We start from the raw sequence: 42,193 nt of genomic DNA, 5'->3' as shown, positions 1-42,193 counted from the left end.
GCGATGATGGCCTTTTGAATCGCGACTATGCGTCGCTCCTACCATGACTTTCAGAGTAACGCTCATGAAGGCTCGGCATCGCCCCGGCAGATGAAAGTCAACAGCGTTATGACGTTAGTATTTTGGGCGGTTGCCGCGTGACTTTCAGAGTAACTAATCAATCTTCATTGAACCTCAATAAGGACTCAGTTTATGGAACGTCGCGATTTTATACGTTTGAGCGCGGCCGGCGCGGCCGCCGGCCTGATAGCACCCGTCGCCGCCCGGGCGGAAACCGGCGGCGCGATAACGCCTCCGGGTGATGTTTTCTACACACGGGACGCGCCGGGCCGCTGGAAGGGAAAAGAGGCCACCCATTTGCCGAACATCGAAGTCAGTCGAACAGACGGTGAAGTGACTGTCAAGGTGCTTACCGCCCACGAGGTGAAAGGCTACGAGCATTACATCGTCAAGCATGTGTTGCTGGACAGGGATTTTAAATTTCTTGCCGAGCATCTATTTGATCCGGGTAAGGAAAGCGTACCCTTATCCACCTATGCGCTAAAAGACTATAGCGGCACGCTATATGCGCTGAGTGTGTGCAACAAGCATGATCTTTGGTTGAACAGCATCGAGGTATAGGAAGCAAGGCGGCAATGACCCGTGTATGGTGTCCGCGTGCGTCCGGCAAGGCGACGACATGAACAAACCGCAACGCTTCTGTATCGGCTTACTGGCCTGCTTGTTGGGCGCTTGCAGCGCGCCGGAGTATTTTCGCAGGAATATCAGCGAAACGCCGTGCCAGGCGCATTTGCAGCAGTCTTGTCGCGATGCCAATCTGGTAAGCGGGGACGGGTTGGGCTATACGCTGGGCTTTGTGGAACTCGACGATCAAGGCCGGTTTTACGACCGCGGGCAGGCCGATGCCTTGTTGCACTTGCTAAAACGGCAGCGGCAACCGGTGTATGTGACGGTGTATGTACATGGCTGGAACCACAATGCCGATGAAGACGATTTGAATGTCAGCCGCTTCAAACAAAGCTTGACGGACGCCAAACAGCGCAATCCCGACATGAATGTGGTCGGCATTTACGTGGGCTGGCGCGGAAAAACCATAGACCTGCCATACCTGAAATTGTTGACGTTCTGGGATAGGCAGCGTGTCAGCCAAGTGGTGGGCGGCCAGCCCCTGCTGGATTTTTTGCTGCAGGTCGAAGCCTTGGTCAAGACCCCCGCTCAGCCGCGCAACACATTGCTGACCATAGGCCATAGCCTGGGCGCCTCGGTGGTATTCAATGCGCTGAATCCACTGCTGCGGGATAGGCTGGCGCAAGCAGACTCACGGGGCTTGCCGCCGCAAGGCTTTGGCGATCTGGTGGTGCTGGTCAATCCAGCCATGGAAGCGCGGCGTTTCGTCAACCTGCGCGAGGCCGGGCAAGCTTATCGTCGGCGCCACGCGGGCGCCGGCCCGCAACCGCCGCTTTTGCTCATCGCCACCTCGGAAGCCGACAAACTGACCAAGGACTCGTTTTCGCGGGTCAGGCGGATAAGTGCCTTGTTCGCCGATTACGCTAGCGATCAGCCGGTCGGCGAGGCGCCTATTGGGCAATCCGAATGGGAACTCGACACCACTGCGGTGGGGCATTACCCGCATTTCGTCACCCATCGCCTGGAAGCCGGCGGGAGCGCTTATGCCGAAGATCGCTGCGTGTTCGCGGCCGGGCGGCGTCAGACGTCGGCGTTACAAGGTTTGCTGCGGATGAGCATGCACGCCGCCGACGATCCTTACTGGGTGGTGCGGATCAATCGCGACATGCTGCCCAATCATGGTTTTTTGAACCGAAAAGGTTTTTTGTGTTTCATCGATGCGGCCCTGCACGGGGTTGCCGATACCCGCTTGGTTGCGCGCTAGCGAAAACGCGTTCCCCTTCAACTCCTTCATTCACTGATTTTCAAGAGTTTTGCCGATGAATTTTCCGCTTGCCCAAAGAATTGCCGAGTTACAACCGTCCGATATCCGTCTGATGAGCCGCGAATGCGAACGGCGCGGCGGCATCAACCTGGGGCAGGGGCTGGGCGACCTGCCAACGCCACCACTGGTCAGGGATGGCGCCATCGAAGCCATACTGGCCGGGCATAATACTTACACGGCGCCGGAGGGCGTTTTGCCGCTACGGCTGGCTATTGCCGGCAAATTGTTGCGCGATAACGGGTTATCGGTCGATCCGGAGCGGGAAATCGTTATCAGCAGCGGCACCACGGGCGCTTTTGCCGCCACATTGACCGCGTTGCTGAATCCCGGCGACGGCATAGTGTTGATGGAGCCTTACTACGGCTACCATTTGAATACCATTTTGCTCAATGGCCTGGAACCGCAATTCTTGACCCTGCGCCAGCCTGATTTTGCCTTGGATGAGGCCGCTTTGCGGGCGGTAATCCGCCCCTATACCCGGGCCTTGGTGGTGTGTACGCCGTCCAATCCCAGCGGCAAGATGTTTGACGCGGACGAATTGGCTTTGATCGGCCGGGTGGCGGACGAGCACGATTTGCTGGTCATTTCCGATGAAATCTACGAATACATTAGCTATGACGGTCGCTCGCACATCTCGCCGGCGACGGTCGACAGGCTGGGCAAGCGCACGGTCAGCATCATGGGATTTTCCAAGACCTTCAGCATCACTGGCTGGCGCCTGGGTTACGCGGTCGCCGAAGCCCGATTGGCCAATGCCATCAATCTGGTCAACGACTTGCTGTACGTTTGCGCTCCGTCGCCCTTGCAGTATGGCGTGGCGGCGGGCTTGCAGGCCCCGCCGGAGTATTTTCAGCATTTGCGGGACGATTACCAGCGCAAACGCGACATCCTGTGCAATGGCTTGCATGAAGCGGGCTTGACGCCACTGGTGCCGCAAGGCGCCTATTACGTGTTGGCCGATATCGGACACTTGGGGTTTGCCGATGCCAAGACCGCCGCGTTGGCGATACTGGAGCAGACCGGCGTGGCGTCTATTCCCGGCAGTTCGTTTTATCGCGGCAGCGAAGGCGAACGGTTGCTGCGGTTTTGTTTCGCCAAGGATGATGCCACATTGCACGAAGCGGTGAAACGCTTGCGGCAATTACGGGCGTAGGTTTGACCGCGCTTATCTGGATGTAGGGCCGGTCCGTAGCGACAGCGGTGTGCTGGGCAGCATGCAGGGCGGCAGCAATCGTTGTTGCCATGCCAGCACAAGCGCGGGATATTCGCCGCGCATGATCTAACCTTCCGGGCCGATAAGGGCGGGCCAGCCCTGTCGATATCTACGCCGAGTTGCTTCTGGCTTGGGTCTTGCTAAAGCATGGATTTGCTTTAGAGTCATTCACCCACTAAAAAAACAAAGGGGATTTCATGCGTAGAACGATATATCAAGCTTTGGGCCTATCCATTGCAATGGCGGCGGCCGGTTGCGCTTCGCAACCGCACAGTCTGGAGTTGGCGAATCAGGCGGCCGGCGCGACCAATATCAAATCCATCGAATTTTCCGGCAGCGGCCGCTGGTATCAGTTCGGCCAGGCGCCGAATCCGGATTTGCCATGGCCGCCTTTCGAGCTGAAAAATTACACCGCCGGCATCGACTATGACAGCGCCAGCGCCCGGGTACAAATCACCCGCAGCCAGATCATCGAGCCTGGCCGCAATCGTCCCGCGCCGGTGGAGCAGAAAGTCGATCAATATATTAGTGGTAGCACGGCCTGGAACGTGCCGACCACGGGAAACGCCGTTCCCACCGCGCAACCGGCGGCGGCCGAGGAGCGCGCGGCCGAAATCTGGGCTACACCGCAAGGCTTTTTGAAAGCCGCGCTGGCGCATCAGGCTAAATCGGAAGCCGTCGGCGATGGGACGGAAGTATCTTTCAGTCTCGGCGACAAATACCGCTATGTGGGCAAGCTGAACAAGCTCAATCAGTTGACCGGCGTAAAAACCTGGATCGACAATCCCGTACTCGGCGACACATTGGTTGAAACCCAATACAGCGATTACCGGGATTTCGGCGGCGTGCAGTTTCCCGGTCATATCGTCCGCAACCAGGGCGGCTTCCCGGTACTGGATTTACGGGTTGCCAGCGTCAAGGCCAATCCGGCCCTCAACATCTCCATCCCCCAGGAAGCCGCCAAGGCGCCGGAGGTTAACGTGATCAGCACCAAGCTGGCGGACGGCGTGTTCTATCTGACCGGCGGCACGCACCACAGTGTCGCCATCGAACTGAAAGACCATATCGTGCTGGTCGAGGCGCCGCTGAACGAAGAACGGTCGCGGGCCCTTATCGCCAAACTGAACACGGTTGTGCCCAACAAGCCGATCAAGTATCTGGTCAACACCCATGCCCATTTCGATCATTCCGGCGGTTTGCGCACCTTTGTCGACGCCGGCGCCACCATCGTCACCCATCAACCCAACGACAGCTATTACGCAAAGATCTGGGCCAATCCGCACAGTCTGAAAGCCGATCTCCTGGAAAAATCCCATAAACCGGCGCGCTTCGAAAGTTTCAGCGGTAAGCATGTGTTGTCCGACGGCCAGCGCAGTATCGAAATTCACTCCATCGCCGGCAATAGCCACAACGATGCCTTCGTACTGGTTTATCTGCCGGCCGAGAAGATCCTGGTGGAAGTAGATGCGTACACGCCGCTGGCGGCCAATGCGCCGGCGCCCGCTTCCGTCAATCCCTATAGCGTCAACCTGTACCAGAACATCCGGAAACTGGGGCTGGATGTGGAACGGATTGCCGCCTTGCATGGGCCGCGTGTCGTCACTCTGGCCGATCTGCGTGCCGCGATCGGACTGACCAGCGCCAATAATTAAGCGGACAAGCGGGGTTAAGGATATGGTTATAAATAACGTGCCGGAATTAGTTCTTCTTTGTCAGATTCTTAACGGAATTTGTCATTCCGGCGGGGATTGCCGGAATCCAGGCGCCATGGATGGACCGAAGCCTGCCATCCATGGCGCTGGATGCCCGCTTCCAGGCGGGCATGACGACGGTTTTTTAAAAGTGACAAAGTAGAATTAGTAACGTTCGAAATGGCCGGTGATGGCTCTCCAACTTGACAAAGAGGGATGGGGGAGATTTTTAAACGGTCTCCCCTCGATCCCCCTTTTCCAACGGAGGTCGTCATAAAAGCCCCATCACGGTGGGAGCGCCGCATAGTCGGGACTTGCGGCTATTGCCTTTCATTTTCCTGGGAAATGGGGTTTCCGTGAACCCTGCTCTGAAAGTCATGGTAGGAGCGACGCACAGTCGCGATGATAACCTTGCGAATCGCGACTATGCGTCGCTCCCACGAGACTGTCTTTGATTTGCCGGGGCGATGCTCCGGTTTCATGAGCGTTACTGTTACCTGATCAGCAGCAAGCGGCTAATGGCTGTTGCCTGATCAGCAACCGACCATGAGTCGACGATAAAAATACTATAAAAGCAATGCCTTGAGATGTGGCATCTTTATTGCTAAATTGAAATGCAGATTTGAATTCCTCGTTTCAATTGCCAACACGCTCGCTCAGGAAATTGCAGTCCGCATGACGAATCTTACCAGCAAGCCGCGTAGTACCCGGCAGCGGCTCTTATCGGCGGCTGGCCGTATTTTTGCCGAAAAAGGCTACCAGGAAACTACCATCGCCGAGATATGCCAGCAGGCGGGTGCCAATATTGCGTCGGTCAATTATCACTTTCGCGACAAGGAAACCTTGTACCTGGAGTCATGGCGCCATGCGTTCAACAGCGAATTGACGCGCTACCCGGCCGACTCGCCCATCATGACCCTGGCCATCAGCGCCCAAGCCATGCCCCTACGGCAGGTACAGGACCTGACTCTGGAAAGCCGGCTCGGACGCACCCCCTACCAGTTCACGCTGGAAGGGGCGGATAGCGAAGAACTGAACCGCTGGACCGGCCGGCTGGTGGCGGCCTTGCAAGATCGGCCGGAGTTGTCCGAAGCGGTCAGCGACGTGCTGGACCAGGGCCGCCATAGTCACCGTTTACATCGTGCTCGGCGTGCTTTACGAAAGCCTGATTCATCCCCTGACCATTTTGTCGACTCTGCCGTCGGCCGGCGTCGGCGCCTTGCTGGCCTTGCTGGCCTGCGGCCGGGAATTTACCCTGATTGCGCTGATCGGGGTGATCTTGCTGATCGGCATCGTCAAGAAAAACGCCATCATGATGATAGATTTTGCCTTGCATGCCGAGCGCAGCCAGGGGCTGGATTCCCGCGAAGCCATTTTTCAGGCTTGTATTTTGCGATTCAGGCCGATCATGATGACTTCGCTGGCCGCGCTGTTCGGCGCCTTGCCGCTGGCATTGGGCACGGGTTACGGCGCCGAACTGCGCCAGCCCTTGGGCATATCCATCATCGGCGGTCTCGTTTTCAGCCAAATGTTGACTCTGTACACCACGCCCGTGGTGTATCTATACCTGGATCGGTTTCGGCTGTGGCTGCACCGGTCGTTTTTTCATCGTACCGCCCGCCAGGCGGCCAATTCTGTTTAAACACCCGTATTTGTATGCGTCCGATAGTTTATCCCCTGTTCGTTTGTTCCTCGCTCGCCCTGCCGTTGACTGCTTGCACGGTCGGCCCGGATTACATCAGGCCGGAAGCCTCGGTTTCGGCTGAATTCAAGGAAGTCAAGGGCTGGAAACAGGCCAGTCCCAGGGATAACGCCTTGCCCGGCAACTGGTGGGAAGTGTTCAACGACCCGCAATTGAATGTTCTGGAGCAACAGGTGGCGGGCGCCAACCAAACCATTGCCCAGGCGGAAGCGCAATACCGGCAGGCGCAACATCTGGTGCAATCGGCGCAAGCGTCCTTGTTGCCGCTGGCGATGCTGAACGGCGGCTTCAACCGCTTCAAGGCCGCCACCGGCCAGAGCGTTGCGGTGTCCGGGGTGCGCAATCTGTTCAGCCAGGCCGTCAACATTGCCTGGGAGCCCGACTTGTGGGGCAAGGTGCGGCGGCAACTGGAGGCCAACATCGATAGTGCCCAGGCCAGTGCCGCCACCTTGCATGCGTTGATATTGTCCAGCCAGGCCGCCCTGGCCGACAGTTATTTTCAAATGAAAGTGTTGGACGCGCAAAAAGCGCTGTTGGAGGAGACTCTGGCGGCGTTCGGCAAAAATGTGGAAATCACCCAAAACCGTTATGACGCCGGCGTGGTCTCCAAGGCCGATGTGGCGCAGGCGCAAACCCAGTTGGAGACCGCAAGGGCCCAGGCTATCGATCTCGGTGTACAAAGGGCCAGGCTGGAACATGCCATCGCGGTGCTGATCGGCAAGACGCCGGCGGAAGTTTCCCTGCCCGCATTAGAACTGGCCGGGCAACTGCCGGAAATTCCGCTCAGCCTGCCGTCCGAGCTGCTGGAACGCCGGCCGGACATCGCAGCCGCCGAGCGCAACATGGCCGCCGCCAATGCCCAAATCGGCGTGGCCAAGGCTGCTTATTACCCGACCCTGAATCTGGCCGCCACCAACGGCTTTCAATCCAGCGATGCCGATACCTTGTTTACCATGGCCAAGCGCTTTTGGGCGCTGGGTCCCGCCGGCGTGGCGCTGACGCTGTTCGACGGCGGCGCCAGGAATGCCCAGTACAAACAGGCGATGGCCGCCTACGATGCCAGCGTGGCCGGCTACCGGCAAACCGTGTTGACCGGCTTTCAGGAAGTGGAAGACAGTCTGGCGGCCTTGCGCATACTGGAGCGGGAGGCCCAGGTTCAGGACAAGGCGGTTGCCGCCGCCAGGCAGTCGCTGGTATTGATTCAGAATCAATACAAGGCGGGTACCGTCAGCTATCTGAACGTCATCGTTACCCAGGCGGCCGAATTGTCCAGCCGGCAGACCGCGCTGCAACTGCGGGGCCAGCGTCTGGCGGCCTCCGTGGCTTTGGTCAAGGCTCTGGGCGGCGGCTGGAACCAGAGTCAGCTGCCCGGCGAGGATGAAGCAGGCGGGGAGCGCAAATGGACCGATTATCTGATCTTGCCGTTGGTGGATTAGGGGTTGGCGGAAGGGTCGGGCGGCTTATTCCGGCCCCCGGATTTGCATGTTCCGCGGAAGTGGGAAGCTGCAGGCCAATCACAGCGCCGGCATTTTCGGCAAGCCCGCTGTTGCTGAGCAAACAGCAGGCGTGCAGCGGATATTCAAAACTGATGATATACCAGCAAGCCGGCATGGAAATGCATTGATGCCCGGATGCCGGGCTAAGTTGGATTACCTTGCTCGAATGGCTTTAATTCATTGCAAAACAAATACATACTTCATCTCTTGGTTTGGTTTTCTCCAGGCTCGATCAATCTGGCACATGCCGTGCATTAACAGAAACAGTTGGCGTTGAGCAAGTCATTGACGAACGATGAGTGGATCGTATCGTGCCGCCTTTTTCGTTTCCTGTCACCAAGCAGATGCGGGAAGGTTGACTTGTCCGGCGCCACCCTTAAACGACACGAATCCAATAAAGACCGATGGGCGCATGCGCCCATCGAGGCGATAGGGATTCACGCGATTCAATGAGTATGAGGAACACGGTTATGAGCAATCCTTTACGCGCATTTTCAAAATTCGAACCGCCAGGCAATCTCAACTGGCAGTCCCCGGGCTCGCTGGCCTTGCAATCGGCCGGAGTCGGCGCGTTGGAGCCATTGGTCGCTTCCGCCGACGGCAGCGTACTGAAAAATTTCAAATACACGGGCGATAACCGCGACGCCAAATGGGCCGATTACCTGATATTGGGGTTTTTATCGATATTGATTCATTCCACGGTGGTGAATCGTTTCGATCGATTGTCGCTGGAGCAGGAAATCGTCGAACCGCCGAAGGCGGAATCCAAGGTTCAGATTACCCTGGCCAGACCGCAACCCAAGCCTGTGCCGCCGCCTCCGGTCGTGATTCCGCCGGTGCAAAAGGTGGTGCCGCTAAAGCCGCAAAAACCCAAGCCAAAACCCAAGGTCGTCGAACAGGCGCCAGTCGTGCAGACACCAGTGGTTTCGGATGCACCGCCTTCGCCCGCGCCCGTTTACGCGCCGCCCGCGCCACCCGCGCCGGTGGTGGAAGAGAAGATCACCCTGCCGTCGGCCGGCGCGGATTATCTGAATAATCCCGCTCCGGAATATCCCGAAATCGCCCAGGAACGTGGCTGGGAAGGCAAGGTATTGATGAAGGTGCATGTCAAACCCGACGGCAAGCCAGATCAAGTCAGCGTCATCAAATCCAGCGGGCAAAAAGTGCTGGACGATGCCGCCGTCAAAACCGTTTACAAATGGTCCTTCGTGCCGGCCAAGCGCGGCGAAACGCCTATAGCCGGCAACGTGACCGTTCCGATTACCTTTAATTTATCTTGAGGATTTCATATGTCTGATATAGCAACCAGCGTCATCGTCGATGGCACGCTCGATACACTCATTGCGGCTTCCGTGGTGACTTGGGCCTTGATCTTGATCAAAGGGATCCAGCATATCCGGATTTCTTACCATAATCGCAAATTCAGCAAGCAATTCTGGGGCTCGCCCAATATTCAGGCGGCGGCGCATCTGGCCGACGAGAAGGGGCCGGCCGCCAGGGTGGCCGGTATAGGATTTGCGACGCTGATCGAAACCGACGGCGGCGCATCCACCCACGACCTGGATCATACCTGGGATAGGCAGGAATTGTTGGATAGACGCTTGCGCCAGCAAATGCAGAAGGAACGCGGTTCCCTGGAAAGCGGTCTGGCCGTTCTGGCCACCATCGGCAGTATTTCCCCGTTCGTCGGCTTGTTCGGCACGGTGTGGGGCATCATGGGCGCCTTGACTAATATCAGCAAATCGGGTTCCGCCAGTCTGGAAGTGGTGGCGGGCCCCATCGGCGAGGCGCTGGTGGCAACGGCGGTGGGTATCGCCGTGGCGGTTCCGGCCGTGGTGGGGTACAACTTTTTTATCCGCCGCAACAAGGTGCAATGGGCCTTTCTGGACGATTTTGCCATCGACTTCGTGCATCTGGCCCTGAAAGCCTCGTTCATCATTCCCAACCCAACCGCCAAATCCACCGCCGCGGCGGCAAGCAAGCTGACCGAAATCAGCGGCGGTAAAAAATCCGCCGGCAAGGATTCCTACGATGAACTGGTCGCGACGGAGGCGCATGCATAATGGCATTCAATACAAAAGATGGCGGCGGCGATGACGATGTGATGGGCGAGATCAATGTCACGCCCCTGGTCGACGTAATGTTGGTGTTGCTGGTGGTGTTCATCGTCACCGCGCCGTTGCTGACCCAGGCCGTGCACGTCAATCTGCCCAAAACCGCCGAAACCGCGCCGCCGGACGAGAAGGCCGCCGTCTACCTGAGCGTGGATGCGACCGGCAAGGTGTTTATCGACAAGCAGGAAATAGCGCTTGAAGCGATCGAGGGCGAGCTGAAAAACCGCCAGGCGGCGGATCCCGAACTGGCGCTGAACCTGAACGCGGACGACGGCGTGCAATACGGCACCGTGGCCAAGGTGATGGCCTCCATCGAGCGGGCCGGCGTGACCAAGTTGTCGGTGTTGACCGCGCCAGGCAGTTAAGTCCGGCTTAGTTCTTTGTCAGATTCTTAAGGGAATTCGTCATTCCGGCGGGGATTGCCGGAATCCAGGCGCCATGGACGGACCGAAGCCCGCCATCCATGGCGCTGGATGCCCGCCTTCCAGGCGGGCATGACGGTGGTTTTTAAATGTAAAAAAGTAGAGTTAGCAAGGCTGCTCACCTTCTCCCCTGTTTTTATTCATTCATCAAGGAGATTTTTTCATGGCGCGTAAAACGGCCGACGATTTTCATCCCGAAGCCCTGCAATTGTTCGATCAATATGTGCATGGCGATATCGGGCGGCGGGATTTTTTATCCAGGATACCCAAATACGCCTTGTTGGGCTTGACGGCGGAGGGCGTGCTGGAGGCCTTGAGTCCGCGTTTCGCCGAGGCGGCGCAGGTAGCCGGCAACGATCCGCGCATCTCCGCCAGCTATGTCGAATATCCATCGCCCAAGGGCAACGGCAAAATCCGCGGCTTATTGGTAAAGCCCGCCAATGCGCAAGGCAAATTGCCGACTGTGTTGGTGATTCATGAAAACCGCGGCTTGAACCCGCATATCGAAGACATTGCCCGCCGGCTGGCACTGGACAACTTTATCGCTTTCGCGCCGGATGCGTTGTTCACCCTGGGCGGTTATCCGGGCGACGAGGACAAGGCGCGCGAATTATTCGCCAAACTGGATAAAGCCAAGAATCAGCAGGATTTTCTGACGGCGGCTCAGATACTGAAGAAGTTGCCGGAAGGCAACGGCAAGGTCGGCGCGGTCGGCTTTTGCTACGGCGGCGGCATCGTCAACTGGCTGGCAACCCGCATTCCGGATTTGGCGGCCGGCGTGTCTTTTTACGGCGCGCAACCGGCGGCGGAAGATGTACCGAAAATCCAGGCGCCGTTGCTGATTCACTACGCAGGCGCCGACGAGCGGATAAATGCCGGCTGGCCGGCCTATGAATCCGCGCTGCAAAAAGCCGGGGTCAATTACGAAGCGCACACCTATCCCGGCGTCCAGCATGGCTTCAATAACGACACCACGCCGCGCTACGACGCAGCCACCGCCAAATTGGCCTGGGACAGAAGCATCGGATTTTTCAACACTTATTTGCGCGACGGTTGATACGTCGGGAGGCGATCATGAAAGTAGAAGTACATGTCTGGGATTGGCCGTTAAGGTTGTTTCACTGGTTGTTGGTGCTAAGCGTGCTGGGAGCTTATCTGACCGGCAAGGAAGGCGGTGATTGGACGGACTGGCACGCACGCTTCGGCAGCGCGATACTGGGCTTGCTGGTATTTCGCCTGATTTGGGGCTTCATCGGCAATACCCACGCCCGCTTCAGCAATTTTTTCCCTACCGTGCCACGCTTGTTCGCCTACATAAAAGGCGATTGGCACGGCGTGGGCCATAACCCGGTGGGAGCCTTGGCGGTATTGGCCTTGCTCAGCGTGCTGCTGATTTTGGTCGGTAGCGGTTTATTCGCCAATGACGATATCGCCTTCGAGGGGCCTTTATATAGTTTGATCGACAAGGATCTCAGCGACAAACTGAGCGGCTGGCATATCCGCGCGGTGAATGTGCTGTTGATTCTGGTCGCTATTCACGTCACGGCGATCGGCTTTTATCAGCACGTGAAAAAGAACGATCTGATCAAGCCCATGCTGACCGGAAAAAAGAAATTACCCGGTACCCTGGCGCCGACAGCGGTTGCTTCCGTCGGTATCGCGCGCTTCGTTATCGGTGTGCTGTTGTCGGTCAGCGTGGTCTGGTATGTCTGGGGCGGCGATCCGCTGAAATATTTGCAGCCTCTGGCCGGAATCCAGTCGGCGCAGGCCGGCGGCAAAATTCAATAAAATTCTCAAACCAAAAAACAAGGAGATATGCAATGAAACAAAAACTGGCAATCGGGTTGGTGCTGGGAGCGGCCGCAACCGCCGCATTGGCCGGCCCGATCGAGGATCAGATCCGCTTCCGCCAATCCGCCTATTCGTTTCTGGGCTGGAACACCGCCAAAATCAAAGCCCAGGCCGTTGACCATCCGGAAACATTCAACAAGGAAGAAGTTGTTGCCGCCGCCAATGCGGTTGCCGCCGTGGCCAACTCCGGCCTGTTGGGGCTGTATGGCGAAGGCAGTGCCGAGGGCACGGGCTGGAAACCGTCCCGCCTGAAGGTCGAGTATTTTGAGAAGAAGGACGAAGTCAAGGAAATCGAGGCCGGTTTCATTGCCGAAGCCAACGAATTGCAAAAAGTGGCCGCGAGCGGAGATGTCGGCGCTATCAAGGAGCAATTCGGCAAAGTCGGTAAAACCTGCAAATCCTGTCATGATCTGATTCGGGTGCGGGAGTAAATCAAATCCCTCGGGTTTCGTAGCCCGTAAGGATTTTTGAAAACCCGATTGCCGCCCGCGCCAACGGGCGGAAATCGGGTTTTTTTTTGCCCTCTGTTCGGCTGGTAACTTGGCCCGCGCCGCTGCGCGTCGGGAACAAGCCATGGTCGTCATGTTATCCATGGGCGCCGGCTTGTAAGGAATTGATGCAGGCTGAGGCGCCGGTTATCGGTCAGGATTTCGCCGGCGGGGAAGGCGATGGCGCGGAACCGGGGGAGCGGTGCCGCGCGACATGAACAACAGGAAGGGTTTCAACCGCGCCGACCCGAAGCGGTTGGCCGCCATGAAACAGGTTCCCGCGGCGAATGCCGTTGGAACCCGGATTGAAAAAAAGCCCGTTCCGCGCATCTCCGTAGGCGTTGCCTCGGCAGACCCGCTGGCACGTTCGGCCCGGTTTATTTGTGCTTTTTGGCGGGGTGTGCTGTGCTGGGGTACAGCGACAGATAGGGTTGGAACAAATCGTGTTTATTCAGTTTGGTTTCAATCGGCAAGCCTTGGTAGTAGGCCCAGCCGTCCTTGTCGTTATCGTCCAGTTTGCCGTCGTTGTTCAAGTCCAATGCAACCAACGGCGTGGTGGGCACGCTGCCGGTATATGCATACTTATATTGACCGGTGTAGCCCTCCCAAATATTTCTGACTTGGGTGTAGAGTTGCCGTATTTGGCCAAGGCGTTGGCGGCCTGCACGCTACGGAAACCGGTGGCGCAAAGGATGTATAGCGGCTGGTCCTTGTCGGGGAATCTTGCTTCCACATAATCGATAAAGCTTTGAATGTTGAGGGTGCCGTCATTGACCGAGCCCTGGATGTTGACGTCCGGATCGACGGATATGTCGTAGCCGATATAACCGCTGGTATTGTCATTGGCTTTGGTGGGGCTTTTGGTTACATGCGGGAAGGGAATGTTGATACTGCCCACCGGATGGCCCGCCACATATTCTTCAATACGGCGCACGTCCAGAATGACCGGCTTCCTAGGCCTTTGGCCGTTGTCGTCGGACCAGTCGTCATCGTCATCGTGTTTATTCCATTTGCGGTCGCTTGCATGCAACCAAGCTTGCGCGGAGCTGATTTCGGAGTGATACAAAACCGGATAGCCGTAACGGTTACCGGTGGTTTCGTCGGCATGGGCCGCGGCCAGGTTGATCAGGCCCAGGCTTAGTAATAAGGCGTGTTTCGAAGGTTTCATAGGTCTTGTTCCTCATGCGGAGACGGTTGGTTCTACTTTGTCGCATTTAAAAACCGCCGTCATGTCCGCCTGGAAGCGGGCATCCAGCGCCATGGATGGCAGGCTTCGGTCCATCCATGGCGCCTGGATTCCGGCAATCCCTGCCGGAATGACGAATTCCTTAAAGAAACTGACAAAGTAGAAATAGGCGAAATGCCTGAACGGTATCAGCAATAAAAGTGCCACCGAAGTCCGTTGTGGAAATGGAGCGGCAGTTCCGGGCCGATAGTCTTGATTCCGCCGCGATCGAGGCCGGTGCTGGCGGAATCCGCATCCGGTTGCTGGGTGGCGGGTTGGCGCATAATTTGCTGAAAGCCGGGCAGATAGTCAGCAGGACCTGACCGAAGCGCAGCAGTTGCTGAAATATCAACAGCCAATCAGCACACCCTGCTGTTTTATCAGCAGTTCATGAGAAGTAATTCACAAAAAATCCTTTAAAAACAAGCCTGAAAAGAGTGGCAAGAAAAATGCTTGTTCGTTGCAGGGTGGTGTTAAGCCGCTCGTCCCTTCTTCTCTCTTGTATTTACCCATTAAGGTGACTTTATGAATATATCTTACAAAATCGCCTCGGCGATTTCGCTTGCCTTGCTGGCCGGCAGCGCCTCGGCGGCCATCGACACCGGCTTTGGTTTCGCGACGGAGACTGCCCGTCCGAGTTCTTTGGTGTTTAGCGCGGTCGACGATACCACCAAGCAAACCTTCGTTCTTAACTTGGCCCTGGCCACCACGTCCGGCGTCACCGGACTTAATTATGCCGACTTCGCTGGCAACAAACCCGGCGCGGCCGGATTTTCCGATGCCTTGACCAGCGCCCTGGCGGCTACCGGCAGTCTGACCTGGAACTTGAGCAGTTTCGGCCAATTCGGCAGCTTTATCAGTAATATCGCTAACCTGCGTTGGTCGGTCTTGGGCGGTTACGAATTCGACAACGTGGCGCTGAGCAACGGCGACAAATTCGGCGTGGAACCGGATTTCGACGGCTTGTATAACGATTCCTACAACACCCAATGGGGTGCCTTGGTAACCGCGCCGGGTGTCGCATGGCTGAATCCGAACGACCAGGGGATACTGACCATCAACCCCAGTAATGTCGGCACCACCGGCGCCTATCTGGCGGCGGTCAATTCGAAAATTGCCGCCGAAGGCGAAAACCCTGATGTGGCCTCGCTGGATCCTGTTAACGGTGTGGCGTTTTACGATACCAAAGTGAAAGGGTGGGATGGCGCCTTTCTGCCGGGAGTGCCGACCAAAAACGGCGCCGGCGATTATGAGTTCATCTGGGCCACCAACCCCTTCGCCGACGGCAAAAACCAGTTTACCTCGCTGGGTAAATTCACCCTGGGTCTGGACGGCACGCTGACCTTCAGCAACGTGGCGGCCGTGCCGGTGCCGGGCGCGCTGTGGTTGTTCGGCTCGGCATTGGTTGGTTTGCTGGGCGTTTCCCGGCGCAAGTCCGGCGGCGCAAGCGCGGCCTGAGGTTTTTACCCCGCCGCCTGGGCTTTGCCCGGCGGCAAGGAATTCACGCATCAATTAAGGATCATCACCATGACAGTATCATTCAAACTCAATACGCTGGCCGTGGCGGTTTCGCTACTGGCCGCGCCATCCGCGCATGCCCTGACGCCTTGGACTCACGGTCTGCCGGAAGTCAAAATCCACACCTCGGGCGGCGCCGCCCAGGACCGCGCCATCGAAGAGGCCATCAAATTCGGCCTGGCGGAAGCCGGCACACTGGACGTGTTTCAGGACGTGGACGGCAGCAACAAGGGTCGGCGCTTTTTGGGCTATTACTTTACCGGCAAAAATACCCTGACCAACGGTCTGGCCGGCAAGCGCATTTATATCTCCAAGCGTTCGCTGGGCGCGGCCGGCTATGGCGTGGTGCCGCTGGCCGGCAACATCGGCTTGGATAACCTGGATATTTCCCTGAGCAGTTCCAACGGTACGCTGGGTTCCAGCCAGGCCGGCGCCTGGACGCTGGAGCCGGGCAAAACCAATGTCTGGAACGCGGCCATTACCAATAGCGGCAGCAATACCGGCCAGTCGGCCTGGAGCAACTACCTGGTGCAAAACCAGCTTTCGGACGGCGGCTTTACCGGCGTGGACGGCCCGGCCCTGTTGCAACCCGGTACCGATAACTACCCGGAACAAGTCAATGAACCAAGTACCGGTGCCAAGACCGCCAACTGGCGCAACGATCTGACTGGCGCTGATCTAACCGGCAACAACATTGCCCGCGTCCCGACCGGCGGCCTGGTGTACGGCATAGGCGTGCCGCTGGACTTTTACAAGGTGTTGCAGGTGGTGCAAGCCCGTAGCGGCCAGTTGCCGGAAGATATCCTGACCGACCCGGCCAAACTGGGTAAGTATGACGACGAACGCTATATTCCCAGTTTGAGCAGCGACTTTTTAGCCAGTTTGCTGGCCGGTCAGATCAAGGATTGGGGTGATGTGAAGTTTATCGATAACAACGGTACCCCCAATACCACAGCAGACGACAGCGTGGTAGCCTTGACCGATGCCACCGTGTTGGCTGACGCCGGCGTGGCGGCGCCTTTCAGAACCAAGGTCTTCATCGGTCGCCGGAATCAGGGCGCGGCTATCAGCGCGGTTTCCTACGCCAAACTGCTGGGTTACCCCTACGTGGACGGCGCCAGGGCACCAAAAGCCGCCACCACCAATCTCAGTGCTATCGATACGGGCAGCACGGCGCCGATTGCCAAAAATCCCGGCGGCGCCAATGCCACCGATGCGTTGTTGACCGACTGGCAGAACGGTACCAACAGCAGCGGCTTCAATCCCAGCCTGAGAAAATACTGGGGCTTCGCCCTGCACGGCGGCGACCGCAATGCCAACGCCACGCAGCCCTGGCGCTACGTGCGTATCGACGGCGCGGCGCCGACCATCGCCAACGTGGCCAACGGCAGTTATCCCTTGTGGGCCGAGGGCGAAGTGCTGATCCGGCCGGCCGCGCAAATCGGCGCCGACAAGGTCGCTGCCCTGCAAGCCTTTGCCAGCGCGCTGGGCAACGTGGCGGTGGCGAAAACCGTCAACACCAACGCGATATTGCCGTTCGGCCAATCCGGGGTGTTTGCCACCACCGCCACCGATTCCAGCGCCTTCGTCTCGATTCCCTTCACGGCGCTTAACCCAATCGTTCCGCTTTCCCATGTCACCAGTAGCGGCTTTACCAGTCTGGGGGTAAGCCCGGTGGCGTTCAACAACGGCGTGGCCAATCCGGGTTTCGGCGGCACCACCAACACGGTGATTCAACTGAAATAAGTCACTCCGGATGCTGTTGCCCAAGGATGGGCGCACAGGGTGTTTGCAATGGCGGGAAGCGGCTGCGTTCGTTCGCCATTGACATCGGCAGCGGCTGAGAGGGATGGGCATGAAACGACGCTGGAGCGTCGGCAGGAATTTGGGAATGAGTCCGGATGGATTAGGGAACGGTCGACAGGATATAGGGATAGAAAACGGAACGAGAACAGCGGACGGCGGGCGACCACGAAAACCGCCGGTTTATGCTCTCGTAAAAGTCCGGGCCGGGCCGGCTTCGCTGAGTGGGCGAAGCGGGTCCGCCGGGCGGGCGGTCAGGGACGACCACCAAGCCCTTTTGCTAGTGCCCGAAAGGGTTACAGAGTTGCGGCTGATGGACTGAATTTGCAACCGGTTTGTTATAAATCAGCAGAGCGGACTTCTCACCCCCGAGTCGAATCCAGTCCATCAGCGGCGGCTTTGCCGATGGGGTCGCCGCACGGCGGTTACCGCTCATTGGAGAGCGGCGGGGTATGTCCATCGGCTGTCCGATGGATGCCGGCGCGCATGGCTTAGGGATGCCGTGCCCGGTTTTTAAGTTAATTTAACGAGGGATTTTTTATGTCTTTATTCAGATATTTTCAGCCGCTTACGGCGCAATTCAAACGGTTGTGCGCGGCCGCCGGTTTGGCTTTGTTCAGCATGGCCGGCAACGCCGCCGTCCTGAACGGTTCGACGGTGGACTACCACTTCGACGACAGTCTGTTGAATAGCTTGTTCGGTAGCGTCAGCATCAGCGGCGACGTGCTGTCGTTTTCTCCGGTCGGGTTCGAGGCGCTGGCCAATCTGGTCAATAATCCGCCCATCATTACCACTACAGACACAACGCCCCTAATCAGCGTGACGGCAAAATCGGGTTACGTCTTAAACGGCTTGAGCCTGGCGGAGCAGGGCAATTATTACCGGATCGAGAGCGCGCCGGCATCGAGCTTCGTGGGCGTTTCGGGCGAGTTTGTCGTTAACGGTGCCGCCACGCAGTTTTCCGCCAACCAACCGCTGACCAATGCCTTCGGTTTCGCCGAACTGGCCAACGGGGTGCCGTTTATCACTTCGGCCTGGAATGTTGATGTGGCGTTGGCGCTGAATGCGCTCGAATCGGCAACGGTGAAGGTGCAGAACATACTGGTGGCCGGTGTGGCCGGTTTGGGCAATTCGGCCTTCATCGCGAAAAACCTGCTCAGCATCGGCGCCTTTACCACCCAGCTGTCCGGGCCGCCGGCGGCGGTGCCGGTTCCCGGCGCTGTTTGGTTGTTCGGCACCGCGTTATTGGGCTGGATCGGCGTGACCCGCCGCAAGACCATGGCTTGACACTGGGCGGGATGGGCCGCGGAAGCAGCCCATCCCGCCGCGGAGTCGAGGCATTGTTGTCAGGGAGCCAGGGCCGGGAGCGCGTCGTTTGCACCGGCTTTTTTGCGTTTTTACAGGATTGCCGGAATACCCATATGGGGCACAACCAAGGATTCCGTCCCAATAATTTCCCTTTATAGCCACTCTCTCCCGCGCGGAGAGGGAACGGAATGCGGAAGTCATTACGGGACGAATCCCAAGCCATGGGCGTTTCCGGCCGGCAAGTCCAGCTCGGCAATCGAATACCGGTAACTTGGTGTATCCGGTCAGTTATGAATTTGGTTTTAACCCGGTTCGCCGGTAATTTTCAGGTATAAAAAATCATGGTCAATCGTCAGTATCCTTCCACTCAGGCACTTTCGGTAAACCCCAGGCCGCTGGCTCTGGCAATACGTATATTGCTGGCCGGCGGATTCGCCGGTGTGGCCGGCCTGGGGTCGGCGCGCGCGGATTCGCCGTTGCCGGTGCCCACCAATATCGATGCGTTGACCACGGCCGGTCAGGCTACCGCCGCCATCAACGGCAAATCGATGACCATCAATCAGATCACCAACAAGGCCACCCTGGATTGGCAAAGTTTCAACATCGATAAAGGCTATCGGGTGGAATTCGTGCAGCCGTCGGCTACCTCGGTGGCGTTGAACAATATTCATCAGCAGGATGCCAGCAAGATTTTCGGTGCGCTGACCGCCAATGGCCAGGTTTACCTGATCAACCAAAACGGTTTTGTGTTCGGCAAGGATTCGCAGGTCAACGTCAATGCGCTGGTGGCCAGCACGCTGAATATCAGCCAGGCGGATTTCGATGCCGGTATCACCAAGGTGTTCGATCTCAACAAAAACAACAACGATTTCGCCACCAGCGCCGCCGCGCTGAAGGGCAATGGCGAAATCTTCATGAAAAACAGTCAAGGCCAGTTTGTGCTGGATCAGCAGGGCAACAAGGTCAAAATCCAGATTTTCGTCGAACAGGGCGCCAGCATCAAAACCCACGGCGAAGGCGGACGGGTGATTCTGGCGGCGCCCAGCATCACAAACGCCGGCAGCATTGAAACGCCGGACGGCCAGACCATTCTGGCCGCGGCAACGGACAAGGTCTATCTGCAGGAAGCCAGCGACGATCCGGATGTGCGCGGCCTGTTGGTGGAAGTCGGCACCGGCGGTGACGTCAACAATGTCGGCAAGATCATTGCCGAGCGCGGCAATGCCAGCCTGATCGGTTTCGCCGTCAATCAAAAAGGTATAGCCTCGGCCACCACCTCGGTGCAACTGAACGGTTCGGTGCGCCTGTTGGCGCGCGAAGGTATACAAACTCCCAGTTCGGTCAGCGGCAAATTGCTAGGAAAGTCGACCAAGCGGTCGCAGGCCTTGGGTGACGATCTGGGCACCAGCGCCACGGTCAATCTGACCGCCGGCAGCCGCACCAGCGTCGATCTGGATGCCGACAAAACCCTGACCGCCATCGATGCCCAGGAACAACCCGATTCCAAAATAGAAATCAGCGGCCATAAGGTGTTTTTGCGCAAGGGTTCGCTGGTGGAAGCCAAATCCGGCGATGTCGACATCCAGGCCTTGGACAATCCGGCCGCGCCTGACCTTAAGGGCTCCGCGCGGATATTCATCGAGGACGGCGCCAAGATCGACGTCTCCGGGGTGAAAAATGTCGTACAAGCAGCCGACAGCAATGTGCTGGAAGTGGAACTGCGTAAAAACGAATTGCGCGACGCGCCCTTGCAGCGTGACGGGGTGTTGTTTACCGAGAAAGTCAAGGTCGATATCCGCGACGCAAACCTGGTTTATGACGAAAACGGTAAGCTGGTCAGCGCCAGCATCCCGGTGGCGGACATTAAGGGCGCCGTGGACCGTATCGCCCGCAATATCGATGCCCGCAGCACCGACGGCGGCAGCATCAAACTGAAATCCAGCGGCGACGTGATTACCCAGGCCGGCAGTACACTGGATTTTTCCGGCGGTTCGGTGGCTTATCGGGCGGGTTATATCACCACCAGCAAAGTCGTCAGTAACGGGCAGATTTTCGGCATCGAGGCAGCCGACCCCGATCGAACTTACGACAAACTGTTCGAGCAACGAAGCTATAGCGAAGCCTATGTGGAAGGCAAGGCCGGCGGCAGTCTGCAAATCAACGCTTACGAGGCCATTCTGGAAGGCAACTTGAACGGCAAGACCGTCAACGGTCAACTGCAGCGCCTGCCCAGCCAATGGGCGGCCGCTAGCAGTGTATTGATCGATCTGATCAACGGCAACAATTTCGGCAGGCAGGATGTCACTTTCGATGCTCGGGCGGTGATGCTGGCACTGGGGCCGCTGGATCCCATTCCGCGCAAAAACAGCGGCAACCCCGAAGCGCTGGCCTTGAATCTGAATCCGGGCATGTTGCGCAATTCCGGAGTACGCAATCTGAGCGTGCGCACCAACGGCGACCTGATGTTGACCGAAGGTACGCGGGTCGACTTGCCGGCCGGCGGCAAACTGGATTTGACCGCGCGTAACTTCAATGTGCAAGGTAGCATCGTCACGCCGTCCGGTACTGTAAATCTGCATCCGGTGGTGCTGGACAATATCAGACTGCCCACGGCCATTACCCTGGGCTCGAAAGCCCTGATCGACGTCAGCGGCCTATGGGTCAACGATGCCCTGGATCTTTTGCAAGGCCGTAGCTTGAGCCCGATTGCCTTCGCCGGCGGCCAGGTGAATCTGGTCAGCGAACAACGCGACCTGACCCTGGAAGCCGGCAGCCGGATTCTGGCCAACGGCGGAGCCTGGCGGAAAGCCAATACCCGGGTGGAGGCGGGCGAGGGCGGCGACATCAGCTTGCGGGCACAAACGCATCTGGCCGGGGTGCAGCCGGCCAGTTTGATCCTGAAAGGTTCCGTTACCGCCTGGGGTTTGCAGCAAGGCGGCAAATTGACCCTGGAAAGCAATGAAATCGTCATCGGCAGCGCCGCCGATCTGCCGGCGCGCGTCGGCAACGCCCAGCCGCTGTTGCTGAACCCCGGCTTTTTTTCCCAGGGCGGCTTTGCCGATTACGACCTGATCGCCAATCATTACGGCCTGAAGGTGGCCGACAATGTGCAGCTGAATCTGCGCCAAAGCAACCGGCAATTGACGTCCGCTGCCGCCAACGCGGCGACCGGCGGCAATCTGCGGAATTTCAGCAGCGTCGTAAGCCTGCCGGCCTATTTGCGCAAACCGGTTAATTTGTCCCTGTCATACGCGGAAATGAACGCGCATCGGCCCGAGGAAAGCTTGAGTATCGGTCGGGGAGCCTTGATTCAAACCGACGTTGGCGGCTCGGTGACGCTGAATTCCTCCACCTCGATATTCGTCGACGGCACCATCAATACGCCGGCCGGCCATATCGCCCTGAATGTAACCATACCGCCCGTGGTGTCCGGTTTTTTCGACGGCCAGGGCATCTGGCTGGGTAGCGGCAGCCGCTTGCTGGCGCGGGGGGCTTTCGTGCAAGCGCCCGACAGCCTGGGCCTGGTCAGCGGCGAAGTATGGGACGGCGGCACGGTGGAACTCAACGCCAATCGCGGTTATATCGTCAGCCGCGCCGGAGGCAAAATCGACGTCTCCGGCACCTCCGCCGCGCTGAACATTCCCGCGCTGCTTAACGGCAAACTGGTGCGGCCGCTACGGCAGGTAGCGTCCGACGGCGGCTCGATTCACTTGAGCGCCGGCGAGGGCATGCTGCTGGATGGCGGCCTCAAAGCCTCGGCGGGCGGGGCGGGCGCGGCCGGCGGCACTCTGGCGGTCACCCTGGATCGAGGTTTACGGGCCAAGCCGGAATTGCCCATCTCGGGCAGCCTGTTTCCGGACGATCCGGGCCGAAACCCCAATCTGGCTTACCGGATCGAAATCTCCGCTGGCAATACGGACAGCATTCCGGCCGGGCTGGCCGACGGCGGGATTATCGATCCGGCGGTCTTCGGCGGCAGGGCCATCCTGAACAGCAACCGTATAGGCCAGGCCGGATTTGACTCCCTGGTATTAACCACCGACAGCGTGCGGGTCGGCGGACTTTACAACAGCGGTATTTTGTTCAAGGGCGACGTGTCGTTAAAGGCCGGCCGCCAGATCATTCTGGACACGCCCAGCCTGCAATCCGATGGCGGCAAAGTAAGGCTGGATGCGGCCTATGTCGCCCTGGGATCCTCGCAAAGCCGGGTCGGCAATCAGCTGGCGCCCAATGCCAGCGGCGGCGGCCAGTTTAGCGCCAACGCCCAAGGCCTGGAATTGGTCGGCGGGTTGGCATTTAACGGCTTCGGCAGCGTTGCGCTGAACAGCAGCGGCGATTTGCGCTTGCGCGGTTTGTTGGATGCGGCGCAAAAGGATTTTCGCGGCCAGTTGAAGGTGGCGGGCGACCTGACACTTAAAGCCAATCAGCTTTATCCGGGCACCCTGACCGATTACACGATCGATGCCGGCAATCATGCGGTCACCTTTCTCAACAGTCCCGGCGCCGCGGCACCGGTGTTTTCCGCCGGCGGCAAGTTGACGGTAAATGCCGCCAATATTTATCAGCGCGGCACCCTGAAAGCGCCGTTCGGCAGCATCACGCTAAACGCAAGCGATGCCCTGCAACTGGCCGCCGGCAGTCTTACTTCGGTTTCCGCCAACGGTTCGGTCGTGCCGTTCGGGCGCGGCTCCGGCGGCACCGATTGGCTGTATCCCCTGGATGCCAGCCAAAACAACAACATCGTCATCGATACGCCGCCGGCCAAAAATCTGCAGTTGAGCGGTAAGGATGTGGATTTGCAAACCGGAGCAAAAATCGATCTGTCCGGCGGCGGCGATCTGTATGCCTATGAATTCATTCCCGGCCCCGGCGGCAGCAATGACGTATTGGCGGCGGGCAACGGCAGTTTTGCCTTGATACCGGGTTTGAACTCGGTATTGACGCCGTTCGATCCCTTGGAGTCGGCCGGTACCGGCCTGCAAAACGGCGACCGCGTTTATCTGAATGGCGGCGGCGGACTGGCGGCCGGTTGGTATACCTTGTTGCCGGCGCATTATGCCTTGTTGCCCGGTGCGTATTTGGTAACCCCGCAAGTCGGTACCCAAGATATTGTTCAGAACAGCGCAAATACGGCGGGAGCCGCCGTGGTGGTCGGCCGTTATGGCGTGGCCGGCACCTCCATCAGCGACAGCCGCACCCAGGCTTTTGTCGTGGAGCCGGGCCGCATCGCCCGCACCCGTTCGCAGTTTATCGATTATTTCGCCAACGCCTTCTTTGCCGATAAAGCCGAGAAAGCCGGCCAGGCTGCGCCGCAATTGCCGCGCGATGCCGGCAGCCTGGTGCTGTCCGCGCAAAACACCCTGAAATTATCCGCCGATTTGTTGGCAACACCGGCGACGCGCGGTTTGGGCGGCCAGGTCGACATTACCGGCAGTAAGCTGGCGGTGGTGGCCAGCAGCGCCGACTTGGCAGGCCTTGCAGCCGGCACCGTTGGACTTTTGGCCGGGGATTTGAATAATTTCGACGCCCCCAGCCTGCTGCTGGGCGGCAAACGCAGCAAGGAGGCGCAAGGGCAGCGCATCACGGTGTCGGCCAGCGATGTCAGCGTGGCGGAAAATGTGAGCTTGATCGGTGACGAAATACTGTTGGCGGCCAGCAACCAATTGCGGCTGCACGCCGGCGCATCGATCGAAAGCAACGGTAAAACCGGCGTGGCCGGCGGTACACTGCTGGTGAAAAATCAAGCCGGCGGCAGCGATGGCGCCTTATTGCGGGTTTCGTCCGCCGGGCAGGTGACGGTGAGCAGGGATCAAACCGTGACCGGCAGCAAAGGCGAACTCGTCGTCGAAGCCGGCGCCAGCATCAAGGCGGCCGGCTCGACTTTGCTGGACGCCAGCAAAAATACCGTGTTCGACGGCAATATCGACATGAACGGCGGTTCGCTGGCGCTGAATTCCAGCCGCATCAGCATCGGCGCCGCGCCCGCCAATACCCCGGGCTTGGTATTGAGCAATACCAATTTCACGCTGGACGAGCTACAGCTTAACAGCGGCAGCGATTTCGATATTTACGGCGGCGTCGATTTCAATGCCAAACAGTTATTGATTTCCGCCGCCAACATCAACGGCTTTGACAATGCGGGCCAAGCCGCCGGCATCCGGGCCGATTCGATTACCTTGACCAATCGCTCGGCCAGCAGCACGCGCAGCGGCACCGGCAGCGGCATCTTGAATCTGCTGGCCGATGAAATTCATTTGGGTAGCGGCAGTTACGGCATAACCGGATTCCAGACGGTCAATGTCACCGCCGCCCAAGGCATCAACGGCATTGGGCAAATCATAGATGCCGCCAGCGGCAACAGCAGTTTTGCGGCACCGGCAAGCTTGAAAGTGGCGGCCGACCTGAATCTGAATGCCGCTTACTTCAGCGGCGGCAGTGGCGCGACGACAGCAATCGATGCCACGGGGCATCAGGTGAACTTGACAGCGTTGAATGCCGTACCGGACAGCGCGAGGGTCGGTCTGGGCGTCAGTTGGTCGCTTACCGGCGATGCCATCGGCGGCGTGGGCCGCTTTCTGTTGCCGTCCGGTATTTTGAATCTGCGGGCCAAACAGGGCGATATCGACTTGCAAACCGGCAGCCTCATCGACGTCTCCGGGCGGGCGCTGGCCTTTGCCGATGCGGTGAAATATTCCGCCGGCGGCACGGTGAATCTTAAAGCCGATAACGGCGATGTCGGTCTGGCCGAGCAAGCCGAGATTCGCTTGGGCGGCGCCAAGTCGATCGCCGCCGAGCAACAAGCCAGCGATGCCGGGCAGTTGACGGTCGCTGCCGCGCAAGGCCAATTCGACTGGCGGGGCTCGATTGACGGCAAGGGCGCCGCGCAAACCGATAGCGGTTTGCGTCAGGCCAGTTTTACGCTGGACGCCGATACGCTGGGCGATGTCTCCGCGTTGAGCGGGCAATTGAATCAGGCTGGCTTTAATCAGGACATCAGCCTCCGACAACGGCAGGGCGATTTTACCCTGGCCGCCGGCGACAGCCTGAACGCGCGACAGATTTCCATAGAGGCCGAGCAAGGCAAGGTGCTGGTCGACGGTATTTTGAATGCGTCCGCCGCCAAGGCCGGTGCGGTGCAGGTGTACGGCCACGACGGTATCACGCTGGGCGCAAGCGGGCAGATTCTGGCCAAGAGTACGGCGATCGGCGCGGACGGCGGCAAAGTCCTGCTGGATACCGTGCACCGAGACGACAGCGCTAGCGGGTTATTGGATCTGTCGGCGGCGGGCGGTTTGATCGATGTCTCCGGCGGCCAGAACGGCAACGGCGGCGCGCTGCATTTGCGTAGCGGTCGCGACGGCAACAGCGTCAATGTCAGCGCCATTAACAGTACCTTGCAAGGTGCCGATCCATTGCGCAGCGCGCTGGAAGCGACCCGGGTTTATGCAGGTGTCTCCAACATTACCAGCGGCCTGATCAATACCTGGAACAGCGACACCGCCGCGTTCATGAACAATCGGCCGACCTTGGCCGGCAGTTCGGCAAGTCTGTTCGAGATTCTGCCCGGCATAGAAGTGCGCGGCAGTGGCAATTTGACCTTGGCCGACGACTGGAATTTCATGCGGGGCGTCTGGTCGGAAGCCGATGCGGCCTGGGATTCCGAGTGGCGCTATCTGGATAGTCAAGGCAACAAAAGCCTGCCGGGTTTCCTGACCCTGCGGGCGGGCGGTGATTTGAATATCAACGCCTCCATCAATGACGCCTTTGCCGATACACCGCTGCCCGGCCAGGGGTTGATAGATGAAAGCTTTGCCAGCGATTTTCTGTCGCAAGATTTGTTGCAGCCCGGCCTGTCCTGGAGTTATCGCCTGGTGGCCGGCAACAACGTCAATCTGGCGCATAGCCGTGCCGGCGAGCAGGTCAAGGTCAGAACCGGTACCGGAACGATCGATATAGCGGCCAGCGGCAATATCACCTTCGTGGCCAAAGCCGGCGATGCCAAAGCCGCGGCGGCGGTTTACACCATGGGTACCACGGCGCAATACACCCGTAGCCAGTTGTTGAACGGCGAAATTCCGGGCATTCCGGCGCAAAACAGCGGCGAAACCGTAGCGGCCTACTTGGCGAGATTGGGCGCGGCACAACTCGACAGCTTGTTGCGCTACGGCTTGCTGGATGAACTGGAAATCGCCCTCGGCGCCAATTTGTTGGCCGAATTTCCGTCCCTGGGTGGCGACGTCACGCTGAATGCCGGCGGCAATATCAGCGGTATTCAGACCGGGCAGCAAATCAGTGACTGGCTGGTACGGGCCGGACAATGGCAAGCCGGTAGCGGCAGCAATAAAGCCACCGCTTGGGGTATCAACGTCAGCGGCGACCGTAATTTCGACGCTATCGATGTCAATGAAAACGGCAATGTGGTATTTTCCGGCGCCAACCGCTTTTTCAACCAGAATGTCGGTGCCTTGGGCGGCGGCAATGTCACGGTTCAGGCCGGCGGCAATGTGACCAATCTATCGGTGATGATACCCACCACCGGTAAACCGCTGGGCATCATCGATGACGCCGGGCAATGGCTGCAAAACGGCACCTTCATCAACGGCGGCGGCGATCTGCGCGTGGTGGCGGGCAACGATATCGTCGGCGGCGAATTTTATACCGGCCAGGGCAGCGCGGCGCTGATAGCCGGCGGCGGCATCGTTCAAGGCACTATCCCCGCTTCCGGGCAAAAAATCGGCGTGCTGCTGGATGTCGGCGACTCGGTTTTCGATCTGCAGGCGCGGCGGGACATTCATCTGGCCACGGCACTCAACCCGACCATCCTCAAGCAAAAAGTGCTCGGCGATTTGGGCAGCAATGTCGACAGCCGTTTCTTCGGTTTTACCGGCGACAGTGCGGTCAATTTGCTGTCCACGGCCGGCAACCTGCTGTTCGAGAACGATCTGCAGGCGATCAAGTTGCTGAAAGGCGTCGCCAACAACGACGGCAGCGCTTTCGAGTATCTAGTGTATCCGGCTACGGTGAGGGCCGCCGCGTTGTCCGGCGATCTGCGCATCAACGGGGCCATGACCTTGTTTCCGCATGCCGACGGCGAATTGCAGTTGTTGGCCAATGGCAATATCGGTTCGGATCTGACGTCCGGCCTGGTCAGAAAAATCAGCGTTAACATGTCGGACGCCGATCCGGCCTTGCTGCCGGGTATGGCTAATCCGGCACGGGCGGTGGACGGTAGTTTCATTTCCGGGATTTTATTGGCGCGGGAACTGCTGGATGCCAATTCGCCCTTGCCGTTGACCATTCACGCCGCGACGCCAGTGCATCGGGATGATAACACGGGACCATTGATTGTCGCCAAGAACGGCAGCATCGATTTTGCCGCCAGTCTGGAAGCGACTTTCCACTTGCCGCAAGCGTCTTCGTTCATCGCCGGCAAGCACATCAACAACCTGTCGATCAATGGACAGAACCTGTCGCCCACGGATGCCACCTTGATCATGGCCGGCGGCAACATCAATTTCGATACCAATATCGATGCCAACGGCAATGTGGTGTTTACCAAAAACAACCCGCAGTTTTTCCGGATCTCCGGGCCGGGGCAATTGCAGGTGATTGCGGGCGGGGACGTCGTGTTGGGTAGCTCCGGCGGCATACAAAGCGTGGGCAATATCCTGAATCCGGCCTTGCCGTCCGAGGGTGCCAGTGTCTCGGTGCTGGCGGGAACCGGTGCCGGTATTGATATCGCCGGCTTCGTTCAACGCTATCGGGCCAAATATCCGGCCTTACTGCAAGATATGGGCGATTTGGACGAAATCGAGCTAAAGCGGCGGCTGGGTTTGGTGTTGCAGGTGTTCTTCGCCGAACTGGAAGCCTCCGCCAAGGCCGCGGCGGTAACGCCGGAAGGGCAGCGCGGCGCGGCCTACCAGCGCGGCAAGGACGCAATTGCCGCCTTGTTCCCCGGGGAAACCTATCGGGGCGACATCAGCTTGGTATTCAGCGCCATCAAAACCCTGGCCGGCGGCGACATCAATCTGTTGGCTCCCGGCGGCAAGCTGGATGTGGGCTTGACCGGTAAAAAAGCCGCCGACGAGTTGGGTATCGTGGTGCAGCAAGGCGGCGACCTGAATATCTTCACCCGGCATAACGTCAACGTGAATCAATCGCGAGTGTTCACCCTGGGCGGCGGCAACATTATGGCTTGGTCGTCCAAGGGCGATATCGACGCCGGCAAGGGCGCCAAATCGGCGCTTTCCGCTCCCAAACCGATTACCTCGGTGGATGCCAACGGCAATATCGTTACGGTATTTCCGCCCATCATATCCGGCAGCGGCATTCAAGCCATAGGCGGCGGCGACGTGACGCTGGCGGCGTTGGAAGGGGTGGTGGATGCCGGCGAAGCCGGTATCAGCGGCGGCAATATCACCATTGCCGCCACGGCGGTGATAGGCGCTTCAAATATCCAGGCCAGCGGTGTCGCCACCGGCGTGCCGACCGCGGTGGCCGCGCCGGTGGTGCCCAGCGGTGCCGATGGCGCCGCCACTAGCGCCAGCCGTGCGGCCGGCATGACCGATCAAGCCGGAAACAGTGCGCAGCCGCCGAATCAGGAGGGCCAGCAAAAATCCGCCGTCACCGTGCTGACCGCCGACGTGGTCGGTTTCGGCGATTGCAGCGTGTCGGACATTAAAGAAGGCAAGGCGGGCTGCGGTTGACCTGCGTGGCTGGAGCCTTCGCCCGGTTTCGGGCGAAGGACTGTGTCGAACCGGGGGAGGCATATCGCTTGCTTATCCGTCGAATCCATGCCGCCGCCCGTTATTGACTATTTCGGGCGCGCCGGCTGCTCGGAGGATGACCGAAAATCAGCACGGTGTTGATATATCAACACCAAATCAACACATGTTGCTGATATATGAACAGTCATTCAGCAGGGTGGCGGGCTAAGTTGCTGAAATACAGTGTTTATTTTTGGGTATATATATTGCTTTTACCTTGTAAGCCGTCGCGCTGGAGTGCGCTTTCAGAACCGGCGCGCGATTTGCGAGAACAGTGTTTGCCAGTTGCGCCCGGATTCAACCTCGTTTCGTTTTAATCCTTTAAATAATAGATATGAAAATAAATCCTTGCTTGGCCTTGCTGGCCGGGTTGCTATTTCCGCTATTGGCGCAAGCCTGGTGGAACGACGACTGGAATTCGCGTCGGCAAGTTACGGTGGATGCCGGCGTAACCGGCGCCGACATTCAAGAAACCCTGAGTGATTTTCCCATTCTGGTCAGGCTGCACGCCGGCAATTTCGGCTATTTTGCCGAACTGGCGGACAACGGTCGCGACCTGCGTTTCTTGAAAGACGATAAAACCCCGCTGAGTTATCAAGTGGAGCAGGTCGACCCTTTTAGTGAAATGGGCCTGGTTTGGATAAAGCTACCGCAGGTGCGGGGTGGTATCGCCAGCGACGATTTCTGGATGTATTACGGCAACGCCAACGCGCCCGACGGCTCCAACAGCCAGTCGCTGTACGATGTGGCGCAAGCGCTGGTCTACCACTTCAAGGATGGTGAAACCCTGCCGCAAGATGCCACCGCTTATGCCAGCCATGCAGCCGATTCCAAGGCGCAAATCCTGCCGGCCGGCTACATCGGCGCGGCGGCGCAACTGACCGGCGCGGGACCGATCACGGTGTCGGCTGCCCCGCAACTGGCCGTCGACCCCGGCAAGGGCTGGACATTTTCCAGCTGGCTGAAACTGGAAGCCGCCCAAACTGGAGCTAGCCTGCTGTCGGCGCAACAAGCCGGTAAAGGTCTGGAATTACTGATCGAAGGGTCGGCGTTGTCTGCTCGCTGGTCGGGTGATGCCGGTGTGGCGGAAACCGCGCCGGTCGAACTGGGGTTGGGCAATTGGCGGCATGTGGCTGTGGTGCTGAGTACCGACAAATTGGCGCTGTACTTGGACGGTAGCATCGTCGCGGAAGCCAATATAAGCCTGAGCGCCCTCAATCCCGACATTCGTATCGGCGACAGCCTGAATGCCGTGCTGGATGAAGTGCAAATCGCCGCCACGGCCCGTAGCGCCGACTGGATCAAACTGAGCTTTCGGACGCAAAGCCCTGACTTTGCGGTGATGGCCTATGGAGAGGATGAATCCAACGACAGTGGCGACAGCCATCTGCTGGTGATCGTGCAGAGCACCACGGTGGACGGTTGGGTAGTCATCGCCCTGACCATGATCATGCTGGTGATCGCGCTGCTGGTAATGGTCACCAAGGCGCTGGTCATCAAGCGGGTCGGAAACGACAACCGGCTGTTTCTGGAAAAATACCGTCAGCTGGATCATAAGCGCCTGGGGGCGTTGGATCACGAAGAAAGCGAAGAAGAGCGGGAACTGGCGGACTCGGATTTCCTCACGGCGCTGGTGGGCAAGCACGACCACTTCCAGAGTTCGACTCTTTACCATCTCTATCATCTGGCCATACACGAACTCGAGCAGTTGCAGGGAAGTCCCGACCAATCGGTCAGCACGCAGGCCTGGAATTACCTGAAAGTCAAGCTGGATGCCCAGGTAGTCAGCGAAGTGCAGCGGCTGAACAGCAACATGGTTTTATTGACCATCGCCGTGGCTGGCGGTCCGTTTTTGGGACTGCTGGGTACCGTGGTCGGGGTCATGAACACTTTTGCCACCATCGCCGCCTCCGGCGATGTCAACATCAATGCCATCGCCCCCGGCATTGCCGCCGCCTTGTTGACCACGGTGGCCGGTCTGGCCGTGGCGATACCGTCCCTGTTCGGCTACAACTATTTAATGACCCGCATCAAGGAGATCACCGTCAGCATGAAAGTGTTCGCCGATGAGTTCCTGGCGGTTTTGTCCATGCGCGCCGCGCAAGCCGGAGAACAATAAGTCATGTCCATCGAAATTGACGACAAGATTTACGACGACATTAACGTCACGCCCATGCTGGATGTGGCCTACGTGCTGCTGATCGTCTTCATCATCATGACCACCGCCACGGTGCAGGGCATCACCGTCAACCTGCCCAAGGCCAGCAGTACGCCGTCTTTGTCCAAACCCAAAACCAAGGCAGTCTCCATCACTCCGGACGGTACCATTTATCTGGATACTTATCCGGTGTCGCTGCAGGAACTGGAAACCCGTCTGGCGCAGTTCAAGGCCGCCGTGCCGGATTTGCCGGTGGTGGTAAAGGCCGATGCCAGCGTGCAGTACCAGAAGGTGATCGAGGTGCTGGACATCGTCACCCGTCTGGAAATCTCGCAACTCGGCTTGGTGACGCAGAAGCTGGTCAAGTAGAGAGCATCCGGTTTCGCCGAACGCAGGCAGGAATGGGAGCATGCCGGAAACGCTGAGGCTTATTCCGGCCCACCCATAATGAGACGTCGTTTGGTAGCAGCTGGATAAGGTGGGTACGGCTGAGTGCCCATGCGGCACAAATTAGCGAAAAATCGCATAGACAACGATTTATGAACAAAAAATACGCATGGCTGCGCCGGCTGCCGGTGTTGCTGGGAGTAGCCCTGACACTGTTAGTCGTGATCGCGGTTTACTTGTTGCAGGACCTATTCGAGCGCCCGCCGCAAACCAAAAAAGTGGTGCAACAGATCACCATGATTCAACCGCCTCCGCCCCCGCCGCCGCCCGAAGTGAAGCCGCCTGAGCCGGAAGTGGAGGAGGAAAAGATCGAGGAGCCGGAACCGGAGCCCGAACCGGAGCCGGCCCCCGAGGAAGCCGCGGAGCCGGCGGGCGAGGAACTGGGGTTGGATGCCGACGGCAGTGCCGGCGCCGACGGTTTCGGACTGGCGGCCCGCAAGGGTGGCGCTTCCTTGCTGGGCGGTGGCGGCGGTAATGCCATTGTCTGGTACGGCGGTCAGATCAAACGGCAAGTGGAAGATGCATTGCAGAGTCTTCTGGCCGGAACCGCGGCCATGAAGGAAGACTACAACGTGGTGTTGAGCGTATGGGTGGGCGCGGATGGCCGAATTAGCCGTAGCGAGCTGGTTAGCGGCAGCGGCAAGGCCGATGTCGATCAGGCCTTGCGCGATGCCTTGTCCCGCCTGCGGGCCGGCATCGGTAAGGCACCGCCGGAGAATATGCCGCAACCGGTCCGGATCAGATTGGTCTCGCGGGGTTGATGGGCATGGCAAACAAGAATTGTAACGACTGTAACTTTTATCATTATGAATAGCGCAAGCAAAACTCTCTGCCTTCTGCTGGCCGTCGGCCTGTCTCCCTCGGCCCGGGCCGAGGCCGGCGAAGAAATTCTCAAGGTGAAAAAATCCACCTTCGTCAATCTGGTCGATCTGCTGGTGCAGCGCGGAGTCATCGATCAAAAAGAAGGTCAAGGCCTGGTCGGCGCCGCCCAGCAGGAAGCCGGCGAAATCGCCCAGGACGAAGCCTTGGGTGAAGCGTTGCAAGCCGCCAGCGGCAAAAAACCGGCCGCCAAGGTCAAGCATGTCGGCTATGTGCCGGAGTTTGTCAAAAAGGAAATTCGCGATCAGGTGCGTGCCGAGTTGAAGGATGAAGTCATAGCCGGCGTCAAAAAGGATGCCAAATCCGAGGGTTGGGGCATACCCGCCGCGTTGCCGGAATGGGTGGCGGCAATTCATCCGGATTTCGACATACGTATACGTTTTGCCGATGAGTTTTACGGCAAGGAAAACGAAGGCGGCATTCTCAACAGCGGATTAAGCGGCGATGGTGATTTTATCGGTCCTTACAACTGGATGAATATCAATCGCGCCGCTAACACTCCGCAAGCCGGTTTGTTGAGACAGGTAGGCATGAATCCCAACCAAGCCATATTGAACAACCAGACCGATCGATTGCGGATCCGCGAACGATTCCGGCTGGGTTTTCACGGCGAACTGGCCGACGGTCTGCAAGCCGGCGTGCGTCTGGCGACCAGCAATATCGCCAGCCCGGTTTCCAATGATCAGTCCCTTGGCAATACCGGACAATCCTTCGATTTCGTCATAGACCGGGCCTATCTGAAGTACGACTATCTGGATGGACAAGGAAGCAGTTGGTTTACCGCTTATGCCGGCCGTTTCCTGAACCCATTCGTTTCCACCGATGTGGTGTTCGACCCGGATTTGAGCTTTCAAGGCGTGGCCGGTAGTTTCAGGCTGCCGTTCAACCGCGGCAGCGGCAAGTTTGCCGGCTACAAAACCCCCAATCCCACCGCCCGTTTCGGCATCAACCAGGGCCAGCAGAGCCCGGACAGCGTGTTTATGACCTTGGGGGTGTTTCCGATTCAGGAGGTGGATATTTCCGTCAACGACAAGTGGCTGTATGCCGGACAATTGGGCGCCGATTGGTTGGCGTTCGGTCAGTCGCGTTTCAATATTGCCGCCTCCTATTATGAGTATAAAAACGTCAATGCCCGCAGAAACAAATTCGGCAGTTACGCCAACGACTGGACCGCGCCGCAGTTCGTGCAAAAAGGCAACTCCATGGTGGCGATTACCGACGCCAATACCTGGCTTGGTCAGGATCAACGCTGCGACGACGCGGTCGGTTGTTTGTTCGGTTTGGCCTCGGAGTTCAAAGTCTTTAACGCCACCGCCAGTTTTGATTACGCGGGTTTCGACCCTGTGCATGTGATGTTGACGGCGGATTACGCCAAAAACATGGCTTTCGATCGCCAGCGGATTTTGCGGGAGTTTGACGGCGCCTTCGCCAGCACCGATTTGCGGGACCGTACCAATGCCTATCAAGTCAGGCTGGATGTGGGTGATGCCGAAATTCGCCGCTGGGGCCAATGGAGTGTCAATTTGGCATACCGTTACGTTCAACGCGATGCGGTGCTGGATGCCTTTACCGATTCGCAATTTCATCAGGGCGGTACCGATGCCCGCGGCTGGGCGCTGGGTGCTCAATATGGCCTGAACAGGCACGCCTGGTTGAATATGCGCTGGTTTAGCACCGACAGTATCGATGGGCCGCGTTACAGCATCGACACCATCAATGTCGATTTGAATGCGCAGTTTTAGGGGTAGGCGATATGCATGGTGTGAATAGCGTTCGCGTCGTCCTGTTACTGATGTTGCTTTCTCAGCAAGTCGCGCAGGCGGTGCCGAAAACCAATGACGGAAACGCGGCCATCGTCAAGGCGCAGGGCATGATACGGCAGTTGACGCAGGAAAAAGCCGCCTTGCAAGCCGAAAAGCAGCAGTGGCAGGCGGAAAAGGCAGACCTGGAAGCGCGCGTACAGACGCTGGACGCGAGTGCCGCCCGTTTGCCGGCCTTGCAGTCTCAACTCGAGCATTATAAGAACGCTCTGGAATCGGTTCGCGGCGGTCTTGAAAGCCAGTTGGATCAGGAGCGGCAAAGCCGGCGGGCCTTGTTGGAAAAACATAATACCGTGGTCGGCAAGGCCAAGGCGATTCACGCGGACAATCTGTTGTTGGTCAAGGCCGTACAGGAGCGGGAGCAATGGATGCAGACCTGTGGCGAGCAGGTGCAAAAATTGCGGCAGCTCAATCTGGAGATTGTGCGGAGTTACCGCGACAAGGGCTTTCTGGCGCAACTGGCGGAGTTGGAGCCGTTTACCGGCATCGGACAAGTCGATACCGAAGTAGCGGTCGAGGATTACGTCTATAAACTCAAACAGTTGCAAGTGACGCCTTTCGAGATCAACGAGGCGGAACCGGAGGCGGTACCGGCTGAATCGCCGTTACCGCAAGACGAGGCGCAACCATGAGATGGTCGCGACTGATGGGGGGACTGGTCATGCTGGTCCAAAGCGCCCGGGGACTAGGGGCCGACGCCGTGCCGACTTTCGATGTGCTGGATTTTCAAATCTCCGGCAATACCGTGTTGGAAGAAGAAACCCTGGAGCGTAGCGTGTACCCCTTCATGGGGCCGGACAAGACGGTCGATGATGTGGAAAAAGCCAGGCAAGCCCTGGAAGAGGCCTATCGCAAGGCGGGCTATCCGACCGTGGTGGTGGCGATACCGGAGCAGGACGTTAAGGATGGCGCGGTGCGGCTGGAAGTGACGGAGGGCACCGTGGAAACCCTGCATATCACGGGCTCGCGCTATTACGCGCTGGGCAAGATTCGCGATGGGGTGCCTGCGCTGGCCGAGGGCCGGGTGCCGCACATGCCGGATGTGCAGGCGCAAGTCGGTACGTTGGCGGAACAATCGGCCGATCGCAACATTACGCCTATTTTTCGGGCCGGCTCCACGCCGGGCAAGATGGAGGTGGAGTTGCGGGTGAAGGACGAATTACCCTTGCACGGCAGTGTCGAAGTGAATACCCGCAACTCGGAAAACACCACTCTGACCCGGGTGGTGGGTTCCCTGCGTTACGACAATCTCTGGCAGAAATTTCACAGCGCCTCCTTGTCCTATCAAACCGCGCCGGAAGCGCCGGATGAAGTTTCGGTTTGGGCCGGCACCTATGTGTTGCCGACCGGCTGGGCCGATACCCGTCTGGCCATGTACGGTATCGGCATCAGCTCCAACACCGATTTGGGTATCAGCATAGGCGGTGCTTCGGTATTAGGGGCGGGATCCATTTACGGCGCCCGGCTGGTCAAGCCGCTGTCCAACGCCGGCGACTTTATGCACAGCGCGACTGTTGGCTTCGATTACAAAAGTTTCGATCAGACCATCAATATCGACGGGTTGGACAATCAACCCATCAGCTACGCCTCTTTCCTGTTGGGATATGACGGCGCTTGGCGCGGCGAGGGCAGGGTCAGTTCGCTGAATTTGGGGGCGCATTTCTCTGTTCGCGGGCTGGGTAACGATGCGCGGGAGTTTGAGAGCAAGCGTAACGACGCCACGCCCAACTTTTTGTATTTGACCGCGGATTTTAAACATCAACAGGTGTTGCCGCTGGATTTTCGCCTGCAGGGCAGGGCGTCTGGCCAGGCCAGTTCGGCGCGCCTGATCAGTAACGAACAATTCGCCGCCGGCGGTCCGCTCAGCGTGCGCGGCTATCATCAAACTCAGCAACTGGGCGATCACGGTGTCAATCTGTCGCTGGAATTGCATACGCCCAAACTGGTGCCGGCCGATTGGGACTCGGTACAGAACCTGCGACTGTTGGGTTTTGTGGATTGGGCGGGCTTGTGGACAAACGACCCGTTGCCGCCCACGGAAGCCTATACCGAATTGGCGGCGGCGGGATTGGGTTTGCGCATGCAGGTATTTAAGCATTTTAACGGCGAACTGGACTGGGGTTATCCGTTTCATAAACAGGGTAGCGTGGAGCCGGGCCAGCAGCGCATCGATTTCCGCATGGCGTACGAGTTTTAAACCGATGGCGGGACAGCAGTCGATGGTTGACACAGCAACAGCCGTCAAACAGTTGTTGTTTATATATCAACACCCCGTTGAACGAAATTGCCGGTCTTGGTCGGGAGATGGCGCGGACGGCGCGAAATATGGCGAAATCGATTGTAATTCCAAGGAAAAAAGCAATGGCCAAAAGGGCAGGAGATGAGGGGTTATTGGCATGATAGCTGCATTAAATGTTAGGTTTGTGATGCGCTGAACAATCTCTTATTGCAGTGCGGGTTACGGGCCGCGATTTTTCCCGGTTCCCCGCCAAGGCTACGGGGTTTTGCGGTTTTGATATCGGTGCATTGACCCGTTTCACATTAGTTGCCAGTTCTAGGAGACTGTATGACTTTATTGGCATTTGACGAGCAACAAGCCCGTTCGTTGGCGCAGTCGGTGCGCGCGTCGGCCCTGGTTTTCGACGATCCGGTATCGCGGCGGCTGGAGGAACAAATCCAGCGCATCGCTCCCAGTGACGCTACAGTGTTGATCATAGGCGAGACCGGTACCGGCAAGGAGTTGGTCGCCAGACATATTCATGCACTGAGTTCGCGCGGGCAGCATACGTTTGGCGCCCTGAACTGCGCCGCCCTCAGCGAGAGCCTGATCGAAAGCGAGTTGTTCGGCCACGAAAAAGGCGCATTTACCGGAGCGGTGGCTACCAAGGCCGGCTGGTTCGAAACCGCCAATCAAGGCAGTTTGTTTCTGGATGAAATCGGCGATTTGCCTCTGGGCCTGCAAGCCAAACTGCTGCGGGTCCTGCAGGAGCGCGAAGTGGTCAAGGTCGGCTCCAGACAGCCGGTGCCGGTGGATGTGCGTATCATCGCGGCAACCAACGTCAACCTGGAGGAAGCGGTTGCGGCCCAACATTTTCGGGCGGATTTATATTACCGCTTCAACGTCGCCACCATTCATCTCAGTCCATTGCGCGAGCGGCCGGGCGATATACTGCCGTTGACCAGGCATTTTCTGAAAATCTATGCCGAAAGGCTGGGCTATGGCGAGGTAAAGCTATCGCCCGCCGCCGAGTTGGCGTTGGTGCACTACGACTGGCCGGGTAACATACGGGAACTGGAAAATGCCGTGCATCGGGCGCTTTTGGTTTGTCCGGGCAATCGCTTGCGGCCGGAGGATTTTAAACTGACCGGCGTCAGGGTGTCAGACCATGCCCCGGCCATATCGACCCTGTCGCTGGAAAGCGCCATGCAACGCCTGTTCGAGCAATCGCCGCCCAAGCTTTTCGATATCATAGAGGAGACCATTATTCGTACCGCGTTTGAATATTGCGAGGAAAATCAGGTGCAGACCGCCAAGATGCTGGATATCAGCCGCAACGTGCTCAGGCATAAACTGGGCTTGTACGGCATGTTGGCTAATCATCACAGAAGGATGCCCGAGAAGATAGCTTCATGAATTGACGCCTCCAACAGAAATAATGTTCGCCCGAGCAGATAAAACGTATCGACGCTGAATCGTCACGAATTCCCCCGGCCTAAGCGTATGCCCGATGGCCGGCAAGTCGAGAGTGCTGATTCTGGTTGAGGTTTGCGCAGCCGCGCAGGATTTTTCGCGGGAAATCACCTAAGGTCAACGGCCGATCCAGGGTTGCCATCCATGGCAGGGAAATATCCACTGTAGACCGCGCGGAACAGCATAACCATGACTACTGTCTCGGCGGCAAGGTTTCTGCTTAACCGTTGGCGGCCTTGAAGTGGGACACCGCATCTGCGGCGTGTTTGCCGGCCACATCGGCATGGTTTTGTTTGCCATGCGCGATCGACTCTTCCAATGATTTGATTCCGGCACTGATGTGTGTTTTGACTTCGCCGCTGGCGACACTTTCAGCCTGTTTGGCATGACCAAGGGCGTTTTCCGCGTGAGTCACCAATTGCGGCGCATGCCCCGCGCTACCATGGGTAACCGCATGCTCGGAGTGTTTCAAGGCTTCAACAGCGTGTTCCTCGGCAAACGCACCGCTGGCGGACAATAACAGTGCAGCAAAAATCGCCATATGTTTTTTCATAAAATTTACCTGATAAATGGATGGATTAACTTGAGTGCCGATTATTGCTCAAGGATTGCAGCAGTCCTTGCGAGACCGCGCTTTTGGCAATAAAGGTTTGGCATATCTTGCCGAAATTAGACAGTCAATTTGCGTGCCGATAGTTAAAGCTATGAAATACAAGAGAATTGTATGTTTAAGCCGGGCGGGGCTGCTGTGTAATGAACAGCGGTTGCTGCATGGCTGTTTGCAGAACAGCCGCGTATTGCCTGAGGTAAATCAGTCGAGCACAGCCAGCGGCTAAAGAGCTGTGTGCGTGGGTGCCGGCACGAAGACCAGTCGCTTGTGGGGATAACATCGGCTTTCAGGTTTTATCGCTACATTGCCGGCTTGGAAGTGGCCGGGTCGATATCGACGATTTGTAGAAGCGCGTCCCCATCTTTGGTGTCGTATGAAGATATGGGCTTCGGAGTGCTTGGTCAAAGGACGCCGGACATCCTTGTCGGTTGATCAAGCCAGCTCGTCCAGGTTAAGCGGGATGAGCGAATAGGAGACAGTACCATCCCGCGCTAAAACTCCTCAACCAAGCACTCCGAAGCCCATACCGTGGTTTGTGATGCCGATCAGGGCGCGGACGGCAGGTGAAAACTGCCGAGCTCTGGCGCTATTACCGCTTTTTCGGCATGTGGCGTTCCGGCCGGCACCCAGTCGTAAGGCACGGGTTGGCCGCGATAAAGCTGGTAATTGACGGTAGTTTTGCCGGTTGGCGCATCCTTGCCGGTGCGCGGGTAAGGGTTGATATATTCCCAGACGATGTCGCCCGCCGGCGTCACCTGGAACAAGCGGCCGCTTTGGCCTTCGTCTATGAAGGTGTTGCCGTTGGGCAGGCGGCGGGCCGCGCTGATATGCGTGCTGCGGAACGACCAGGCCGGACCGCCTGAACTCTCGCCCGTGTATTGCCAAACGATTTCGTTTTTGATGGGGGCGATCTCCAACACCCTGGAGCCGCCCGTTCGGGGTACGGCGGCCGGCGGGTAGCCCGCCACGCCCTGGTTGTCGAAAACCAGCAGATTGCCGGCCCCGGGTAGCCCTTCGGGGATGATATGGGCGTCGTGTTGGGCGCTGATTTGATCGACCGGTCTTGGGGTGTGGCGCGGCAGTTGGCCTTCCAGGGTGGCGTCGGCATAGCGAGGTCCAAGGCGCCAGACGATTTTGCCGGTTTTGCGGTCGATGATGGCGATGAAATTGGCATTGCGCGAATCGATCAACAAATTTTCCGGGGCGAAGCGTTGATCGCCGGCCGCAAACCAGCGGTTCGGGCCCACAACCTTAAGGTTGTTGACATGCAGATAATCGGCGATGGATGCATTTTTCACCAGCTTCAATTCAGCCTTGCTGAAGCCGAACTCGTTCAAATGCTCGGAAGCAAGCCATTTCCACACCACTTCTCCGGTGGGGTTGACTTCGTAAATCACATCGTCCAGTACCTCGGGCTGTTTAAAGCCTTTAACCGGATGTACCAGATTTGCCAAAATCACGCTGTTGCCATTCGGCAACCGCGCCCAATCGTGATGCTGTTGCGCCGCGCCGCCAGGCGCCTTCTCGCCGAAAGTCCATACCGGTTTGGCGTCCCAATCCAGTTCGGCCACGGTTTTGGCGATACGCCGGTTGATCTGACCGGGCACCAGACCGGTGCCCTTGCCTTCCGTGGTTTCCAGCGTGACGAAGATATGGCCCAGCTTGCCGCCATTCAAGGCAGGGTCTATCAGCGTGCTATGGCCGGCGGCGTCGGGCCATTCATGTACCGAATTGCCGTTGAGGTCAATCAAGTGGGCGATGTTATCGCCACCCGTAAACAGCACGAAGGAGTTATATGCTTGGCTGGGGTCGTAACGGGTGGTGCCGGTTGGGAAAACGCTGGGGCCGGATATGGCCGACAGGCTGAGCGCGGAGCAAAGCACGATCAAAATGGCTTGTTGCAAGCGGAATGACGAGGTGCCGGTTGAATTATTTTCGGGTGTAGAGATTGAGGGGTTGGAACTGGTCATTGTTTTTCCCGGATGAACGGAAGGGATAATGTTTATTTAAGCAATAACCGAGCCACAATTAAATACCCCGGATTTTTCCGCGCGGTTATTAACTTTCATGCTGCCCGGTGCTGCGTCATTCGGGTGGTTCGGGGTATTTATGAGTGTTGGTCTGGCCTCGGATATCTGTTTGTTTGAGTCTAAGCGCGAGGCATCAAGCCAGTGGGGTTCGGTTGATGGAACTGCTATGCCGCAGTTACCCATTCGGCCGGGTTTGGCATGCAGTCGAGCGGAAAAATATAAGGAGGGAAGCGCGCTCCAAACTAACGATCATGAAGCCTCAGCCCATGAAAGCAGCGCCCTCAGGCGCCGGTTGCTTGCCGGACAAAGCGCCGTGAATACGTCCTTGCCGCCGACGCCTGCTCAACAAGCGACCACCTCGCCCAAATTTTACTTTCACAAGTAAGCGAAACGAGTAGTCATTTGAGTCCTGCGACAGGGCTATAGCGGAATAATTCACGGTCTGGATTGCTGAAATACGGTCAGCACGTCAACAAGGGTTGGCTGTGGCTCAACAGTTTATTCGCGGATTTGAACATCCAGTTTTGCAAGGCAGGATCAGAGTGCGTTTTCGCTAAAGGTCATGAAATCAATAAGCTATGAATAACCCGATGGTAATGGTTGTTATTTATTCCGCTACTGGCATGGTCGTTGCACTTGTGCTTGCAGACGGGCTTGCTCTGTGTTTTTGCAGACGTGAGTTTGAGTTTGCAACCATTGAAATCGGAATAGGTGTGATAGTGATAAATGATTTAACGGGGGTAGGGCGGCTGGATAGCGTCCCAAATGCAATCAGCCGGCGTCGGAAGTTATCGGCCTGCGTGGTGCTGGGAATGGCGGGAGCTTCTTTGCTGGGAGCGACGGAAGCCGGCGCGCAGACGCCCGCGGCCAGGAAGTCGTCCGCAAATGCGCCGGTGGTGGATCAGTCGGTACTGGATTTGCAGGCCAAGGTGGAACAGTTGACCCGTGAATTGGAAGCGTCCAAGCAGCGGGAGCAAGAGCTTCTGAATAAAGGCGCGGCCGTGGCGGCC

At 58.0% G+C, this 42,193-nt stretch carries 29 protein-coding genes and 2 pseudogenes; 25 read left to right on the top strand and 6 right to left on the bottom strand.

All coding sequences use genetic code 11. The annotated features are described in order from the left end of the window. Positions 1-192 precede the first annotated feature (192 nt). The 13 genes and pseudogenes from NP590_RS16880 (at position 193) to NP590_RS16825 (ending at position 12,871) form a co-directional block, all read left to right on the top strand. On the top strand, positions 193-621 hold the full coding sequence (locus NP590_RS16880) for a desulfoferrodoxin family protein (RefSeq protein ID WP_256603817.1): 429 nt from the start codon (positions 193-195) through the stop codon (positions 619-621). Between the two features lie 58 nt (positions 622-679). Further along, positions 680-1,891: an alpha/beta hydrolase family protein gene (locus NP590_RS16875; RefSeq protein ID WP_256603816.1), complete on the top strand. Its 1,212-nt coding sequence runs from the start codon at positions 680-682 to the stop codon at positions 1,889-1,891. Positions 1,892-1,946: 55 nt separating this feature from the next. After that, a complete protein-coding gene (locus tag NP590_RS16870; RefSeq protein WP_256603815.1) occupies positions 1,947-3,104 on the top strand; it encodes a pyridoxal phosphate-dependent aminotransferase in 1,158 nt (385 codons plus the stop codon). 257 nt (positions 3,105-3,361) lie between these two features. Next, positions 3,362-4,816: an MBL fold metallo-hydrolase gene (locus NP590_RS16865; protein ID WP_256603814.1), complete on the top strand. Its 1,455-nt coding sequence runs from the start codon at positions 3,362-3,364 to the stop codon at positions 4,814-4,816. A gap of 714 nt (positions 4,817-5,530) precedes the next feature. Continuing rightward, positions 5,531-5,698, top strand: a pseudogene (locus NP590_RS20615) (TetR/AcrR family transcriptional regulator); the annotation flags it as partial. Between the two features lie 265 nt (positions 5,699-5,963). After that, positions 5,964-6,497, top strand: a pseudogene (locus NP590_RS16860) (efflux RND transporter permease subunit); the annotation flags it as partial. A gap of 14 nt (positions 6,498-6,511) precedes the next feature. Further along, positions 6,512-7,993 (top strand): efflux transporter outer membrane subunit, encoded by a 1,482-nt coding sequence (locus tag NP590_RS16855; protein ID WP_256603813.1) that lies wholly within the window; start codon positions 6,512-6,514, stop codon positions 7,991-7,993. Positions 7,994-8,523: 530 nt separating this feature from the next. After that, complete coding sequence (locus NP590_RS16850; protein ID WP_256603812.1) at positions 8,524-9,333, top strand: energy transducer TonB; 810 nt, start codon at positions 8,524-8,526, stop codon at positions 9,331-9,333. Between the two features lie 9 nt (positions 9,334-9,342). After that, complete coding sequence (locus tag NP590_RS16845) at positions 9,343-10,116, top strand: MotA/TolQ/ExbB proton channel family protein (RefSeq protein ID WP_256603811.1); 774 nt, start codon at positions 9,343-9,345, stop codon at positions 10,114-10,116. Next, positions 10,116-10,532: an ExbD/TolR family protein gene (locus NP590_RS16840; RefSeq protein ID WP_256603810.1), complete on the top strand. Its 417-nt coding sequence runs from the start codon at positions 10,116-10,118 to the stop codon at positions 10,530-10,532. The genes NP590_RS16845 and NP590_RS16840 overlap by 1 nt, the downstream gene beginning before the upstream one ends. 220 nt (positions 10,533-10,752) lie before the next feature. Beyond that, the gene (locus NP590_RS16835) at positions 10,753-11,646 is read left to right on the top strand and encodes a dienelactone hydrolase family protein (protein ID WP_256603809.1); all 894 of its coding nucleotides are present in this window, start codon (positions 10,753-10,755) and stop codon (positions 11,644-11,646) included. Positions 11,647-11,663: 17 nt separating this feature from the next. After that, entirely contained in the window at positions 11,664-12,377 is a 714-nt protein-coding gene (locus NP590_RS16830; RefSeq protein ID WP_256603808.1) for a cytochrome b/b6 domain-containing protein, read from the top strand. Between the two features lie 32 nt (positions 12,378-12,409). Next, entirely contained in the window at positions 12,410-12,871 is a 462-nt protein-coding gene (locus NP590_RS16825) for a cytochrome c (protein WP_256603807.1), read from the top strand. 434 nt (positions 12,872-13,305) lie between these two features. On the opposite strand, the gene NP590_RS16820 is transcribed toward NP590_RS16825, so the two are convergent. Genes NP590_RS16820 through NP590_RS16805 form a run of 4 tightly spaced genes read right to left on the bottom strand, consistent with a single transcriptional unit; the run spans position 13,306 to position 14,512 of the window. Beyond that, positions 13,306-13,461, bottom strand: coding sequence for a hypothetical protein (locus tag NP590_RS16820; protein WP_256603806.1), 156 nt, complete (start codon positions 13,459-13,461; stop codon positions 13,306-13,308). Next, complete coding sequence (locus NP590_RS16815) at positions 13,458-14,096, bottom strand: rhodanese-like domain-containing protein (RefSeq protein WP_256603805.1); 639 nt, start codon at positions 14,094-14,096, stop codon at positions 13,458-13,460. Before NP590_RS16815 ends, NP590_RS16820 begins: the two co-directional genes overlap by 4 nt. Before the next feature lie 12 nt (positions 14,097-14,108). Beyond that, the gene (locus NP590_RS16810) at positions 14,109-14,321 is read right to left on the bottom strand and encodes a hypothetical protein (protein WP_256603804.1); all 213 of its coding nucleotides are present in this window, start codon (positions 14,319-14,321) and stop codon (positions 14,109-14,111) included. Beyond that, positions 14,303-14,512: a hypothetical protein gene (locus NP590_RS16805; protein ID WP_256603803.1), complete on the bottom strand. Its 210-nt coding sequence runs from the start codon at positions 14,510-14,512 to the stop codon at positions 14,303-14,305. Before NP590_RS16805 ends, NP590_RS16810 begins: the two co-directional genes overlap by 19 nt. 166 nt (positions 14,513-14,678) lie before the next feature. Between NP590_RS16805 and NP590_RS16800 the strand changes: the two genes are divergently transcribed. From NP590_RS16800 to NP590_RS16750, 11 genes are all read left to right on the top strand, one after another. Continuing rightward, entirely contained in the window at positions 14,679-15,611 is a 933-nt protein-coding gene (locus NP590_RS16800) for a hypothetical protein (protein ID WP_256603802.1), read from the top strand. A gap of 69 nt (positions 15,612-15,680) precedes the next feature. After that, on the top strand, positions 15,681-17,417 hold the full coding sequence (locus tag NP590_RS16795; protein ID WP_256603801.1) for a hypothetical protein: 1,737 nt from the start codon (positions 15,681-15,683) through the stop codon (positions 17,415-17,417). 597 nt (positions 17,418-18,014) lie between these two features. Further along, positions 18,015-18,761, top strand: coding sequence for a PEP-CTERM sorting domain-containing protein (locus NP590_RS16790; RefSeq protein ID WP_256603800.1), 747 nt, complete (start codon positions 18,015-18,017; stop codon positions 18,759-18,761). Positions 18,762-19,123: 362 nt separating this feature from the next. Then, complete coding sequence (locus NP590_RS16785; RefSeq protein ID WP_256603799.1) at positions 19,124-29,488, top strand: filamentous hemagglutinin family protein; 10,365 nt, start codon at positions 19,124-19,126, stop codon at positions 29,486-29,488. Between the two features lie 394 nt (positions 29,489-29,882). Further along, positions 29,883-31,667 carry a DUF2341 domain-containing protein gene (locus NP590_RS16780; protein WP_256603798.1) on the top strand — a complete coding sequence of 595 codons (1,785 nt, stop codon included), beginning with the start codon at positions 29,883-29,885 and terminating at the stop codon, positions 31,665-31,667. A gap of 3 nt (positions 31,668-31,670) precedes the next feature. After that, positions 31,671-32,075, top strand: coding sequence for an ExbD/TolR family protein (locus NP590_RS16775; RefSeq protein WP_256603797.1), 405 nt, complete (start codon positions 31,671-31,673; stop codon positions 32,073-32,075). 170 nt (positions 32,076-32,245) lie between these two features. After that, a complete protein-coding gene (locus NP590_RS16770; RefSeq protein ID WP_256603796.1) occupies positions 32,246-32,914 on the top strand; it encodes an energy transducer TonB in 669 nt (222 codons plus the stop codon). Between the two features lie 45 nt (positions 32,915-32,959). Beyond that, the gene (locus NP590_RS16765; RefSeq protein ID WP_256603795.1) at positions 32,960-34,774 is read left to right on the top strand and encodes a putative porin; all 1,815 of its coding nucleotides are present in this window, start codon (positions 32,960-32,962) and stop codon (positions 34,772-34,774) included. 20 nt (positions 34,775-34,794) lie between these two features. Further along, entirely contained in the window at positions 34,795-35,484 is a 690-nt protein-coding gene (locus NP590_RS16760) for a DUF3450 domain-containing protein (protein WP_256603794.1), read from the top strand. After that, positions 35,481-37,049, top strand: coding sequence for a ShlB/FhaC/HecB family hemolysin secretion/activation protein (locus tag NP590_RS16755; RefSeq protein WP_256603792.1), 1,569 nt, complete (start codon positions 35,481-35,483; stop codon positions 37,047-37,049). Before NP590_RS16760 ends, NP590_RS16755 begins: the two co-directional genes overlap by 4 nt. 369 nt (positions 37,050-37,418) lie before the next feature. Beyond that, a complete protein-coding gene (locus NP590_RS16750) occupies positions 37,419-38,486 on the top strand; it encodes a sigma-54 interaction domain-containing protein (RefSeq protein WP_256603790.1) in 1,068 nt (355 codons plus the stop codon). A gap of 277 nt (positions 38,487-38,763) precedes the next feature. On the opposite strand, the gene smbP is transcribed toward NP590_RS16750, so the two are convergent. Together smbP and NP590_RS16740 are read right to left on the bottom strand one after the other, a co-directional pair. Then, a complete protein-coding gene (gene smbP, locus NP590_RS16745) occupies positions 38,764-39,096 on the bottom strand; it encodes a small metal-binding protein SmbP (RefSeq protein WP_256603787.1) in 333 nt (110 codons plus the stop codon). Between the two features lie 602 nt (positions 39,097-39,698). Continuing rightward, a complete protein-coding gene (locus NP590_RS16740; RefSeq protein WP_256603785.1) occupies positions 39,699-41,123 on the bottom strand; it encodes an arylsulfotransferase family protein in 1,425 nt (474 codons plus the stop codon). 872 nt (positions 41,124-41,995) lie between these two features. On the opposite strand from NP590_RS16740, the gene NP590_RS16735 reads away from it, so the two are divergent. Beyond that, the coding region (locus tag NP590_RS16735) for a hypothetical protein (RefSeq protein ID WP_256603784.1) at positions 41,996-42,193 on the top strand (198 nt) is incomplete at its 3' end.

Source organism: Methylomonas subterranea, assembly GCF_024505185.1.
GTDB classification, from domain to species: Bacteria; Pseudomonadota; Gammaproteobacteria; order Methylococcales; family Methylomonadaceae; genus Methylomonas; species Methylomonas subterranea.
Note: the sequence above shows the minus strand (reverse complement) of the source record. Positions and strands in the feature narration are given on the sequence as shown.

Coding starts and splice junctions, on each gene's coding strand:
- NP590_RS16790 (WP_256603800.1), top strand. CDS start 18,015: ATGTCTTTATTCAGATATTTTCAGCCGCTTACGGCGCAATTCAAACGG.
- NP590_RS16775 (WP_256603797.1), top strand. CDS start 31,671: ATGTCCATCGAAATTGACGACAAGATTTACGACGACATTAACGTCACG.
- NP590_RS16800 (WP_256603802.1), top strand. CDS start 14,679: ATGAATATATCTTACAAAATCGCCTCGGCGATTTCGCTTGCCTTGCTG.
- NP590_RS16815 (WP_256603805.1), bottom strand. CDS start 14,096: ATGAAACCTTCGAAACACGCCTTATTACTAAGCCTGGGCCTGATCAAC.
- NP590_RS16850 (WP_256603812.1), top strand. CDS start 8,524: ATGAGCAATCCTTTACGCGCATTTTCAAAATTCGAACCGCCAGGCAAT.
- NP590_RS16765 (WP_256603795.1), top strand. CDS start 32,960: ATGAATAGCGCAAGCAAAACTCTCTGCCTTCTGCTGGCCGTCGGCCTG.
- NP590_RS16740 (WP_256603785.1), bottom strand. CDS start 41,123: ATGACCAGTTCCAACCCCTCAATCTCTACACCCGAAAATAATTCAACC.
- NP590_RS16870 (WP_256603815.1), top strand. CDS start 1,947: ATGAATTTTCCGCTTGCCCAAAGAATTGCCGAGTTACAACCGTCCGAT.
- NP590_RS16795 (WP_256603801.1), top strand. CDS start 15,681: ATGACAGTATCATTCAAACTCAATACGCTGGCCGTGGCGGTTTCGCTA.
- NP590_RS16780 (WP_256603798.1), top strand. CDS start 29,883: ATGAAAATAAATCCTTGCTTGGCCTTGCTGGCCGGGTTGCTATTTCCG.
- NP590_RS16845 (WP_256603811.1), top strand. CDS start 9,343: ATGTCTGATATAGCAACCAGCGTCATCGTCGATGGCACGCTCGATACA.
- NP590_RS16875 (WP_256603816.1), top strand. CDS start 680: ATGAACAAACCGCAACGCTTCTGTATCGGCTTACTGGCCTGCTTGTTG.
- NP590_RS16835 (WP_256603809.1), top strand. CDS start 10,753: ATGGCGCGTAAAACGGCCGACGATTTTCATCCCGAAGCCCTGCAATTG.
- NP590_RS16770 (WP_256603796.1), top strand. CDS start 32,246: ATGAACAAAAAATACGCATGGCTGCGCCGGCTGCCGGTGTTGCTGGGA.
- NP590_RS16855 (WP_256603813.1), top strand. CDS start 6,512: ATGCGTCCGATAGTTTATCCCCTGTTCGTTTGTTCCTCGCTCGCCCTG.
- NP590_RS16840 (WP_256603810.1), top strand. CDS start 10,116: ATGGCATTCAATACAAAAGATGGCGGCGGCGATGACGATGTGATGGGC.
- smbP (WP_256603787.1), bottom strand. CDS start 39,096: ATGAAAAAACATATGGCGATTTTTGCTGCACTGTTATTGTCCGCCAGC.
- NP590_RS16750 (WP_256603790.1), top strand. CDS start 37,419: ATGACTTTATTGGCATTTGACGAGCAACAAGCCCGTTCGTTGGCGCAG.
- NP590_RS16830 (WP_256603808.1), top strand. CDS start 11,664: ATGAAAGTAGAAGTACATGTCTGGGATTGGCCGTTAAGGTTGTTTCAC.
- NP590_RS16785 (WP_256603799.1), top strand. CDS start 19,124: ATGGTCAATCGTCAGTATCCTTCCACTCAGGCACTTTCGGTAAACCCC.
- NP590_RS16825 (WP_256603807.1), top strand. CDS start 12,410: ATGAAACAAAAACTGGCAATCGGGTTGGTGCTGGGAGCGGCCGCAACC.
- NP590_RS16755 (WP_256603792.1), top strand. CDS start 35,481: ATGAGATGGTCGCGACTGATGGGGGGACTGGTCATGCTGGTCCAAAGC.
- NP590_RS16865 (WP_256603814.1), top strand. CDS start 3,362: ATGCGTAGAACGATATATCAAGCTTTGGGCCTATCCATTGCAATGGCG.
- NP590_RS16880 (WP_256603817.1), top strand. CDS start 193: ATGGAACGTCGCGATTTTATACGTTTGAGCGCGGCCGGCGCGGCCGCC.